Annotated in this window: 40 protein-coding genes (1 of these 40 only partly in view); 18 read left to right on the forward strand and 22 right to left on the reverse strand. The window is 59.2% G+C overall.

What is annotated here, in order from left to right:
• The 3 genes from TRM7615_RS16585 to hemB all read right to left on the reverse strand — a co-directional run.
• Nucleotides 1-1,112: the 5' end (the start) of a penicillin acylase family protein gene (locus TRM7615_RS16585; RefSeq protein WP_108789528.1), read on the reverse strand. The gene continues 1,354 nt to the left of window position 1, outside the view; 1,112 of the gene's 2,466 nt are visible here — the first part of the coding sequence; it begins with the start codon at nt 1,110-1,112; its stop codon lies off the left edge, out of view.
• 130 nt (nt 1,113-1,242) lie between these two features.
• Entirely contained in the window at nt 1,243-1,827 is a 585-nt protein-coding gene (locus tag TRM7615_RS16590) for a lipid-binding SYLF domain-containing protein (RefSeq protein WP_370739826.1), read from the reverse strand.
• Nucleotides 1,828-1,968: 141 nt separating this feature from the next.
• A complete protein-coding gene (gene hemB, locus TRM7615_RS16595) occupies nt 1,969-2,967 on the reverse strand; it encodes a porphobilinogen synthase (RefSeq protein WP_108789530.1) in 999 nt (332 codons plus the stop codon).
• A gap of 124 nt (nt 2,968-3,091) precedes the next feature.
• Between hemB and TRM7615_RS16600 the strand changes: the two genes are divergently transcribed.
• Genes TRM7615_RS16600 through TRM7615_RS16610 form a run of 3 tightly spaced genes read left to right on the forward strand, consistent with a single transcriptional unit; the run spans nt 3,092 to nt 7,979 of the window.
• Nucleotides 3,092-3,616 (forward strand): component of SufBCD complex, encoded by a 525-nt coding sequence (locus TRM7615_RS16600; RefSeq protein ID WP_108789532.1) that lies wholly within the window; start codon nt 3,092-3,094, stop codon nt 3,614-3,616.
• A gap of 22 nt (nt 3,617-3,638) precedes the next feature.
• Nucleotides 3,639-7,100: a transcription-repair coupling factor gene (mfd, locus tag TRM7615_RS16605; protein ID WP_108789630.1), complete on the forward strand. Its 3,462-nt coding sequence runs from the start codon at nt 3,639-3,641 to the stop codon at nt 7,098-7,100.
• A 51-nt stretch (nt 7,101-7,151) separates the two neighbouring features.
• On the forward strand, nt 7,152-7,979 hold the full coding sequence (locus TRM7615_RS16610; protein WP_108789534.1) for a DUF3616 domain-containing protein: 828 nt from the start codon (nt 7,152-7,154) through the stop codon (nt 7,977-7,979).
• 203 nt (nt 7,980-8,182) lie between these two features.
• Here the strand turns inward: TRM7615_RS16610 and TRM7615_RS16620 are convergent, their stop codons facing one another.
• From TRM7615_RS16620 to TRM7615_RS16635, 4 genes are all read right to left on the reverse strand, one after another.
• Nucleotides 8,183-9,847 (reverse strand): tetratricopeptide repeat protein, encoded by a 1,665-nt coding sequence (locus TRM7615_RS16620; protein WP_108789538.1) that lies wholly within the window; start codon nt 9,845-9,847, stop codon nt 8,183-8,185.
• 59 nt (nt 9,848-9,906) lie between these two features.
• Nucleotides 9,907-11,115 carry a multidrug effflux MFS transporter gene (locus tag TRM7615_RS16625; protein ID WP_108789540.1) on the reverse strand — a complete coding sequence of 403 codons (1,209 nt, stop codon included), beginning with the start codon at nt 11,113-11,115 and terminating at the stop codon, nt 9,907-9,909.
• An 89-nt stretch (nt 11,116-11,204) separates the two neighbouring features.
• On the reverse strand, nt 11,205-11,855 hold the full coding sequence (locus tag TRM7615_RS16630) for a DsbA family oxidoreductase (protein ID WP_108789542.1): 651 nt from the start codon (nt 11,853-11,855) through the stop codon (nt 11,205-11,207).
• A 2-nt stretch (nt 11,856-11,857) separates the two neighbouring features.
• On the reverse strand, nt 11,858-13,369 hold the full coding sequence (locus tag TRM7615_RS16635) for a class I adenylate-forming enzyme family protein (protein WP_108789544.1): 1,512 nt from the start codon (nt 13,367-13,369) through the stop codon (nt 11,858-11,860).
• Between the two features lie 64 nt (nt 13,370-13,433).
• Between TRM7615_RS16635 and TRM7615_RS16640 the strand changes: the two genes are divergently transcribed.
• Nucleotides 13,434-14,057, forward strand: coding sequence for a helix-turn-helix domain-containing protein (locus TRM7615_RS16640; RefSeq protein WP_108789546.1), 624 nt, complete (start codon nt 13,434-13,436; stop codon nt 14,055-14,057).
• 4 nt (nt 14,058-14,061) lie between these two features.
• Here the strand turns inward: TRM7615_RS16640 and TRM7615_RS16645 are convergent, their stop codons facing one another.
• The 5 genes from TRM7615_RS16645 to TRM7615_RS16665 form a co-directional block, all read right to left on the reverse strand.
• Nucleotides 14,062-14,289, reverse strand: a complete 228-nt coding sequence (locus TRM7615_RS16645) for a hypothetical protein (RefSeq protein WP_306417730.1) — start codon at nt 14,287-14,289, stop codon at nt 14,062-14,064.
• Nucleotides 14,290-14,463: 174 nt separating this feature from the next.
• Nucleotides 14,464-15,126, reverse strand: coding sequence for an aquaporin (locus TRM7615_RS16650; RefSeq protein ID WP_108789548.1), 663 nt, complete (start codon nt 15,124-15,126; stop codon nt 14,464-14,466).
• Complete coding sequence (locus tag TRM7615_RS16655; protein WP_108789550.1) at nt 15,123-15,599, reverse strand: arsenate reductase ArsC; 477 nt, start codon at nt 15,597-15,599, stop codon at nt 15,123-15,125. Before TRM7615_RS16655 ends, TRM7615_RS16650 begins: the two co-directional genes overlap by 4 nt.
• A gap of 21 nt (nt 15,600-15,620) precedes the next feature.
• Entirely contained in the window at nt 15,621-16,466 is an 846-nt protein-coding gene (locus TRM7615_RS16660; protein WP_108789552.1) for an arsenate reductase/protein-tyrosine-phosphatase family protein, read from the reverse strand.
• Between the two features lie 32 nt (nt 16,467-16,498).
• Nucleotides 16,499-18,313: an extracellular solute-binding protein gene (locus TRM7615_RS16665; protein WP_108789554.1), complete on the reverse strand. Its 1,815-nt coding sequence runs from the start codon at nt 18,311-18,313 to the stop codon at nt 16,499-16,501.
• 331 nt (nt 18,314-18,644) lie between these two features.
• Between TRM7615_RS16665 and TRM7615_RS16670 the strand changes: the two genes are divergently transcribed.
• Nucleotides 18,645-19,418 carry a 3-hydroxybutyrate dehydrogenase gene (locus TRM7615_RS16670; RefSeq protein ID WP_085796352.1) on the forward strand — a complete coding sequence of 258 codons (774 nt, stop codon included), beginning with the start codon at nt 18,645-18,647 and terminating at the stop codon, nt 19,416-19,418.
• Between the two features lie 75 nt (nt 19,419-19,493).
• Nucleotides 19,494-20,525, forward strand: coding sequence for a patatin-like phospholipase family protein (locus TRM7615_RS16675; RefSeq protein ID WP_108789556.1), 1,032 nt, complete (start codon nt 19,494-19,496; stop codon nt 20,523-20,525).
• Nucleotide 20,526: 1 nt separating this feature from the next.
• Here TRM7615_RS16675 and TRM7615_RS16680 read toward each other — a convergent pair whose 3' ends face one another.
• From TRM7615_RS16680 to TRM7615_RS16695, 4 genes are all read right to left on the reverse strand, one after another.
• The gene (locus TRM7615_RS16680) at nt 20,527-21,216 is read right to left on the reverse strand and encodes a DUF502 domain-containing protein (RefSeq protein WP_108789558.1); all 690 of its coding nucleotides are present in this window, start codon (nt 21,214-21,216) and stop codon (nt 20,527-20,529) included.
• Nucleotides 21,217-21,295: 79 nt separating this feature from the next.
• Nucleotides 21,296-22,210 carry a pseudouridine-5'-phosphate glycosidase gene (locus TRM7615_RS16685; RefSeq protein WP_108789560.1) on the reverse strand — a complete coding sequence of 305 codons (915 nt, stop codon included), beginning with the start codon at nt 22,208-22,210 and terminating at the stop codon, nt 21,296-21,298.
• Nucleotides 22,207-23,100 carry a PfkB family carbohydrate kinase gene (locus TRM7615_RS16690; protein ID WP_108789562.1) on the reverse strand — a complete coding sequence of 298 codons (894 nt, stop codon included), beginning with the start codon at nt 23,098-23,100 and terminating at the stop codon, nt 22,207-22,209. Before TRM7615_RS16690 ends, TRM7615_RS16685 begins: the two co-directional genes overlap by 4 nt.
• Before the next feature lie 45 nt (nt 23,101-23,145).
• A complete protein-coding gene (locus TRM7615_RS16695; RefSeq protein WP_108789564.1) occupies nt 23,146-23,949 on the reverse strand; it encodes a DUF4198 domain-containing protein in 804 nt (267 codons plus the stop codon).
• Here TRM7615_RS16695 and TRM7615_RS16700 point away from each other — a divergent pair.
• Complete coding sequence (locus TRM7615_RS16700; RefSeq protein ID WP_108789566.1) at nt 23,948-25,093, forward strand: HupE/UreJ family protein; 1,146 nt, start codon at nt 23,948-23,950, stop codon at nt 25,091-25,093. The genes TRM7615_RS16695 and TRM7615_RS16700 overlap by 2 nt on opposite strands.
• Here TRM7615_RS16700 and TRM7615_RS16705 read toward each other — a convergent pair.
• On the reverse strand, nt 25,090-25,710 hold the full coding sequence (locus TRM7615_RS16705) for a thiamine phosphate synthase (RefSeq protein ID WP_108789568.1): 621 nt from the start codon (nt 25,708-25,710) through the stop codon (nt 25,090-25,092). The two genes, TRM7615_RS16700 and TRM7615_RS16705, sit on opposite strands and share 4 nt — an antisense overlap.
• 166 nt (nt 25,711-25,876) lie before the next feature.
• Between TRM7615_RS16705 and TRM7615_RS16710 the strand changes: the two genes are divergently transcribed.
• The 5 genes from TRM7615_RS16710 to TRM7615_RS16730 all read left to right on the forward strand — a co-directional run bounded on the left by TRM7615_RS16710 (nt 25,877) and on the right by TRM7615_RS16730 (nt 30,584).
• Nucleotides 25,877-26,623, forward strand: a complete 747-nt coding sequence (locus TRM7615_RS16710) for an RNA methyltransferase (RefSeq protein ID WP_108789569.1) — start codon at nt 25,877-25,879, stop codon at nt 26,621-26,623.
• Nucleotides 26,624-26,683: 60 nt separating this feature from the next.
• Nucleotides 26,684-27,829, forward strand: coding sequence for a heme A synthase (gene ctaA / locus TRM7615_RS16715; protein WP_108789572.1), 1,146 nt, complete (start codon nt 26,684-26,686; stop codon nt 27,827-27,829).
• Nucleotides 27,830-27,835: 6 nt separating this feature from the next.
• Nucleotides 27,836-29,305, forward strand: coding sequence for a carboxypeptidase M32 (locus tag TRM7615_RS16720; protein WP_108789573.1), 1,470 nt, complete (start codon nt 27,836-27,838; stop codon nt 29,303-29,305).
• 79 nt (nt 29,306-29,384) lie between these two features.
• On the forward strand, nt 29,385-30,074 hold the full coding sequence (locus TRM7615_RS16725; protein ID WP_108789574.1) for a GNAT family N-acetyltransferase: 690 nt from the start codon (nt 29,385-29,387) through the stop codon (nt 30,072-30,074).
• A 42-nt stretch (nt 30,075-30,116) separates the two neighbouring features.
• Complete coding sequence (locus tag TRM7615_RS16730) at nt 30,117-30,584, forward strand: GNAT family N-acetyltransferase (RefSeq protein WP_268877557.1); 468 nt, start codon at nt 30,117-30,119, stop codon at nt 30,582-30,584.
• 229 nt (nt 30,585-30,813) lie between these two features.
• On the opposite strand, the gene gyrA is transcribed toward TRM7615_RS16730, so the two are convergent.
• Nucleotides 30,814-33,543, reverse strand: coding sequence for a DNA gyrase subunit A (gyrA, locus tag TRM7615_RS16735; RefSeq protein WP_108789576.1), 2,730 nt, complete (start codon nt 33,541-33,543; stop codon nt 30,814-30,816).
• 192 nt (nt 33,544-33,735) lie between these two features.
• Between gyrA and TRM7615_RS16740 the strand changes: the two genes are divergently transcribed.
• Nucleotides 33,736-34,005, forward strand: coding sequence for an usg protein (locus TRM7615_RS16740; protein WP_108789578.1), 270 nt, complete (start codon nt 33,736-33,738; stop codon nt 34,003-34,005).
• A 75-nt stretch (nt 34,006-34,080) separates the two neighbouring features.
• Entirely contained in the window at nt 34,081-34,776 is a 696-nt protein-coding gene (locus TRM7615_RS16745; protein ID WP_108789580.1) for a lipid-binding SYLF domain-containing protein, read from the forward strand.
• A 1-nt stretch (nt 34,777) separates the two neighbouring features.
• Here the strand turns inward: TRM7615_RS16745 and TRM7615_RS16750 are convergent, their stop codons facing one another.
• Nucleotides 34,778-35,731 carry a radical SAM protein gene (locus TRM7615_RS16750; protein WP_108789583.1) on the reverse strand — a complete coding sequence of 318 codons (954 nt, stop codon included), beginning with the start codon at nt 35,729-35,731 and terminating at the stop codon, nt 34,778-34,780.
• A gap of 156 nt (nt 35,732-35,887) precedes the next feature.
• On the opposite strand from TRM7615_RS16750, the gene zwf reads away from it, so the two are divergent.
• The 3 genes from zwf to pgi are packed head-to-tail and all read left to right on the forward strand — an operon-like array spanning nt 35,888 to nt 39,649.
• Nucleotides 35,888-37,354, forward strand: coding sequence for a glucose-6-phosphate dehydrogenase (gene zwf, locus TRM7615_RS16755; RefSeq protein ID WP_108789584.1), 1,467 nt, complete (start codon nt 35,888-35,890; stop codon nt 37,352-37,354).
• 10 nt (nt 37,355-37,364) lie between these two features.
• Nucleotides 37,365-38,033, forward strand: a complete 669-nt coding sequence (gene pgl, locus TRM7615_RS16760; protein ID WP_108789585.1) for a 6-phosphogluconolactonase — start codon at nt 37,365-37,367, stop codon at nt 38,031-38,033.
• A gap of 8 nt (nt 38,034-38,041) precedes the next feature.
• On the forward strand, nt 38,042-39,649 hold the full coding sequence (pgi, locus tag TRM7615_RS16765) for a glucose-6-phosphate isomerase (protein ID WP_108789586.1): 1,608 nt from the start codon (nt 38,042-38,044) through the stop codon (nt 39,647-39,649).
• Nucleotide 39,650: 1 nt separating this feature from the next.
• On the opposite strand, the gene TRM7615_RS16770 is transcribed toward pgi, so the two are convergent.
• Nucleotides 39,651-40,127 carry an acyl-CoA thioesterase gene (locus TRM7615_RS16770; protein WP_108789587.1) on the reverse strand — a complete coding sequence of 159 codons (477 nt, stop codon included), beginning with the start codon at nt 40,125-40,127 and terminating at the stop codon, nt 39,651-39,653.
• Between the two features lie 178 nt (nt 40,128-40,305).
• On the opposite strand from TRM7615_RS16770, the gene TRM7615_RS16775 reads away from it, so the two are divergent.
• The gene (locus TRM7615_RS16775) at nt 40,306-41,925 is read left to right on the forward strand and encodes a long-chain-fatty-acid--CoA ligase (RefSeq protein WP_108789588.1); all 1,620 of its coding nucleotides are present in this window, start codon (nt 40,306-40,308) and stop codon (nt 41,923-41,925) included.
• Between the two features lie 35 nt (nt 41,926-41,960).
• Here TRM7615_RS16775 and TRM7615_RS16780 read toward each other — a convergent pair whose 3' ends face one another.
• Both TRM7615_RS16780 and TRM7615_RS16785 read right to left on the reverse strand, forming a co-directional pair.
• Nucleotides 41,961-43,583 (reverse strand): mechanosensitive ion channel family protein, encoded by a 1,623-nt coding sequence (locus tag TRM7615_RS16780; protein ID WP_235824118.1) that lies wholly within the window; start codon nt 43,581-43,583, stop codon nt 41,961-41,963.
• The gene (locus tag TRM7615_RS16785) at nt 43,580-44,746 is read right to left on the reverse strand and encodes a mechanosensitive ion channel family protein (RefSeq protein WP_235824119.1); all 1,167 of its coding nucleotides are present in this window, start codon (nt 44,744-44,746) and stop codon (nt 43,580-43,582) included. The genes TRM7615_RS16780 and TRM7615_RS16785 overlap by 4 nt, the downstream gene beginning before the upstream one ends.
• Between the last annotated feature and the right edge of the window lie 891 nt (nt 44,747-45,637).

Genomic DNA, 45,637 nt, shown 5'->3' on the forward strand with positions numbered 1-45,637 from the left:
TCCATGATCTCGATGATCGAGGGGCGGGTTTCAAACGTTTTGAACCCGTCGGGGGTCAGATACTCTTCGGGGTTTTGCGGGTTGAGCTGTTCGATGAACAGGTCCTGGTCGTCCGCGTAGGATGCTGTCAGGCCCCAACCCATGTTGTTGCTCCGTCCAATCAGGATGGATGGAACGCCGGGAATGCCGGCTCCGATGATGCCGCCGTCCTGCAACTCGAGCCGGGCCAGATACCAGGTCGAAGGCGCGGCAAAGCCCAAATGCGGATCATTGGCCAGCAAGGTGCCACCCGCGGCAGATCGCGAGGGATCAGCGGCCCAGGCGTTCGAGGCCCCGGAAAGTCCGCGCTTTGGAAAGGGCGACAGCGGAGAGGTTGGCATCGGCGTGCCTTGGGCATAACGCGGCAAATCCGGGAACAGGCTGGCGTACTCGGGCAGGGCGGCAATGCCGGTGCCGGGAATGTCGGGCAGTATGTCCCGCAGGCGGTCGGAATTGTTGAGCATCAAAGAGGTGCGGGCGCGCAGAACCTCTTCTTCCAGATGGCCGGTCAGTTGCAGTGCCATCAGCTTGATGATCGCCAGGCTGTCGCCGGGTTGCCAGGGCGCAATTGGGGCGTTGAACAGGAACATCTCGGGTGCACCGCGTCCCAGAGCCTCTTCGTTGATCTCAGCCAGACGTGCATTCACGCCCGCAGCATAGGCGCGCAAAGCTGTCTTGGTGTAGTCGGATTGTACGTCGACCGATTGCAAGGCCAAGGAATACAGGTCCAAGCGCCGCATCAGGCGGTCGATGCGCACAGTGCGCTCGCCAAACACCTCGGATAGCCGACCTTGGGCGGTGCGACGAAAGATCGTCATCTGCCACAGGCGGTCCTGGGCATGGGCGTATCCCATGCCAAAGAACACATCGGGGTCGGATTGGCCAAAGATATGCGGCACATTGGCGTTGTCGCGCACGATCTCAACCGGCGCATCAAGGCCTTGAACCTCGACCGTCTGGTCGTATTCGGGAAGCGATTGGCTGGCTAGGAAATAGACCAGCACCACACCGGCGACGACCAGGCCGATCAAACCGGCGGCAATGCGCAGAAGCCAACGAAACAGAAGAGCCATTCGGGTCCCGTCCATAAGAGAAATGTGGGCGTTAGTTGGGCACCCTAAATCATGGTGAAGACAGCGAAAAGGCCTGCCGTGACAGCAGGCCTTTGCAATTTTGCGTCAAGGCGTTCAAGCCATGCACCGATCAGGGAATGATGCGGGTGTATTTGGTCCCTTCCAGCGTTGCACCAACGCGCAGACCGGCCCGGCCAAATACGGCTGCCAGAACAGGCGAGCGCAGGGTGTTGGTGTCGGCGGCAAGTGAATCACCCTGGTCGCTGACCACATATTCCAGGTCGGCACCGGCGGACCAGCCGCTGGATTGGCGGAACTCGTTCAGCGCGTCCTGGGTCATGAAAAACAGCACGTGGGCATATTGTTGGGCACCGATCTGGAACCCGGCACTGCCTTTGACGGCCGAGTAATAGTCGACCGTCACGCCATTGATGCGCAGTGCGCCTTGGCCGTATCCGGCCCCAACGACGAAACCGGCCTCGGTCAGAAGCGGCATGACCAGCATACCGGAAGCCTTGTTGGCGATTTCGATGGTGTTGGGGAACTGGCTGTACATTTCGTTCAGCGTCGAATCCACGCGTGCGTCGATGGTTGCGCCATTGTTGTTGCCGACGCCATTGCCGCAGGCTGCGGTCAGGGTAAGCCCGGCCAGACCAAGGCCAAAACCGCGACGCGAGACGCGCGGGGTCGCGCGGGATGTGATGGGACTGCTCATGATGTTTTCTCTGTATTCGTGCCTGAGTAAGCCGGTTTTTTCCGGTCTTCGCGCGACTTTACGCCGATAATGACGCTCTGTCACGGGGGCAGAGCGCTGCTTAGGCGGGTTGCCGCCATGAAATTTGCGTCAGATTGCCCCTTAGCCTTGCAAAATCTTGGCTACAGCCGGGGCAAAATAGGTCAGCACCCCGTCACAGCCTGCGCGTTTGAACGCCATGAGGCTTTCGAGCATGACCTTTTCGCCATCGATCCAGCCGTTTTGCGCCGCCGCCTGCACCATCGCGTATTCGCCCGACACCTGATAGGCGTAGGTTGGTACGCCAAAGCCGTCTTTCACGCGGCGGCAGATGTCTAGGTAGGGCATGCCGGGTTTCACCATGACCATATCCGCGCCCTCGGTCAGATCGCGTTCGATCATTCGCAGCGCCTCGTTCCCGTTGGCGGGATCCATCTGGTACGTCTTCTTGTCCCCCGTCAAAGCGCCCGAAGCCCCGACCGCATCGCGGAACGGTCCGTAAAACGCACTGGCATATTTGGCCGCATAGCTCAGGATCATAACGTTGTGGTGGCCGGCCCCTTCAAGCGCCTGCCGCATGGATCCGATCCGCCCGTCCATCATGTCCGACGGTCCGATAATGTCTGCGCCCGCATCAGCCTGTGCCAGGGTCATCTTGACCAGGGCCTCGATCGTGCGGTCGTTCACGATCTCGCCATCTTCGACATACCCATCGTGCCCGTTGATGTTGTAGGGGTCCAACGCCACATCGGTCATCACCGCAATATCGGGGGCGGCGGCCTTGATCGCGCGTATAGCGCGGTTCGACAGGTTGTCCGGGTTCCAGGCCTCGGCACAATCCTCGGTCTTCAGGCTGGCATCGGTGTAGGGAAAGATGCAGATGGCCGGAATGCCAAGGGCCTGCGCCTCGACCGCCGCCTTGGCAATCAGATCGACAGAGCGCCGCACAACACCTGGCATCGACGGCACCGGCTCTTCGATGCCTTCGCCGTCGCGTACAAAGACGGGCCAGATCATGTCATTGACGGTCAACACGTTCTCACGCACGAGGCCGCGAATGGCCTCGGATTGGCGGGTTCTGCGGGCGCGGGCTGCCGGATAGGGGGCAATCGTCGGTTTCATGGCGCGGACTCCTTGCACAATTGCCCATTGGGTGGCATGGAATTGCTTCGGTCTTCAAGAGTACCAATGGCCGCGTTTGGCCGGTATGAGACGAAAAAGGACCGCGAGCACAGGGGCAAGGTAAGTGAACTGGTATTCCTCGATTTTCGAGCTGATCGACATGCGGAGTTTTTCGAACCTGTGGTTCTGGATCGCTTTGGCGGTGGTTTGGTCTTCGGCAAGTCATTGGGTTCTGGGGGTTCCGTTCGACATGGTCGTGCGGGCGCGTCGGGTTGGGGGGCAGGCCGCGGTGGATCTGCACGACATCACCCGGGTGAATGTCAATCGCGTCCTCTATGTGACGGATGTGTCGGGCATTTGGATTTTGGGGTTTGTCTGCTTCGCCTTGTCGACGCTGGCGGTGCTGGGGTTCTATTATTGGGTCGAATTCGCCCAGGCTCTGTTTCTGATCGGGTTTCCGATGTCCTTGGTGGGTTTGATCAATCTGTCGACCGCACGCCGTATCCGTCGCGAAGACCTGCAGGATGCGGATTTGTCCAAGCGGTTGACGCGCTGTCGGATCTATACCCAGATCATCGGCATGATCTCGATCTTTGTGACCGCGCTATTTGGAATGTATCAGAACTTGTCCATCGGTGTTCTGGGGTGATCCGCAACAGGGGTCCAAGGTTATGACAGCACAGAACCATATCACCGTGGGCGGTGCGCCCGAAGGGTTCGACGCGCAGTTGATCCTGAACGAGGTGGCACGCAGCGGCGGTCCCGTTTTGCATGTCGCACGTGACGACAAGCGGATGGAGGCGACCCGCGCCGCACTGTCATTCTTTGCCCCTGACATGCCGGTCTTTGTGTTTCCCGGCTGGGATTGTCTTCCTTATGATCGGGTGTCGCCCAATGCTGACATCTCGGCGGCACGGATGGCGACACTGGCTGCGCTGGTGCACCAGATGCCCGAGCGCTTTGTGCTTCTCACCACATTGAACGCCGCAACACAGAGGGTCCCCGCGCGCGATGTGCTGCGCGAGGCAGCCTTTACCGCGCGTGTGAATTATCAAGTGGACGAAGAGGCGCTGCGCAACTTCCTGGTGCGCATGGGGTTCAGCCAAAGCCCGACGGTGATGGAACCTGGTGACTATGCGATCCGGGGCGGTATCATCGACATCTTTCCACCGGGCGAAGGTGGTCCGGTTCGGCTTGATTTCTTTGGCGATGTTCTGGATGGCGCGCGTCGCTTTGATCCGGTCAGCCAGCGCACAACCGAGAAGCTAGACATCATCGAACTGGCCCCGGTGAGCGAGGTCATTCTGGATGACGCCGCAATCACCCGGTTCCGCCAGAACTATCGCATCGAATTTGGCGCCGCAGGCACCGACGATCCGCTTTATGAAGCGGTGAGTGCTGGTCGCAAGCATCAGGGTATCGAGCATTGGCTGCCCTTCTTCCATGAAAAACTGGAAACGCTGTTTGATTACCTGCCGCAGGCGTCGATAACGCTGGATGATCAACTGACACCTGCGCGTCTGGCCCGTTGGGACAGCATCGCCGATCAGTATGAGACGCGCCAACATGCGCTGCAGACCAAGTCGCGGATGGACAGCGTTTATAAACCAACGCCGCCCGATCTGCTCTATCTGGATGACGGTGCTTGGGAACAGGTGGTTGCTGACCGACGCGTGCTGCAGTTCAACCCGCTGCCGCAAGCCTCTGGTCCTGGTGTCATCGACGCGGGCGGGCGCATTGGGCGCAACTTCTCACCTGAGCGGCAACAGGAAAACATCAGCCTGTTCGGGGCTTTGGCCGATCACATCAAGGCCCGCATGGCGGAGGGGCCGGTGGTTGTCGCCTCTTACTCTGAAGGGGCGCGCGAACGCCTGACGGGGTTGATCGAGGATGAAGGCCTGGCCGAAGCGATCCCGATCCTGGACGGAACGCGCCTTGGTAAGCGCGGTCTGCATCTGGCGGTCTGGGCACTCGAGCATGGCTTCACCACACCCGATGTGACGGTGATTGCCGAACAGGACGTGTTGGGCGACCGGTTGATCCGCGCACCCAAGAAACGGCGCAAGGCCGAGAACTTCCTGACTGAGACGCAGTCGCTTTCGCCCGGTGATCTGGTGGTGCATGTGGATCACGGCATTGGCCGCTACAGGGGGCTCGAGGTGATTACGGCGGCTGGGGCGGCGCATGAGTGCATCTTGCTGGAGTATGCCGAACAGGCGAAACTCTATCTGCCAGTCGAAAACATCGAACTGCTGTCGAAGTATGGCCACGACGAGGGGCTGCTCGACCGGTTGGGCGGCGGCGCATGGCAGGCGAAGAAAGCTAAGCTCAAAGAGCGCATCCGCGAGATGGCGGATCGGCTCATCCGCATTGCAGCCGAACGTGCCTTGCGCAAAGCGCCCATCATGGACCCGCCGTCGCATGCTTGGGAGGAGTTCAGCGCGCGGTTCCCTTATCAGGAAACCGACGACCAGTTGCGCGCCATTGGCGAGGTGATGGACGACATGCACTCGGGTCAGCCGATGGATCGTCTGATCTGCGGCGACGTGGGCTTTGGTAAAACCGAGGTCGCCATGCGGGCGGCTTTTGTGGCCGCCATGTCCGGGGTGCAGGTGGCGGTCGTCGCGCCAACGACGCTGCTCGCGCGCCAACACGCCGCCAGCTTTGCCGAACGGTTCCGGGGCTTCCCGCTCGAAGTGCGCCAGCTCAGTCGGTTTGTGTCCGGCAAACAGGCGCAACAAACCCGCGACGGCATGGCGCGTGGCACGGTGGACATTGTGGTGGGCACCCATGCGCTGCTGGCCAAGGGCGTGCGGTTCAACAATCTCGGGCTTTTGATCATCGATGAGGAACAGCATTTCGGTGTGGCGCACAAAGAGCGCCTGAAACAGCTGCGCAGCGACATCCACGTGCTGACCCTGACCGCAACGCCGATCCCACGCACCCTGCAACTGTCGCTGACCGGGGTACGAGATCTGTCGATCATTGGCACACCGCCGGTCGATCGTCTGGCGATCCGCACCTACGTCAGCGAATTCGATGCCGTCACCATCCGCGAGGCGCTGCTGCGGGAACATTACCGCGGCGGGCAGAGCTTTTATGTGGTGCCACGCATCAGTGACCTGCCCGACATCGAGGCGTTCCTGAAGGAACAACTGCCAGAGCTGACCTATATGGTCGCTCATGGCCAGATGGCGGCGGGTGAGCTGGATGATCGGATGAACGCTTTTTACGACGGCAAGTATGACGTGCTGTTGGCCACGACGATTGTCGAAAGCGGGTTGGACATTCCAACGGCCAACACGATGGTCGTGCATCGTGCCGACATGTTTGGTCTTGCGCAACTCTATCAGATCCGGGGCCGTGTGGGCCGTTCTAAAACCCGTGCTTATGCCTATCTGACCACAAAACCGCGCATGAAACTGACGCCAGCTGCTGAAAAACGTCTGCGGGTTCTGGGGTCGCTCGATACGCTCGGGGCAGGGTTCACGCTGGCGTCACAGGACCTGGATATTCGGGGTGCCGGAAATCTGCTGGGCGAGGAACAGTCGGGCCAGATGCGCGATGTGGGGTATGAACTGTACCAGTCGATGCTGGAAGAGGCGATTGCCAAGATCAAGGCAGGCGAGATGGAGGGGCTGTCGGACAGTGACGACCAATGGGCGCCGCAGATCAATCTGGGCGTGCCTGTGCTGATCCCTGACGCTTATGTCCCTGACCTGGACGTGCGCCTCGGGCTTTATCGCCGTCTCTCGTCGCTCTCGACCAAGGTCGAACTGGAGGGTTTTGCCGCCGAGTTGATCGACCGCTTCGGCAAGCTGCCGAAAGAGGTCAACACGTTGTTGCTGGTGGTACGTATCAAGGCCATGTGCAAACGCGCGGGCATCTCGAAACTTGATGGCGGCCCAAAGGGCGCGACAATCCAGTTCCACAACGACAAATACGGCTCGCCCCAAGGGCTGGTGGAATTCATCCAAGGTCAGAACGGGCTGGCCAAGGTCAAGGACAACAAGATCGTCGTGCGCCGGGATTGGAAAAAAGACAGCGACAAGATCAAAGGTGCCTTTGCCATCGCCCGCGACCTGGCAGAAAAGCTGATCGCCGAAAAGAAAAAGGCCAAAGCAAAAGGCTGATTTGCAAAGGTTTTTGTGCTAACCTCGATCACAGCTGTTTAGGTGATTGATATGCGGTTGGGTCTGTTTTCACTGGTGTTTGCAGTTTCTATCCCGTCTTTCGTGCTCTCGGATGCGGGACAGTCTTTGGACGTGCGCGGTCAATTCGATGAATATGCCAAGGATGATCCTGTTCCTTTCGCCGCGCAGAACCTGAGCGCGGCGCATTGCCCGTCGGTGGATATCTGTTTCACCGCCTCGGACGAGGTGCGGTATATCCAGAGTTTCCGGGTTGATGAGGATGAGATTGAAACCGGTGGACGGCTCTATCTGTGGGACACGCCCAAAAGGCGCGACACGGATGAGTTGGATGTCGAGGGGATCACCTCGGTCAATGGTCATCTGATCGCAGTCGGCTCGCATTCCGTGTCACGGCAAAAATGCAAGGTTCGCGAGCACAACGAACAGATCTATGTCGGGTCGCCTGACGTGTTGGGCACGCAAACGCCCCTGACGACACAGCCGATCTCTCTCCAGCCGGTCTTTGCAAAATTCGATGTGCTGCGCGCGTCGTTTCATCAACCATTGCAACAAAATGGTCTGAACATCGAAGGCGTGGCCGCGATCGGGGATCAGGTCTTTTTTGGCTTTCGCGCGCCTTATCCTGATGGGTCACCGAGTGTGTTGATCCTGCAGATCGATTTTGATGCGCTGCAGGCGCAAGATTGGGACGCAGCGGAACTGCACCGCATTGCTCTAGACACCCCCACGGTGGTCGTGGCATTCGCGGGATGGAGCAATGGGGCGACAGCCTGCTGTTGTTGGTGGGCGATGCAGGGGCCAAGGCGCCCAGGAAAAAGAAGCAGGAAAAGAAATGTGGCGGCGACAGCCCGCATCTGACCGACGACTATGCCATTCATCGTTGGACACCGGGTTCGGACGCGGTCGACCTTCTGTCCCAGATCGAGCCCAAGAAACGCAAGTGGAAGGCTGAGGGCTTGATGCGCGACCCGACCCGCAGCGACGGGTCGGTGCTGGTGTTTTTTGACGGGCCGGACAATGGCGGCCCGCGCCGATTTACTTTTCCCGCTCTGGCTGACTGATCACGACGCTGCCTTCATGGCGGCCTGCGCGCAGAAACAGGACGCCGCCACGCTGGTATCGGCCCGAGCCAGTGCGAAATCCAGTCGCTGTTTGATTTGGATGATTTCGACCGTCTCGCCGCGTTCTTTAAGACAGTCGTGTAAGCCCTTCAAACTCCACACGTTATCAGGATGGATGCTGGCGCGGCTGAGCGATCCGCCAAGACCCAGATCCGCGCGGTAAACCGCTTCGGCCTCGGTCATATGGCCCTGTTCGAACAGCAGTGCGCCAAGAGCATGGCGGGCGGGCTGCATCCAGCCCCAGGGTTCATCGTAGGGCAGATCATCGTCCAACTCGACCGAGCGGCGCAAGTGGGCAAAGGCAGCGTCATAGTTCTCTTTGCGATACTCGATCTCTCCCCGCAGCATTTCGTGTGCGATTTCAAGCAGATCAATGACCCGGTTGTTGTGCAGCAGCCGGGTTTCAGGCACCCGCTCCTTGGCGGCCAGAAACAGCTGCTCTTCGGCCTCGGCATTGGCGATCTGTCCGGTTGCAGCATAGGCCACGGCGCGCGCGTAATGGGTGTTGGCGGTCAATGTGAGGAACAGCTCCTGATCCTCGGGCAGTTCCATCTCGATCGCCTCTTGCCAGCGGCCAAAGCGGATCAGGATATGCGGCTTCATCGCCATATAACTTTCAAAAAAATCGGCCATCGGCGGAGAGGGCATACGCAACATGTCCTCGGGCACCGTGTCGATCATGCCTTGCACCGCGTCCAAGGCGGGCTGCATCTGTCCCACGAACAGCGCGCCATAGATGACAAAGTGGTAATCGTGCTGGCGATAGCCGGTGTAGATGTTGAACGCGCCTTCGCGCTCGTAATATTTCAGATCGGCCTCGACCGCCTTTTGGTTCCAATGGACCACATTCTGATAGTGCCCGCACAGCACGTCGATATGGGTCGGCATATGCACCAAATGGCCCGCATCCGGCACCAGTGTACGCAGGACGTCACCGGCCTTCAGCGCCTTTTCGGGGGTCGGCGACATCTCCATCAAGTGGACGTACAGATGCAGCAGGCCGGGGTGCACCATCGCAGCCGGATCATCGCGCATGGCGGTTTCCAGCACCTCCTGCGCCTCAAGCGTTGCGGCCCCTTCCGCGGGAAGGCCGGATTTCAGGTCCCACATCTTCCACGGCGTCAGGTTCAGCAGTGATTCCACATAGATCGAGCGCAGGTCCAGGTGATCAGGATTAGACGCAAAGGCTGCGCGCATGGCATCGGCGTAGTTTTGATCCCAGACCTGCATGTCTTCGCCGGGATCGCGCTGAGGGTAGCGCGCGGGCAAGGCGCGGATCAGGGCCTGCTCGACGGGGGTGCAGCCCGCGATGGCCGCAAGTGCAGCTTGGGTCGCGTCATAGGCATCGGCTAGGGCGTCCTTACGGCCTTTGTCATCCAGCAGGTCCCACGGCAGGTTGTAGTTCGGCCCCGCGGCATAGGCCACGCCCCAGTGCGCCATGGCGCAGTCGGGGTCATGCTCCAACGCACGGCGATAGCAGGTGACGGCCTCTTGATGGTTGAACCCGTAGGTCCAGTTCAAGCCGCGATCGAACCACACCTGCGCCTGATCACTGTTGGTCGTGATCGGGCAGGTATGGTGCCCGAGGTCGTAATAATCGCTCATAAAATCTCTCCCCAAAAAATCTGGCGAGAGTGTAGCGCGTTTTGACGTGTCAGAACACCTTAGGCAGGCAGGCGATTTTCCACACGGCCCATGTGCAGCATCAGGCCGAACCCCACGATGCACATCACCAGCAAGGCAACGGTCAGTGGCACCAGAGAGCCGTCAAAGAGCAGGCCCACCGGGGCTGCAATGGCCGCTGCAATAACCGTGGAGATTGCACCAATGACCGAGGCCGCCATGCCTGCGATATGGCCCATCGGCTCCATCGCGATGGCCTGAAGGTTGCCCATGGTCAAACCTGCCATGAAGAACACCGTACATTGCCAGAAGACAAAGACTGCAAACCCGGTTTCGAGCGGCAGATCAACGGTGGTCAGCGCCACCATGATGCCCGACAGCACAATCTGCGAGCCCAAGGTCCAGGTCACCAGGCGCCGCATGCCAACGCGCACCACCAGTACCGCATTCAGCAGGCTGGCACTGCCCGAGACGAAAGCGACCGCGCCGAACCAGAACGGAAAGCTGTCGGCCCGGTCATAGATCACATCATAGACGGGCTGCACCATCGTCAGCATGGTGAACAGGATGCTGAGCGCCAGGGTTTGCACCAGGATCGACAGGCGTACGGTGGGATGGCGGAACATCTCGCCAACGGCTTCGATCATCAGTGACAGACGAAAGGCGCGGCGTTCTGGCTTGGGCAGGGTTTCAGGCAACCGGTTGCCGGTCCAGAAAATGATCACCAAGCCAAAAACGGCAAAGGCCGCAAAGATGCCGCGCCAGCCGACGAAATATATGATACCAGCCCCCAGCATGGGCGCAAAGGCAGGAAACAGGGTAAAGATCATCATCGCAATCGACATGATCCGTGCCATTTCACGGCCCGAATAGAGGTCTCGCACGATGGCGACGCCCACAATGCGTGGGGCTGCCGCGGCAATGCCCTGCAGCACACGCGCGGCCAAAACCAGTTCGAGCGAGCTGGCCGCCCAGGCCAACCCCGAGGCCAGCACATAAAGTGCGGCCCCGATTAGAAGTACGGGTTTGCGGCCAAAGGTGTCCGACAGCGGGCCGGTAAAGAAGGTACCGATGCCCATGCCCAACACAAATGATGTCAGGATCAGCTGTGCGCGGTTGATGTCGTCAGGGCTTAGCTCTGCCCCGATTTCGGGCAGGGCTGGCAGCATCGCGTCGATGGAAAAGGCAATGGTGGCAAACATCACCGCGATCAGTGCGATGAACTCAACCTTGGATAAACGTTCGGCCATGAGCGGACTCCTTACCCACCCGCGCTATCATGCAAGCGGGCGCGGGGCCACTCGACAGAAATGCACAGAACCCTGTGTGAAAATGTGGATTAAGTCTCGATCTGAGACATGATGTCAGCGATCACCTTTTGCCACAACTCTGGGGGTTGGGCACCGGGAACAGCGTGCTGATTGGCAACGATGAAGGTGGGAACTGAGTTCACACCCATCTGCCGCGAGTGGCTGTCACGTTCTTTCATGAGGTCGCGATCCGCGTCTGATTTCAGCAGCTTACGCACCACAGCTGCATCCATTCCGATGCCATCTGCAATGTCGGCCAGCACGTCATGATCACCGATGTCGCGGGTTTCGACAAAATAGGCGTTGAACAGGGCATCAACGGCTGCTGTCTGTTTGCCTTCTGTCCCGGCCCAATGGATCAGCCGGTGCGCGTCCAATGTGTTGGGGGTGCGCTGCATCCCTTCGAAATTGATCGACAGGCCTGCATTTTCAGCGTGCTCAACCACGGGAGCATACGCGCGTACGGCGCCTTCTTTGCCGCCAAACTTGGTTTCAAGGTATTCGCGCCGGTCCATGCCGCCTTCGGGCATGTCGGGGTTCAGCTGAAAGGGGTGCCATTCGATGACAAAGGGGTGCCCGGGCACCGATGCCAGGGCCTTGTCCAGATGCGTCTTTCCGATATAGCACCAGGGGCAGATCGGGTCGGACAGGATGTCGAGCTTGACGGTTTTGTCGGTCATGGTCACTGGGCCTTGAAATAAGCGGGCAGGGCGCGGCGCAACAGCTTGCCGTTGCCGCCTGCGGGCAGGGTTTCGAGATGGACAAAGGCGCGGGGTTGTTTGTACCGCGCCAGGTTGGCTTCGACATAGGCGCGCAGCTCGGCTACGTCCAGCGTTTCAGGGCCGGTATAGAAGGCAGCTATCACAAATGTGTTCTCTTTGACCTCGACCTGGGCGGCGCCCACTTGCGTGATGCCGGGATGTTTGGCCAGGGCGTCCTCGACCTCGACCGGGGACACGCGATAGCCGCCGGCGTTCATCATGTCATCGTCGCGCCCCAGATAGGTGATCTGACCATCGACCGCCATGGCGCCCTGATCGCCGGTCAGGAACCAGTCGCCTTGCATTTTGGCGTCTGCTTCGTCCGGGGCGTTGAGGTAGGTGAGCATCAGGCCCGGATCTGAGCTGTGTACGGCAATGGTGCCTTCGTCGCCCTGCGGCACCGGGCCATCGGGTCCAAGGATCGCGATCTTGCGGCCTGGTTGCGGTTGGCCCAAAGCCTCTCCCCGGGCCGGATGTGCGGGGCTGGACGAGATGAAGGTCGAGCATTCAGACATGCCATAGGCCTCAAAAAGCGCGGTCCCGGTGGCGGTGGTCCACCGAGCGTGCAGTTCGCGCGGCAGTTTCTCTCCGGCACTCAGGCCGTGGCGCAGATGGGGCAGGTCAAGGGGGGAGGATGAGCCGAGGAACTTGCGATAAACGCCTGGTGCCGCAGCAAAAATAGTCGCTTTGTGTGCCTTTAGTAGCGTTGGGATATCACCCAGATCGGTCCCGGGCTCGGGGATCAGGGCCGTGGCACCGATGGCCCAAGGGTCCATCAGCCCGGTGCCCAGGGTGTAGGTCCAATTAAACGCGCCTGCGTGACACAGGCGGTCGTCGGGTGTCAGCCCGTACCAGCCATCGACCATCATCTGCCGCGCCCAGATCGCTCGGTGTGCATGGGCCACGGCGCGGGGTTTGCCCGAGGTGCCAGAGGTATAGACCACATAGGCCATCCGGTTCGGGTCGCCCATGTCGTACTCGGCAGGCGGCAGGTCCCGCATGGCGGTCAGCTGCGCGATGTCGATCTGCAACGGATGATCGGCACAGGCCACTTCCGGATCGCGTAGGATGGCGGCGGGCGACAGCTCGTCAATCATCTTTTGCGTCTCGGGTGCGGTCAGCTGGGATGAGGTCGGAACCGGAACGATCCCGGCGGCAATTGCGCCCAGATAGGCCAGCGGGAAATCGACCGTATTGCCAAGGCGCATGAGCACGATCTGGCCCGGGGCAATGCCTGCCTGCTGCAAACCCGTTGCGGTGCCACGAATGGCGGCTTCGAGCGCGCGGTATGTCCAATCGTCCGAGCCATCCCGGCGCAAAACCGACAGGGCCACCTTGTCAGGTTGCGAAGCGGCATGGCGCGTCACATGGGCGGCCAGGTTGAACGGGGTCGGGCAGGGCGTGAACGCCCCCTGGTCAAAGATCGAAAGCATGGCCAATCGCTAGCCCGACGGGCCGCGCGTTGCAAGCAGAGGCTTGGCACCGTATAGAGCACGCATGACTGGCCGAGATCCAAAATCCATCATCCGCATCGCCCGTGATTCAGGCGCCGAGGATACCGCAGAACCCTTGGACTTGGGCGCGCGCGTGCGCGAATTGCGCAAGGCCCGCGACTGGACGTTGGAACAGGCAGCGACGCAGGCAGGGCTTGCACGCTCGACATTGTCCAAGATCGAAAATGGTCAGATGTCGCCCACATATGATGCGTTGAAAAAACTGGCGGTTGGCTTGCAGATTTCGGTGCCGCAGCTGTTTACCCCGCCCGAGCGGGATCAGATCAACGGGCGCATGGCGGTGACCAAGTTCGGCGATGGCGCTGCGCATGCAACGGCCACCTACGAGCATGAACTGCTGGCCGATACGCTGACAAAGAAGACCATGCTGCCCTATCGCGCCCGGGTGCGGGCACGCAATATGGAAGAGTTCGACGGTTGGGTTCGCCACGATGGCGAAGAGTTTCTGTATGTGCTGACCGGTGTTGTGCGGCTCTACACAGAATTCTACGAACCGGTCGAAATGCGCAGGGGTGACAGCGCCTATTACGACGCCGCCATGGGCCACAACGTGATCTCGGTCAGTGACGAGGATGCGACGATCTTATGGGTCACGTCACTGGCGTGACCGGTTAATCTGCGATCTCGCGGCCCAAGGATTCCACAAACAAGAAGTCCTCGAACTCCTCGCGGGCCTCGGTCAGGGTCAGTTGGTGCTTTTCAGCCAGATAAGCCTCGAACCGGGATCGGTCGAGTTTCAAAAACGGCGCGTCGGCCTCGTCGAGCTGCGGAAACCGCGATTTGACGCGAGGAAACGCTTGCGCCCAGTTCTGGGTTAGCTCGGACCAATTCATCATCATTGAGCATTCCTTGATAGAGTGACAGAAACGCTCCTCCCGTTGATCAGCCTAGAAATGTAACAGCTCTATGATGATCGGGCAAAATGTCGCACGAAAAATGGGCTTGTTGACCAAAAAGTAATCGCCCCATGCGTGTGCAAGGGGGCGATTGTCGGTTTGGGGTTGACTGTTGGGTCAGTCGTCGGTCTCGGCAAACAGCCAGTTCAGCACCACATGGCCAATGAAGACCGCGATGATCTGCATCACGATGAACATCGCGATATGGCCAGGATAGATGCCCGCGAAGGTGTCGCTGAAGCCGCGTGCGATGGTCACGGCGGGGTTCGCAAAGCTGGTCGATGACGTGTACCAATAGGCGCCTGTGATATAGAGGCCGACCAGTGGTGGCACGGCGTCTGGCCTGTGACGGATACCCCCAAAGATCACGAACAAAAGGCCAAGCGTGGCGATAATCTCGGAAAACCACTGCGCGCCTCCGGTCCGGTGCATGGTGGTCGAGGTCTGCAGAATGCTCTGATCGAACATCATGTGCGTGGCCCAAACCCCGATGATACCGCCCGCGATCTGGACAATCATGTAGGGGGCAACCGCGCTCCAGGGGTGTTCACCGCGCAGGGCGAAGGCGAGTGTCACGGCAGGGTTGAAATGCGCGCCTGACACCGGGCCAAGCGTGGTGATGATGGCATAGAGCATACAGCCCGTGGCGATCGCATTGGCCAGCAACGCCAGGGCGATGTTCCCATCCGACAGAGTCTGCGCCATGATGCCCGAGCCGACAACTCCGATCAGTAGAAATGCGGTGCCCAGGAATTCGGCAAATAGCTTGCGGGGGTTCATGTCAGGGTTCCAATGCGCTTGAGCTGTGTCGACAGCTCGGTCTGGTTCATGGTTTCGATGGGCAATTCCAGAAGCGCCGCAGCACGCTTGCCCAAGGTGTTATAGGCGGTGCGGAATGCCGTGTCCCAATCGGGTTCCTCGGCGGCTGCCGGGTCTTCGACACCCCAATGGGCGCGCACGGGGGCGCCGGGCCAGATGGGGCAGGTTTCTTCTGCGGCGGACCCGCAGACAGTGATCACTATGTCCATCTCGGGCGCGTCCTCGGCGCCGAACTCGTCCCAGCTTTTGGAACGGGCGTTAGACGTATCGTGACCTTCTTTGCCCAACAGCACCAGCGATTGCGGGTGCACCTTGCCGGATGGCTGAGAGCCGGCAGAAAAAGCGCGGACGCGACCGGCCCCTTCGGTGTTGAAAATCGATTCCAGCAGAATCGAGCGCGCGGAATTGCCCGTGCAGAGTACCAGGATGTTCATGTCACACGTCCCATGTTTTGGTTATTCAGGCTCGGACGCATCGGTCTGGCGTCCGATGTCGTCGATTTGATGTTGCAGGCTGATCCGGTCGAGGGTTTCGAACGGCAGGCTGACAAAGGCGGTGATGCGGTTGCGCAAAAGACCATAGGCCTGTTGGAACGCCAGGTTCCGTTGCGCATCTGTCCCACCGGCCTTGACCGGGTCGGGCAGGCCCCAATGGGCGCTCATCGGCTGACCGGGCCAAGTGGGGCATTCCTCGTTCGCGGCGTGGTCACACACGGTAAAGACGAAATCCATCTTCGGGGCTTCATCACTATTGAATTCGTCCACCGATTTAGATCGCAACTGGCCAATGTCGTGACCTTTCGACCCCAAAAGCTCGATCACCTTTGGATGCGGCTGGCCCGAGGGCATTGTTCCCGCAGAGAAGGCGTTGAACCGGCCCAGTCCTTCGGTGCGCAGGATCGATTCCGCCATCAGCGAGCGGGCAGAATTTCCGGTGCAGATAAAGAGGGCATTCAGCCGACGTGTGGTGTCCGTCATGATCGGTGTCTCCGGGAGCGTGGTCGGAACGCAAAGATCGGGGCGGCTTTGGCAGCAGCCGCCAAGCAAGCCGTCAAACAGCCCCCGAACTTCGCCCAGGTTGGTGGTGTACTGCAACGACGTGCCGGTGCGGGTCTGTTCGATCAGCCCCGCTTTTTTCAGCGCCGACAGATAGACCGACGCCGTATTGGGTTTCAGATCCAGCGCCTGCGCAATTTGCCCGGCCGGCACCGCATCAGGGTATCGGCGCATGAGCAGGCGAAACACCTCAAGCCGGTTGGGGTGCGCCAGAGCAGATAGTTTGTCGTGAATCGCTATTTCCATATTTCATGAAATATGGAAATAGAAAGATCAGGTCAATCCTGATACCACCAGACCTCGGGCATGTAGCTGGGGCCGTCGCCGTAGATCGGGAACGTGTCGGGATACTTGAGCTCTTTGATGTGCGCGATGCGGCCCACATCAAAGCTCCAGATCGGGATGACATAGCGCCCAGCAGTCAGCACCCGGTCCAATGCGCGGGTGGCTGCAACAAAATCCTCGCGCGTTTGCGAGTTCAGCATGGCGTCGATCATAGCATCCACAGCCGGGTCATCGATGCCCATCAAGTTGCGGGTGCCCGGCGTATCGGTCACGGCGCTGCCCCAATAGAGCCGCTGTTCATTGCCCGGAGACAGCGACAGCGCGCGACGGAACGGCGTCATGTCGAAATCCAGCTCAGCCAGTCGACCCGTGTATTGCGCGTTGTCAACTTTTGCTTCAGTCACCTTAATGCCCAGACGAGCAAGCGCCTGGCTGTAGATCTCGGTCACGGTCAGGTTGCCACTGTCGCCCTGACGCATGAGGATGGTGAAGTCGAACGGCTCACCCTGGTCATTGCGCAGCACGCCGTCTTGCACGGTCCATCCCGCCTCAGCCAGTAGTTTGATCGCCTTGCGCAGGTTCTTGCGGTTGCGGCTGCTGCCGTCGCTTTGGGGCAGGGTGTAGCCTTCGATCGTGCCTGCGGGCAGGATGTCGGCAAAGGGGGTCAGCAGCTCTTGAACACGACCCTCGGCCGTACCCGGCAGCATCGCCAGATCGGAGCCCGAGAAATAAGACGTGATGCGCGGCTGTGCGCCGCCTGTCATCGTGTCGTTGATGAACTCGAAATTGAACGCCAGCGTCAGCGCCTCGCGTACGCGCCAATCCTGAAACAGGGGGCGTCGTGTGTTCATCACGAAACCCGTCATGCCCGAGGGTTTTTCATGCGGTATCTCGGTCTTGACCACATCACCCCGTTGGGCAGCGGGGAAGTTGTACTTGGTAGCCCAGTTCTCGGCGTTGAATTCACGCACCGCGCTCAGCTCGCCCGCGGTGAAGGCTTCGAACAGAACCGCCTGATCGCCGTAAAAGTCGATCCGCATCTCATCAAGGTTACGCGTGCCGCGGCGCAGGGGCAGGTCCTGAGCCCAATAGTCGGGGTTGCGCTTGAAACTCACATAGCGCCCGGCCTCGTAATCATCGACCACATAGGCCCCGGTGCCGATGGGAATGTCTTGCAACTTGCCGTCGGCAAAACTCTTACCTTCCCATTGTGCCTTTTTCAGGATCGGACGCAGCCCCGCTACCAGGGCCAGCTCGCGATCCGGGTCCGAAAATGTCAGACGAAGCGAGCGCTGTCCGGTCTGTTCGATGTTGGCGATTTTGCCCCACAACCCGCGATAGCGCAGGTGCCCTTGGGTGCCCAAGGTCTCATACGACCAGATCACATCCTCGACCGTGACCGGGCTGCCGTCCGAGAATCGGGCCTCGGGCCTAAGTGAGAATTCAACCCATGATCGGTCCGGCGCGGTCTCAACCGATTCGGCCAGAAGCCCGTAAAGCGAGAAGGGTTCGTCCTGAGATCGGCCCATCAGCCCCTCGTAGCCCCAAAACCGCATCTGCCAGGGCACGGTGCCTTTCTGAATGAACGGGTTCAGGCTGTCGAAGCCGCCGGTGTTGCCGAACACCACCCGGCCGCCTTTGGGCGCTTCGGGGTTCACGTAAGGCAGAGACACAAAATCCGGTGGAAGAGCGGGCTCTCCATACATAGCTATGCCATGGGCCGATTCTGCGGACGCTATTTCAGCGGCAAAAACGGTTGCGATTCCCGCCAGCACAGGGCGGAAGTATTGGAAAAAAACTGGACGCACTTTGGCAACAATCCTGCTCAGGCCTTATTTTATTAACGTTTAACCTATCTAGGGTTTCGCGTCTTTTCAAACTTTTAGCTTGGACGTAGCGGCGGAATTGCGTATAAAGGTTGCACTGCTCGATAGGTTTCTTGCCTGTATGAAACCTGCCTCAATAACTTAACGCCCGCTTCGTGCGGGCGTTTTTTTTTGGTTCTGCCTCGAATGTCAAAGGCGGATTCAGATCACCCCGGCAAGCGGCGGTGTTTTGCCGGTTGGTTTTTCCCCGTTTTCTTTGCACCTGCAGCATGGCAGGGTGCGCGCGACATTTGATCAGCAGGGGAATACCGCCATGTCTCTCAAAGGGAAAACCGCCATTATCACCGGATCGAACTCGGGCATCGGCCTGGGCGTGGCGTGGGAGATCGCGCGGTCGGGCGCAAATGTGGTTCTGAACTCTTTCACCGATCGAGACGAGGATCACGCGCTGGCGGCCGAGATCGCCAAAGAGACCGGTGTCGAGGCGCGGTACATCAAGGCGGACATGTCCAAGGGTGACGAATGCCGCGCGCTGATCGAACAGGCGGGCGTTTGCGATGTGCTGGTGAACAACGCTGGCATTCAGCACGTGGCGCCGATTGACGAATTTCCGGTCGACAAATGGGACGCGATCATCGCGATCAACATGAACTCTGCCTTTCACACTACAGCCGCTGCGCTGCCGATGATGCGCAAAGCGGGTTGGGGCCGGGTGGTGAACATCGCCTCAGCTCATGGTCTGACCGCTTCTCCGTTCAAGGCGGCGTATGTGGCCGCGAAACACGGCGTGGTGGGCATGACCAAGACCGTGGCGCTGGAAACCGCCGAAGAGCCTATCACCTGCAACGCCATTTGCCCCGGTTACGTGCTGACCCCGCTGGTCGAGGCGCAGATCCCCGACACGATGGAGAAATACAACATGGGCCGCGAAGAGGTGATCAAGAAGGTCATGCTCGAACGTCAGCCCTCGCGCGAGTTTGCCACTGTTGAGCAACTGGGCGGCACCGTTGCCTTTCTGTGTTCGGATGCAGCCAAGCAGATCACCGGGACCACGATTTCGGTCGACGGCGGCTGGACCGCACTTTGATGTGAAACCGCGATTGGGGGCGCTGCCCCCGTCGCTGCGCGGCTCCCCCGGGATATTTGACGCAAGAGGATCAACATGGCCGTGAAACGGATCAATCTTGCCCTTCAGGGTGGGGGCGCGCATGGTGCTTTTACTTGGGGCGTGCTTGACCGGCTGCTAGACGAGACGGATGTCGAGGTGGCTGCAATCACCGGTACGTCGGCGGGTGCGCTGAATGGCGCGGCCTTCAAGTCCGGGATGGTCAAAGGTGGGCGCGATGGCGCGCGCGAGACGTTGAACTGGCTCTGGGGCAAGATGGGCGCTGTCGGCGACATGCGCCTCGCCAATTGGATGCGCGGGTTCGAACCGGCGCAGATGGCGCAGGCTTTGGAATATTCGCTGCCGTTTTCCATGGCCGACACGCTGTCGCGCATGGTGTCGCCATATGCTTATGGCCCGTTCTACGTGAACCCATTGAAATCCGTGGTCGACGCCTTTGATTTCGACAACATTTGCGTGAATGAAGGGCCCGAGCTATTCATCTGTGCCACACGTGTTCGAACCGGAAAGATCCGCATCTTCGAGGGGGAAGAGATCAGCAGCGACGCGATCCTGGCCTCGGCCTGTTTGCCGACGCTGTTCAAGGCGGTGGAGATCGACGATCCCGAAACCGGGCGGCGCGAGGCCTATTGGGATGGCGGCTATACCGGCAACCCGGCGCTGTTTCCGCTGTTCAACACCGGGCTGCCCGATGACGTGGTGGTGGTGAACATCAATCCGCTGGAACGTGACGAGTTGCCGGTAACGCCGCAGCAGATCCACAACCGGGTGAACGAGATCAGCTTTAACTCGTCATTGTTGCGCGAACTGCGCGCGATCAATTTTGTTCAGCGATTGCTCGAAGATGGCACATTGCAAAAAGGCACGATGAGCCGCGTTCTGGTGCATATGATTGCCGATGATGAGCTGATGACCGAACTGTCTGTGGCGACCAAGATGGTGCCGACGCCGATGGTTCTGAACAAGCTCAAACAAGCAGGGCGCGCGGCGGCTGACGGGTTTCTGTTGGCACATAAATCCGACCTGGGGCAGCGCAGCACCGTCGATCTGTCGGACATGTTCGGCTAGTTCACTCTTCGTCGGGCGGCGACAGCGGGTCTTTGTCGTTGGGGTAAACCAAGCCTGCCGAGATAACCAGTTTGGCGGCATCTTCGATGCTCATGTCCAGATAGATGATGTCTTCTTCGGGGAAGAAGAGCAGAAAACCGGATGTCGGGTTGGGTGTGGTGGGGACAAAAACGCTGACCAGATTGCCACCGGTTTCAGCGCGGTCCGCGACCTCGCCTTTGGCATCGGTCGAGACAAAGCCGATGGCCCAGATCCCGCGACGCGGGTATTGAATCAGACAGGCCTTTTCAAAACTGCGCTCGGTTTGCGCAAATACTGTTTCCGAGATCTGTTTGATACCGGAATAGATCGAACGCACAACCGGCATCCGATCGACCAGACCTTCGGCAAAGTGTATCAGTGAGCGCCCGATCAGACCCTTGGCGATCCAACCCACGATAATCGTGAAGATCAGGAAAAAGATGACACCGACGCCGCGCAGGTTGATCCCGATGTATTCCTCGGGCTGGAATTGGTGCGGAACCAACGGCAGGACAAAGCTGTCGAACCAGCCAACAACCGTCCACAACAACCACAGCGTCAGCCCGACCGGTGCAATGACAACGATCCCTGTCAGGAATGACGCACGCAGTCCGGCAAAAAGGCCGGGGCGGCGATGGTGATGAGGTTCCTCGTCAAAAGGCGTGTTCATTGAGTCTTCCGTCCGTTCCGCCGCTGAACCTATGCACGAATTGGCCCGCCGACAATGGGGCGGTGGGCCAATCTTGGTGTCACGAGGAAATCTTGATCAATTCCTGTGCAATCGATGCCGCCAGACGGGCATTGTTGCGCACCAGTGCGATGTTGGCGGTCAGTGAGCGGCCTTCGGTCAACTCAAAGATGCGTTGCAGCAAATACGGGGTAACGCCCTTGCCGGTGATGCCATGTGTGTCGGCGTCTGCTTGGGCCGCCTCGATGATGGGCGTCAACTCTTCGGCGGGGATCTGGTCACCTGCAGGTATCGGGTTGGCCACAAGTTGACCGCCGGGCAGGCCAAGGGCGCTGCGCGTGGCGTGGGCTTGGGCGATCTGCGCGGCGTCATCCATGCGCAGCGGGGCGGACAGGGGCGATTGCGCAGACCAGAAGGCAGGAAAGGCGTCCTGACCATATGCGATAACCGGCACGCCGAGTGTTTCAAGAACCTCGAGCGTTTTGGGCACGTCGAGGATTGCCTTCGCACCGGCGGCCACGACAGTGACGCGGGTTTGAGCCAGTTCGTGCAGGTCAGCCGAGATGTCGAATGTGGTCTCGGCCCCTTTGTGAACGCCGCCGATACCGCCGGTGGCAAAAACCTCAATCGCGGCATACTGCGCCGCAATCATGGTGGCGGCCACAGTGGTGGCCCCGGTGCCGCCCGTGGCGAGGCAGGCGGCCATGTCAGCGCGCGACAGTTTGGCGACGCCTTTGGCCTGACCCAGCGATTGCAGCTGATCAGCTTCCAGCCCCACGTGCAGCTTGCCGTTGATCACGGCAATGGTGGCCGGGGTGGCGCCTGCGTCGCGGATGTCCTGTTCCACCTGTGCCGCAACTTCAACGTTCTGGGGGTAGGGCATGCCGTGGGTGATGATGGTGCTTTCCAGTGCCACGATGGCGTGGCCCGCGTCTTTGGCGGCGCGGACTTCGGATGACAGAACAAGGTCGATCACAGTGGGGTGTCTCCTGAAACATAGGTGGCCGCGGCTTGCAGCGCGCGGGCAAGGGCGTCGGCACGGGATGCGCCGCTGGCCTCGGCCGCGATATGGGCGGCCATGAAAGTGTCGCCAGCACCGGTCACGCGGGTGACCAGCACTTCGGGCGGGGTTTGACTGAAAAGATCGTTGGCGTCGGCTTCGGTTGCGGCGTTGCCACCATCGGTGACCAACACGCGCAAGGCGCCGCGGGCCAACAGGCCACGTGCGGCGTCGGCAGAGGTGTCGAACTGCGTCTGACAGAGCAGCCCGGCCTCTTCGAGGTTCACATAAAGCGTGCCGTGGCCCGAATTGACAATAGGCAACAACCGTTCGGCCTTGCCGGGCGAGGCGGGGGCAACGCGCAGGTCGGCGGCAGCGAAGGCTGGGCTATGCGCGATATCTTTGAGAAGAGCGGCGGTCAGATTGCCGTCCAATGCGACAAGGCCGTCGAACGGTGTATCAGGGGCACCAAGTGCGCCGTCTTCCAGCGGACCAAGAATTTTGGCTCCTGCCGCTTCAAGCGAATGCGCATCGGCAATCGCCGCGATCAGACCATTGGCCCCCTCAACAGCCATATAGCGATCCGTTGGCAGATCGTCGGAGCGGTAGACCAAATCGGTCCGCATGCCCATTTGCTGGCAGGCATTGATCAATTCGTCGCCCTCGGGGTCGCGACCTATGGCAGTCAGCAGGGTCGGGGTCATGCCGAACCGGGCCAGCGTCATGGCAATATTCAAGGCCACGCCACCCGGCAGGCGGGTGATGCGGCCCGGCACGTCCGAGCCCTGGCGCATGTGGCTGGCGGATCGTCCGATGATGTCCCACAGGACGGATCCGATACACAGGATGTCTTTACGCTCTGTCATTTGCTGTACATGCCGCAGCGCGCAAGGCAGCGCAAGAGTTGGGCGTCAGCGGTCCGGCACAAAGAAAGTGAGCGCCGCCCAATGGGTGTCCCAGACCACTTTACTGTCGTCGGGCGCAGGGCGCAGTACCACGGCATCGAGTAGATAAGTGTGGCCGGGACGGGTGGGGATCTGGGCCTGGCCCATGTCATCGGTGTGTAGGGTCTTGATGTGTACACCGCCGGTCGGGGCGCGTTCGAAAATGGTGATCTGTGTCTGGGTCAGGGGTTCGTCCTGATAGAGGAGCTGCACTGGAAGCCCTTTCGAAAGGTCGTCCGTGTATGGGTTTGCACCCGCAATGAGTTCAACCTCCATCCCCGTCACAAGATCCGCGCCAGAACCATCACCCACAGCGATCAGGGCCTTGGCGTATCGCGTGTAGCTTTCATAAAATCCATCCTTGGGCAGGCCGCGCGCAAGATGGCGAGACAGGACGTCTCCAAACCCTTTTTCGTCGACGAAGGCCTGGAACTTGGGCCACTCGTGATACTTGAGTGTCGATGGTTGGGTTTGATGCACGATGACCAATAGTCCCGGATCCTCGAGTGTCGTTTCCAGTGCGGGGATGTCCCCCATCCGACCCACATACGGCGCGACCTTTCCGCTCTTGTGCAACTCGAACCGGTCGATGCGGGTATCGAAAAACATCTGCGGGCTGCCCTCAAACCCTTGACCGATCACAAGATCGGCAATCAGGGGTGTGCCGGTTTCAACTTGATATTTTTCTGGTTCGATCCAAAACTCGTGTCCAAGGGCCAGCCTTGGCAGGGGCAGGCAAAGAGCAATTAGCAAAAGCAGACGGGGCAACATGCGAAAAACCTATGTTGGGCTGATCAACAAGCTGCGGTTCTGGGCCGTGCTGTCAACCCTGTGGCTGCTGATCATAGAGGTCACCGGGGCCGCTGCGCATGAAGTGACGCCCACCATCGGTGATCTGAGCGTTCAGGATGACCAGTTGCGGCTGGAGTTGCGCTTGAACGTCGAGGCCTTTGTAGCCGGGATCGATCTGGACGGTATGGCGGACACGAATGCATCAGACCTGTCGGAACGCTACGACGAGCTGCGCGAGATGGATTCAGTGACGCTGGAGCGTCTGGTGCGCGAGTTTGCGCCCATCTGGGTTGCCACGATCTGGGCCGAGGCCGGTGCGCCGATTGTCTGGAACTATGAGGGGATCAGTATTCCCGTGGTCGGCAATCCCGAGCTGCCACGCGCGTCCGAGCTTTTGTTGGTTGGGGACTTGCCCGATGGCGCGCGCGCCGTAACGCTGACGTGGCCGGACGGGGCTGGCGCTTTGGTGCTGCGCCAGCAGGGCGTCGAACAACCCTATACCGGCTATCTGCAAGGAGGGGAGACCAGCCCGCCGATCGCCTTGGACGGAGGTGCCTCGCGCAGCGCGTGGGAGGCATTTGCGGCCTATGTCCCGGTTGGCTTTGACCACATTCTGCCGCGTGGCACCGATCACATCCTGTTTGTGCTGGGGCTCTTTTTCCTCAGTGCACGTCTGCGTCCGCTGCTGTGGCAGATCACGGCCTTTACGCTGGCCCACACCGTCACGCTGGCGCTTGGCACGCTGGAAGTGATCACCATCAGCCCCGCCATTGTCGAGCCTCTCATTGCGCTGTCCATCGTCTTTGTCGCGGTCGAGAACGTCTTTACGCGCGCTCTGAACCCCTGGCGACCTTTAGTGGTCTTTGGCTTTGGTCTGTTGCATGGACTTGGCTTTGCCAGCGTGTTGGGAGAGTTCGGCCTGCCGCAGGATCAGTTCTTTGCCGCGCTTTTGGGGTTCAACGTCGGGGTTGAACTGGGGCAGCTGGCGGTCATCGTCGCCGCGTTCCTGACTGTGGGTCTGTGGTTTCGCAACAAATATTGGTACCGAGGCCGGATCGCGATCCCGGCCTCGATCGTGATTGCCTTGATCGGGGCATACTGGTTCGTCGAACGGGTGGTTTAACTCATCGCCGCGATGAGGGTGTTCAGAGCGGCCAGCGGGTCCTCGGCGCTCCAGATCTCGTCCCCGATGCCAAAGAAATCGGTGCAGGGGGTCAAGGTGCGGATCAACTCGGGCGTCAACCCGCCTTCGGCCACGATCGGTACCTCGACCACATCGGACCACCATTGAAACAGATCGGTCGCAGCGGTCGTACCGTCCCCCAGGGCAGAGCTCCCCACGGGACCGAAGCTGACGTAATCCACACCGGCCTCACCTGCGTTCAATCCGTCATGGCGCGAAGTACCACAGAAACTGCCGACGATGGCATCAGCGCCCAATTCCTTGCGCGCGGCGCGCACCGATTTGGCGGCATCGGTCAGGTGGACCCCATCCAGGCCAAGGCGTTGCGCCATCAAAACGTGATCCGAAATGACAATGGCGATGTCCCGGGCATGGGCCACTTCGCGCACTGCATCAGCTGCACGGGCAACGTGATCCTCGTCGGTGCTGGCCAGTGACAGGCGCAGGCAGGCAATCTCGGCCCCGTCGAGAACGCGGGCGAGCGTGTCGGGGTAGACATCAAGATCCAGGCTTGTTGGCGTGGAAAGATAGATCTGCGGCAGCTCGGGCGTGTCCATGGGCGTTGGTCCTTATCCGTGTTTGGCGCGGTTTAGCGGATTGCGCGGGGGAAGGAAACTTTGAAGGAAACTTTATTGCCCGCATCTTGCCGCGAAAACAGCGCCGTCTCTTGCCCTGCGGCCCACACGGCAGTAGAGCAGGCAGGATTTTTCGAAAGGTGAGACAATGCCAAGCGAGACCGCGCAGCCCTCATTCGTGCTGGTTCGGCCCCAGATGGGGGAAAACATTGGTGCCGCCGCGCGGGCGATGTGGAACTTTGGCTTGGACCGGATGCGCATTGTGGGCCCACGTGATGGCTGGCCCAACCCCAAGGCGGTTGCGATGTCGAGCGGGGCCGGGCGGCTGCTGGACGAGGCGCAGATCTATGACGATCTGGCGGGCGCTTTGTCGGACCGGACATTTGTTTTTGCCACCACTGCACGGCCACGTGACCTGACCAAACCGGTTTACAGCCCGGAACATGCGATGAAGATGGCGGCTGAAATGGTTGCGGCTGGCGAACAGGTCGCGGTTCTTTTTGGTCCCGAACGGGCGGGTTTGGAGAACGATGATATCGCCAAGGCCAATGCCATCATCTCGGTCCCAGTGAACCCGGAATATGCCTCGCTCAACCTGGGCCAATGCGTGCTGCTGACGGCCTATGAATGGATGCGCCAAGCTGGCGACGTGACCCATGTGTCCGAGGTGCCGGGCAACAAGGGCGATTGGGCCACCGGTGTCGAGATCGAGAAACTGGTCGATCATTACGAAGAGCGGCTGGAGGAGGCCGGGTTCTTTTATCCCGCTGCCAAGGCCGACAACATGAAGCTGAACCTGCGCAACCTCTGGAGCCGCATGCGCCTGACCCGCGCGGACGTGCAGCTGCTCCATGGGATCATGCGGCAAATGGTGCGCTGGAAAGAACGCGGCTAGAACTGGACGCCGAGGGGCCTCCGACATAGCTTGCCCAACAAGACAACACCCGAGGTAGCGATGAGCCAGAAGCGCAATATCTTTGAGGAGGTCTCGGACGAGGCCCGCGACGAGCAGACCGTGCAGCCCGGCATGATTGACCGGGGCCGCGGCGGCGCGCGCAAGGCGATCCGGGCGTGGTTGATGGTGCTCTTTGGGCTCGTGGTGGCGATGATCGTTGTGGGTGGGCTGACGCGGCTGACCGACAGCGGGTTGTCGATCACCGAATGGCGCCCCGTGACCGGGGCGCTGCCACCGATGTCCGAGGCCGAATGGCAGTCGGAGTTCGACAAATACAAGCAAATCGACCAATGGCGTATTCAGAACCAGTGGATGGAACTGGCTGATTTCAAAGAAATTTACTGGTGGGAATGGGGGCATCGCCAACTTGGGCGTCTGATCGGTGTCGTTTGGGCTTTGGGCTTTTTCGGGTTCATGGCCGCGCGCAAGATCCCAACCGGTTGGACCGGACGGTTGTTCCTGTTGGGTGTTCTGGGCGGCGCTCAGGGCGCAATCGGTTGGTGGATGGTGGCGTCCGGCGTGACGCAGGGCGAGGGGATGACCGCGGTTGCGAGCTATCGCTTGGCGACGCATCTGGGGCTGGCCTTTGTGATCCTGGGCTTCATCGCCTGGTACGCTTACATGCTAGGCCGCGACGAGCGTGACTTGATGCAGGCGCGGCGTGCGAAAGAGGCCAAGTTGTTTTCGCTGTCTACCGGGTTGATGCATTTTGCCTTTTTGCAGATCTTAATCGGTGCTTTTGTCGCGGGCATCGACGCGGGCCGGTCGTTCACAGACTGGCCGCTGATCGGCGGGCAGCTGTTGCCGCCTGACATGTCGGTTCTGGACCCATGGTGGCGCAACCTGTTCGAAAGCCCCGGTCTGGTGCAGTTCATCCATCGCTGTGCGGGCTATCTGCTCTTTGCATTTGGCGTCGTCGTCTGGATGCGAGGCCGTCAGAGCGCCCATCCCCAAACGCGCTTTGCCTTTAACGCGGTCTTTGCGGCCCTGTCGCTGCAAGTCGTTCTGGGCATCACCACCGTTGTTTACGCCGCGCCGTGGCACATCGCGATTGTGCACCAACTGCTGGCTGTGATCCTTTGGGCGCTGATCCTGCGCGCCCGCTTCCTGAGCGCTTACCCAGTTGCAACATCTGTTCGAGGATAATCACATATGACTGCTTTTGACCAATTGATGGCCTTTCAACGCGACACCTCTGCCCTGGGGCAGATCGCCGGGCGTCTGGGCTGGGATCAAGAAACAGTCATGCCCAGGGGGGCTGCGGGTCAACGCGGCCAGGAAATGGCTGCGATCGAGGCCGTTCTTCACGCGCGTAAATCCGATCCTCGCGTAGCGGACTGGTTGGAGGCCGCCGAGGCCCCGGACGAGGCGGGAACTGCGCAGTTGCGCGAGATCCGACGGGCGTATGAGCGTGCTCAGAAAGTGCCTGCCGATCTGGCCAAAAAGCTGGCGCAGGTGACGTCCGAGGCGCAAGGAAAATGGGCCCAAGCCCGCGCCGATGAAGATGTGGCTGCCTTTCTGCCGGTTCTAGAAGAGGTGGTGGCGCTGAGGCGCGAAGAAGGGGCGGCCCTGGCCAATGGCGGTGACATCTATGACGCGATGGTCGAGGATTATGAGCCTTACACCACCAGCGACGAGATCGCCGCGATCTTTGACGCCATGCGCCCCCGCCTGGTGGCCCTGCGCGCCGCCATTCTGGACCAGCCAATGCCCAAGGGCGTCAGCGGTACTTTTGATGAGGCCACGCAAATGCAACTGTCGGAAAAGCTGGCGCAGGCGTTTGGCTATGACATGAGCCGGGGTCGTGTGGACAAGGCGGTGCACCCGTTCAGCTCGGGCAGTGGGTCCGACGTGCGCATCACCACGCGCACCAGCCCCACCGACCCGTTCAACTGTTTCTATTCCACCATTCATGAGGTCGGCCACGCCGCCTATGAGCAAGGCATCGACCAGTCATTTCAACTCACCCCGCTGGGACGTGGCGTTTCGATGGGGGTGCATGAAAGCCAAAGCCGGATCTATGAAAACCAGCTTGGCCGCTCGCGCGCCTTTACCGGCTGGCTGTTTGAACAGATGAAAGACGCATTTGGCGACTTTGGCTTGCACACGCCGGATGAATTCTATGCCGCCGTCAACAGGGTCCAGAACGGCTATATCCGGACCGAAGCTGATGAGGTGCAGTACAACCTGCATATCATGCTGCGGTTTGATCTGGAACGCGCCTTGATGCGTGGCGATCTGAAGGTGGCGGACATCGAAGCCGCCTGGAATGATCGCTTCAAGGCGGATTTCGGCTATGACGTCGACCGGCCTTCGAATGGGTGCTTGCAGGATGTGCATTGGTCGGTTGGCCTGTTTGGGTACTTCCCAACCTATTCGCTTGGCAACGTCTATGCGGGCTGCCTTTACGAGGCGCTGCGCGACGCCGTTCCAAATCTGGACGACCAACTGGCCCAAGGCGACACATCAGGGGCTACGGGTTGGCTGCGCGAAAACCTGCAGCGTCACGGCAGCCTCTATGCGCCGCGCGACGTGATCGAGCAGGCCAGTGGAAAGGCCCCCGGACCAGATGCGTTGCTGGGCTACGTCGAACGGAAATTTGGCGGTATCTACAGGCTGTAACGTCGAAAACGGGTCTCAATCGTGCCCCAATGATGTGCTTGTCTGCGCTGGATCCTAAACGGAACAGCCGCAGGCAATCATGGGCCACGCGATAGATAGATTTGAGGCACAAACCCTGTTCCGGCTCGACACGGGCCGGGCGTTCGATCATATTCTCCCGATTTTCGAACGAGTGCATGCCGCCGATGATGATGCCGGGGTGCATCTGAGCTGGCCTTGGCTGCGGAGCTTGTTTCATGATTACCCTGGCCGCTGTCGGATCTATGCCTTGTCGCTAACGGGCAGGATCTGGGATGCGCGTGCCTTTCTTCCCCTGCGTCGCGATCTGCATTGGAGTGAGACGCGGCAGGAATTTGTCACCCGTTACGCCGCCATGGGAATGCTCAACATCGCGGATTACACCGGCTTTGTGTGTTCCGATGACGCGGTGATCGGTGGCTTTGCACAGGCCCTTCTATCCGAACCCTGGGCGCGTTTGTCGTTGAGGTTCGAGGCCACCGGCCGCCGTGCGCGCAGCTTTGCAGCGGGTTTCGATCCGGCGGAGGTCGCTGTCAAATGGTCGGGTGGCCGGTCCTCCAACGGCACCATTGACAATCTGTTGTGCCCGCGGATTGCGGTGCCCGACACGCCCGAGGGTTACATTGCGCAACTGAGCAAGAAGATGCGCAAGAAGTACCGCCGCGCCCAATGGCAGGCCGACGCCATGGCGGCCAAGATGCACCTCTCTGCGCCGCATCAGCAGGCCGCGCATCTGGACCTGATCCTGTAGCGTTGGTCAAAGTTCTGGAACGGAAAGAAACCTGCCTAGGGAATAGCCCGACTAAGGACGCGGTATCATCAGCATCTAACCCGTGCCATGCAGATGGGAAACCTGCAGCTGATCACCCTGTGGGCCGGGGATCGTTTCCTCGGCGGAACCGCCAATTTGATCGACCGCCAATTGGCGGTCCTCCACAGCGTTGCCGAAGGGCGTGATGATGATGCAGGTGTGGACGTTGGTATCCTTTTGAGTGTCGAGATGGTGTCGCGTGCCGCCCAAATGAGGGTGTCGTGGGTTGACCTGGATCACGGCGACTACGATTACAAATATCGCTTGGGTGCTCAGGACCGCAGCGTAAGCTACCTGACCCTGCGACGCCGTAGCCGATCTCGGGCCATGCAATTTGATCCGGCCATGGCACCCTTTGCGGTCAAAGCCACGCGAGAGTTCATTCGTGCCCAAGACCCGGACAAGGCGCGCACGGCGATGGCGCAATTGCGGCGACACGCTCTGGAATAACAACTTTCCTGCAACGAGATGCCTGCGTTCCGCGGTGCCGCGCCGAGCGACAAGCGAGGCGCCCGGCCCAACGGGAGGAGGTGTCCCGTCTGGGGCACCGTCGACGGGCGGGAGCACCCCGTTCAACTGTGAAATCAACCACTCTGTGGGGGTAGGTGTCTCCTACAAAGCAAAGAACCCGCCCTTGCAATGTACAGGGGCGGGTTCAACTCTATCGGTAACGGACGGTTCAGGCCTCGCCGTCGTCCTCATCACCTTGATCCGCGATCCAGGCCACGCTTACCACGCTTTCGCCCTTGCCGGTGTTGAACACCTTGACGCCACCGGCGCTTCGGGACCGGAAAGAGATGCCGTCAACGGGCACCCGGATCGACTGGCCTTTGGATGTCGCCAGCATGATCTGGTCGTCGATCTCGACCGGGAAGGACGCGATCAGCTCGCCGCCGCGCATCGCCTTGTCCATCGCCGCAACACCCATGCCACCACGGCCCCGGACGGGGTAATCATGGCTGGAGCTGAGCTTGCCCGAGCCGCCTTCTGTGATGGTCAGGATCAGGTTTTCAGCTGCCGACATTTCGGCATAACGCTCCTGGCTGATTGTGGCCATGGCATTGCCTTCCTCATCCGAACCTTCAGCATCGTCGGCCAGTCCGGCCACGGCACGGCGCATCTTCAGGTAGGCGGCCCGCTCGTCCGAGGTCGCCTCGAAGTGACGGATCACCGACATCGACACAACGTAGTCATCCCCGTTCAGCTTGATGCCACGCACACCGGTCGACTTGCGGCCCTTGAACACGCGCACATCGGTGGTCTGGAACCGGATCGCGCGGCCTGAGTTGGTGACCAGCATCACATCGTCATCTTCGGAACAGATGCGCGCGTTGACCAGTTCGACCTCTTCGGGCAGGTCCATGGCAATCTTGCCGTTGCGTTTGACGTTGGTGAAATCACTCAGCGCATTACGGCGCACGTCACCGGCGCTGGTGGCAAAGAAGATCTGCAGGTTCTCCCACTCATCCTCGGGCACATCGACCGGCATGATCGCCGCGATGGAGACACCCGTGGGGATCGGCAGGATGTTGACGATGGCCTTGCCCTTGCCGGTGCGTCCCGATTGGGGCAGGCGCCATGTCTTGAGCTTGTAGACCATACCCTCAGTGGTGAAGAACAAAAGCTGCGTGTGGGTGTTCGCAACAAAGAGCGTGGTGACTACATCCTCTTCCTTGGTCTGCATCCCCGACAGCCCCTTGCCACCGCGTTTTTGCGCGCGGAAATCGGCCAGCGGGGTCCGTTTGATGTACCCGCCCGAGGTCACGGTCACGACCATGTCCTCACGCTCGATCAGGTCCTCGTCTTCCATGTCACCGGACCAGTCGACGATTTCGGTACGACGATCGACAGCAAATTTCTCGCGGACTTCGCGCAGTTCATCGCCGATGATCGACATGATCCGCTCGCGCGACGACAGAATATCCAGGTATTCCTGAATCTTGGCAGCCAGTTCTTCCAGCTCGTCGGTGACCTCTTTGACGCCGATTTGCGTCAGGCGCTGAAGGCGCAGCTCCAAAATGGCGCGGGCCTGAACCTCGGTCAGGTTGTAGGTGCCATCGTCGTTCATTTTCGACAGCGGATCATCGATCAGGCGCAGATAGCTTTCGATCTCGGCCGCAGGCCAGCGGCGGGTCATCAACTTTTCACGCGCCTCGGCTGCGTCAGCCGAGCTGCGGATGGTGGCGACGACTTCGTCCACGTTGGATACGGCGACAGCCAAACCACACAGGATGTGGCTGCGTTCGCGCGCCTTGCGCAAATCATAGGCGGTGCGACGGGCCACGACATCCTCGCGGAAGTCGATGAACGAGGTCAGGAACCGGCGCAGGGTCAATTGCTCGGGGCGTCCGCCGTTCAGCGCCAGCATGTTGCAGCCAAAGGAGGTTTGCATCGGCGAGAAGCGATAGAGTTGGTTCAGTACTACTTCGGGCGTTGCATCGCGTTTCAGTTCGACCACCACGCGCACACCGTTGCGATCGGATTCGTCCTGCACATGCGACACGCCTTCGATGCGCTTTTCACGCACCGCTTCGGCGATCTTTTCGATCATCGAGGCCTTGTTCACCTGATAGGGGATCTCGTCGACGACGATAGCATAGCGGTCGCGGCGGATCTCTTCGACACGGGTCTTGGCGCGGATAATGACGCTGCCGCGCCCTTCGAGATACGCTTTACGCGCACCTGACCGGCCCAGCATGACGCCACCAGTGGGGAAGTCGGGGCCAGGGATATAATCGATCAGCTGTTCGGACGTCAGGTCCGGGTCATCGATCAGGGCCAGCGTGGCATCGACGACCTCGCCCAGGTTGTGGGGCGGGATGTTGGTGGCCATGCCCACGGCAATACCACCGGCGCCATTGACCAGCATGTTGGGGAACCGGGCGGGCAGGACCGTCGGTTCCTTGTCCTTGCCATCATAGTTGTCCTGGAAATCGACCGTCTCTTTTTCGATATCGGCCAGCAGCGCCGCGGCGGGTTTGTCCATGCGCACTTCGGTGTAACGCATCGCCGCCGGATTATCGCCGTCCATCGAGCCAAAGTTGCCCTGACCATCGAGAAGAGGTAGCGACATCGAGAAATCTTGCGCCATCCGCACAAGCGCGTCGTAGATCGCGCTGTCCCCGTGGGGGTGGTATTTACCCATTACATCGCCGACCGGACGCGCCGACTTGCGATAGGACTTGTCGTGGGTGTTTCCAGTCTCGTGCATCGCGTAAAGGATGCGTCGGTGCACCGGTTTCAGACCGTCGCGCAGGTCGGGAATGGCCCGAGAAACGATCACCGACATCGCATAGTCGAGATACGAGGTCTTCATCTCGGATTCGATGGATACCGTCGGCCCGTCGTACACGGGGCGCTCAGGTGGGGTTTCGTCCATGTTTTCAGGAGTTTCTGGCGTATCGCTCACGTATGCTGCCCGATCTTTGTCCAGGGTCTATATATTGTGGATGCACCTTATCAGAAGGGGCATATGGGGTGCAAGCAAGCTGCTCACCGGATTGTCAGAAATCCGTCACGAAACGATAACGCATTGTTTTTGGACGCCATTAACCATTCCTGTGCTAGGGTGAAGAGACCGAACCAGAAATGGAGGTCAAGAATGGAGCAGAGCGAAACAGAACTGATGCTCAAAGGGTATGGGCTGACGACAGCGGAATTTTTCTATCACATGCCCGATTACATACACGTCCTGAATACATTCGTCTGGCAGGACTACGATCTGGCACCGGACCACCCGAAACTGTTCAAATTTGTCGAATTCTGGCAGCGCGAGATCGAAGGCCCGCTGCATTCCGTGCGCTTCACCCACCGCAAAATGATTTCTCCGGGAGAATGGCGCAATGTCGTTGGAGAGTTTCGGTTGAATTGATCGGCGACAAGCCAAGATTGTTTTGATCAAAGTATCGGGGCATAGTCCAATCGCGCTTTGGGTTGGGGGGTAGCCATGCTGCGAATTGGACTTGTTACGGTTCTGGTCTTTCTGGCTGGCACGGCGACGGCTGAGAAACTGTGGGACAAGGTGAAAAAGGGCGCGGAAAGCGCCGCAGAAACCGTTGGTGAAGGCGCTCAATCTGTCGGAAGCGCGGTGGAGCAGGGCGCCAAGGTGGTTGGTGAAACCGTGAATTCAACGACCGAGTTGGTCAGTAACGAAGATACGCCAGAAGCGACGCGGGCCAGACTGGACGCCATGTCAGAGCAAATCCTGGCTCAATTGCTGGCGGAAAACGCTGATGCGCGTCAGCTGTTTGACCAAAGTGCGGGTTATGCTGCGTTTGATAGCCGAAAGGTGACCGTGTTCCCAGTAAGCGCCGGGTATGGGCGTGGGGTTGCGGTGTCCGGTTCCAATGGCGCACGTACTTATATGAACATGGGTACGGGCGGCGTAGGGGCTGCATTCGGGATTGGTGGTTTTGTAAGCAAGTTCGTGATCATGTTCGAAACGCAGGCTGACTTTGATGGCTTTGTCACCAATGGGTATGACGCGACTGCCGAAGCAGGCACCATGCAGGGGCAGGAAAGCAGCAATGAAACCGTGCGTTTTATCGAAGGGCGCTCATTTTTTGTACTGGGCAAAACAGGCTGGCGGGTAAACGCAAACGCCAGCGGCACGAAATACTGGCCATCTCCGGAACTAAATTAGGCTAGGCTGAACAACTTGCCCCGCCCAAGACACAAAACTTGGCGCAATGGGGGTGGTTCAATTGCACATCGGCTTCGGCCTGTTCAAGAGTTTGACCCATCTCGAATTCAGGCGAATAGGGCAGGAGGGTACACGCCAGAACTGCCGGTTTGTCGGCGCCCTTGCGTTTGACCACCATCCGAGAATTCGAGCACATCACGGAACCCGGGCTTTTTCCCAGGATGCCCCAGCACGCGGTGGTGATTTCGGGCACTTCAACCGTTTCGTCCATTTCCGGGAACAGCACGGTTTGTCCAGGGTTCTGTGCGTCGATGTCGAACTCATGTTGGGCAAAGAAAGCCGCATAACCTGCGCGGCTTTGAACCTCGTCATGGTCCCAAAGGGTACGGCCTGCAATGGCCATTTTGAACCCGTGATCGCGCAGCCACCGCATGCCTTCAAGTGTCTTGGCAAAGCTGCCTGTGCCGCGTTCTTCATCGTGCAGGTCGGGGCGATAGTGATCGACCGAGATCCGCAGCGTGAGCTTGTCGGCGTAATCCCGTTGCAATTCCAACAACCCCTCGCGCATGGATTTGCGCATCATCGGACGCATGGCGTTCGTCAGGATCAGTACCTCGAATCCGCGTTCAAGCGAGACCCGCGCCATGTCGATCATCTCGGGGTTCATGAACGGCTCGCCACCGGTAAAGCCGATCTCGCGGATGGGCCATTTGCGTTCGGCAATCTGATCAAGATAATCGCGCACCTCGTCCGCCGTGATGTAGACAAGCGCGTCATTGGTCGGGCTGCTGTCGATATAGCAATTGACGCACTGGATGTTGCACAGGGTGCCCGTATTGAACCACAGCGTTTCCGGGTCGACCAGCGCGACCGAGGCGCGAGTTTCTCCTTTGGCTGTCACAAAACTGTCTTCGAACTTGCCGACATTTGCGATCTGCGATCCGAGGTCTTTCATGAACTTTCACCTTGCTGCCCGAGGTTTGATCTAGCCTATTTCGGGAAAGAAGTTAAAGTCGCCGATGATCGTCTGACAGACTTGTGAAGCATTGGGATTGAATAATTGTTTGCGCTAACATTGGACTTTGCCAGTAAGAGAGCTTAAGGACGGATCATGGTTTCACGTGTCATCCCGGTCGATCCCTTCGACCTGATCATATTTGGCGGCACAGGCGATCTTGCACGGCGCAAGATCTTGCCCGCATTGTTCCGCCGGTATTGTGCGGGGCAGATTCCGCAGGAGGCGCGGATCATCGGGGCTGCGCGTCGAACGCAGGATGCGGATGCCTATCGTGCGTTTGTCGCTGATGCGATCAAGGAATTTACGACGCCGCGCCACTGCGAAGATGGCACGCTGGACGGGTTCCTGTCCTGTCTGGATTACGTGGCGGTTGACGCCCTCGGTGCCGCAGGGTGGCAGGAATTGTCGGCCAAGATCACGGGCGACCGGGTGCGGGCCTATTACTTTTCGGTCGGGCCGCGTCTGTTCGGTCCCTTGGCCAAGCGCACCAAGGCGCATGGGATGGTCAATGACCAGACCCGGATCGTGGTCGAAAAACCGTTTGGTCATGATCTGGACAGCGCCAAGGCTCTGAATGCGACGCTGGCTGATCATTTCCACGAAAGCCAGATTTATCGCATCGACCACTATCTGGGCAAAGAGACGGTGCAGAACCTGATGGCCGTCCGGTTCGGCAATATGCTGTTCGAACCGCTCTGGAATAGCCAATACGTCGATCACATCCAGATTACGGTGGCCGAAAGCGTGGGTGTGGGTGGCCGCGGCGAATATTATGATCGCGCAGGCGCCATGCGCGATATGATGCAGAACCATCTGATGCAGCTGTTGTGTCTGATCGCGATGGAACCGCCGGCCAAGTTCGACCCGGATGCCGTACGCGACGAAAAGCTCAAGGTGATCCGAGCTCTTGATCCGGTTGAGCCGCATCACATCGTACGCGGACAGTATCTGGCGCGCGATGGCGAGGCCGAGGAGCATCCAAGCTATCGTGAGGCGGTGGGAAATCCGCGCAGCACCACCGAAAGCTACATCGCGCTGCGGACCCACATCAGCAACTGGCGATGGGCCGGTACGCCGTTTTACCTGCGCACGGGCAAACGGCTCAAGGCGCGGTCGTCCGTGATCAACGTCATGTTCAAGGACGCACCGCATTCCATCTTTGGCGCCGATGCCGGACGCCATGCCAACGTCTTGTCGATCCGCTTGCAACCGAACGAGGGCATCACCCTCAAGGTGACGATCAAGGAACCGGGGCAAGGTGGCATGCGTCTGGTGGATGTGCCGCTGGACATGTCCTTTGCCGAAGCCTTGGGGCCTGAGGGGCAGGATCCGCCTGACGCATATGAGCGGCTGATCATGGACGTGGTGCGCGGCAACCAGACACTGTTCATGCGCGGGGACGAGGTCGAGGCCGCCTGGGCTTGGACTGATCCGGTGATTGCCGGATGGGAGGCGCGCGGTGACGTGCCCAAACCTTATGAAAGTGGCAGCACGGGACCCGGCGACGCCGAGCTGTTGATCAAACGTGATGGTCGCCATTGGCAGGGGATTAACCCCTGAGAGTGATGCTATGAGATTGGTGGAATACGCAGATCGCGACATGCTGGCCATTGATGTGGCCAATGTTTTGGCGGGCGCTTTGGAAACGGCGCTTTTGCGTCATGAGACGGTGTCCTTTGCGGTGCCGGGCGGTACCACGCCGGGGCCGATTTTCGACGCGCTCTGTGCGGCCAATCTGGAATGGGATCGGGTGCATGTGCTGCCCACAGATGAGCGCTGTGTTGACGAGGGCGATGAACGCTCGAATGCAAGGCTGATCAAGGAACGGCTTTTGACCAACAGGGCGTCTTCCGCTGTATTCCTGCCGCTCTTTGGCGGCGGCACAGCCGAGCAGAACCTGGCCGAAACCGAGGCGATGCTGGCCCCGCATTTGCCGCTGTCAGTGCTGTTGTTGGGCATGGGCAATGATATGCACACCGCTTCGTTGTTCCCGGGGATGGAGGGGCTGGATGCCGCACTGGCCTCGGACGCGCCGGTGCTGACTGTTGCCCGACCTGAAACGCAACCCGAGGCCCGCGTGTCGTTGACCGGGCCTGTGCTGGACGGGGCGTTGTCCAAGCATCTGGTGATCTTCGGGCCGGAAAAACGCGATGCACTGGACCGTGCCATGACCATGCCCCCCGAAGAGGCACCAATCTCGGCCGTGTTGAACAACACCAATGTGTATTGGGCAAAATAGGTAGACTGATGTGGGATGAGCTGAACCGCCTGCGTGACGAAGATAAAGATCGTCGCATCATGGATCTGTTTGAGCGCGATGAGGGGCGGGCCGATGGGTACTCGGTCGAAACCGGTGATCTACGGTTCGACTATTCCAAGACATTGATTGATGAAGCCGTGCGCGCGGCGCTGATCGACTTGTGTGACCAGATCGATCTGGGCGGTCGCCGCGATGCGATGTTTGCAGGCGCAGCCATCAACGAAACCGAAGGGCGTGCGGTTCTGCATACGGCGCTGCGCAATCTGGACGGTGGGCCGGTTCTGGTGGACGGTCAGGACGTGATGCCCGGCGTGCTGGACATGCTGGCGCGCATGCGTGCCTTTGCCGAGGATGTGCGCCAAGGCGTGTTTGCCGGTGCAGGCGGCGCGATCACGGATGTGGTCAACATCGGCATTGGCGGTTCGGATCTGGGCCCGGCCATGGCGACACTGGCCTTGGCGCCCTATCACGACGGGCCTGCGTGCCATTTTGTGTCGAATGTGGACGGGGCTCATATTGCCGATGTTCTGGGTTCGCTAGACCCGACGCGCACCTTGGTGATCGTTGCATCCAAAACCTTCACCACCATCGAAACCATGACCAACGCACGTACCGCACGCGCTTGGATGTCGGATGGTGGCGGTGATCCGGGGCAGCAGTTTGCGGCCGTGTCAACCGCGCTGGACAAGACCAACGCATTCGGCATCCCGCCCGAGCGCGTGTTCGGTTTTGAGGATTGGGTTGGCGGGCGCTATTCGGTCTGGGGGCCAATCGGGTTGCCGGTGATGCTGGCGATCGGGCCGCAGGCCTTTGACGCCTTCTTGCGGGGCGGGCAGGCGATGGATTTGCATTTCCGGTCCGCCGAATGGATCGAGAATATGCCCGTCTTGCTGGCTTTGACTGGTCTTTGGCACCATCAGATCTGCGGCTATCCAACCCGCGCGGTGCTGCCCTATGATCAACGCCTGTCCCGTTTGCCTGCTTATTTCCAACAGCTTGAGATGGAATCAAATGGCAAGTCGGTCGCAATGAATGGATCCGCGCTGACCGTGCCTTCTGGTCCGGTCGTCTGGGGGGAACCAGGCACCAACGGCCAGCATGCGTTCTATCAGTTGATCCACCAGGGCACCGGCATTGTGCCTTGCGAATTCATGGTGGCCGCCGAAGGTCACGAACCCGATTTGGCGCATCATCACCGCCTGCTGGTGGCCAATTGCCTGGCCCAGTCCGAGGCCTTGATGCGTGGCCGAACACTCGACGAGGCGCGCGCGCTGATGGCAGCGGGTGGGATGACGGGGGATGAACTGGAGCGACAAGCGCGCCATCGTGTGTTTGCGGGCAACCGCCCCTCGACCACGTTGGTTTATCCGCAGCTGACACCCTTTGTTCTGGGGCAGATCATCGCGCTTTATGAACACCGCGTGTTTGTCGAGGGGGTGATCCTGGGTATCAACTCTTTCGATCAATGGGGCGTCGAATTGGGCAAGGAACTGGCCACGTCACTTGCCCCCATCGTTGACGGTGATCAAAGTGCGGATGGAAAAGACGGATCAACTGCGGCCTTGGTCGATTTTGTTCTGAAACACCGCTCCTAAATTACCCCTCAGGCGTTGCACCATCGCGTTTGACAAAAACCTCGCGCAGCGTTTGCGGCAGCGGGTAGCGTCCCGACCCGTCGGGGCGTAACACGACCATCACGCCGGTCAGCGTGGCCCGCAAATCGCCAGACCACAGTTGTTGTTCAATCGTAAAAGACGTGTTGCGGAACCGCGTGACCCGGGCGGTGGTCACATAGATCTCATCCATTACCATTTCGCGGATGTAGTGAATGTTGGCGCTGCGGATCACCAGGCGCGGCGTTTCCAGACCCTCGTAACAAAAGGCGCAAAGATTATCGAAATACGACACTCTCAGGGTCTCGAACCATTCGATATAGGCCTTGTTGTTGACGTGGTTCAGCGGGTCGAGTTCGGCAAACCGCACCTTGTCCGCCAACGCCAGCGGTTGTGGGGCGTCCAGGCCAAAGTCCAATTGTTCTTTTGCGGTCAACGGTGTGTGAAAACGAATATCCATACCCGCATGGCTAGAGATCGCACCTCAGCAGCGCAAGCCGCGTTTTTCGAAGACGTTGCGGTACGGTTATGACTTGACATATCGAGCTCGGATCAATTGTCTGACATTTGATTGTGGAATGCCTGAAACAGGTGAGGATCGGCCGGGAACAGGGCCGAACATATGGGAGGATTTTGGGATGCTCGGACAGATGATGACGCAACCCTTGCTGATTTCGTCACTCATTGATCACGCCGCGCGGTATCATGGACAGACCGAGATTTGGTCTGCGAAAACCGGCGGGGGGATCGAACAGACCAATTGGGCTGGGATCGCAGAAAATGCCCGTTGTTTGGGGGCAGCTTTGACGAACTTGGGTTTGGAGCCACAGACCCGCTGTGCGACCTTGGCCTGGAACAACCGACGCCATCTTGAGATCTACTATGGCACATCGGGGGCAGGGTTTGTCTGCCACACCATCAACCCGCGTCTGTTCCCCGAACAGCTTGTCTACATCGTCAATCATGCGCAGGATAAAGTCCTGTTTCTGGACGAAACTTTTGTGCCGCTGATCGCACCTCTGTTGGATCAGCTTGAAACACTGGAACATGTCGTTCTGATGGGGCCGCGCAACGAGGCGGCGGCCGAAAAGATCCCGGGGTTGAAGTTTTACGACGAACTGGTGGCCCAAGGTGATCGTGACTTCCAGTGGCCGGATTTGGATGAAAATACGGCCTCAAGCCTTTGTTATACATCTGGAACGACCGGAAACCCCAAGGGTGTTCTCTATTCCCATCGGTCGACGGTTCTGCACAGTTTTGCGTCAAATACGCTTGACTGCGTGGGGTATTCTGCGCGGGACGTTGTGATGCCGGTGGTGCCCATGTTCCACGTCAATGCTTGGGGTTCACCCTATGCCAGTGCCATGTCAGGCGCGCGAATGGTACTGCCTGGGGCCGATCTGCAAGGTAAAGCACTTGTCGAGCTGATCGACAGCTACGGCGTTACGCTTGCCCTTGGTGTGCCGACGATCTGGGCGGGATTGCTGGCCTATGCGCGTGAGAATGACACGACGCTTGCAAGCCTGACCCGCACGGTGATCGGCGGCTCGGCCTGTCCGCCGTCGATGATGGATGAATTCCGGGATGTTTATGGCGTCGAGACCATCCACGCCTGGGGCATGTCCGAGATGAGCCCGCTGGGGTCCACCAACACCCTTCTGGCCAAGCATCTGGACCTGCCAGAAGCAGAGCAGCACAAATTGCGAGAAAACCAGGGGCGGCCGCCGTTTGGGGTCGAGCTCAAGATCGTGGACGATGAGGGCAAAGACCTGCCGAATGATGGGGAAACCCAAGGCGACCTGATGGTGCGCGGGCATTGGGTGCTCGACAGCTATTTCCTGAAACAGGGAGAAGAGCTGTTGCAGGACGGCTGGTTCGCGACCGGAGACGTGGCCACGTTGGATGCTGACGGATACATGACGATCCGCGACCGGTCCAAGGACATCATCAAATCGGGCGGTGAATGGATCAGCTCGGTCGAGCTTGAAAACATCGCTGTCGGGCATCCGCAGCTGGCCAGTGCGGCGGCCATCGGCCTGCCTCATCCCAAATGGGACGAACGCCCCGTGATCGTTGCCGTTCGGGCCCCGGATCAGGATGTAAGCGAAGCGCAGATTCTAAGCTGGTTCGATGACAAGGTGGCGAAATGGCAGATCCCGGATCGGGCTGTCTTTGTTGATGCCTTGCCCCTGGGTGCAACAGGCAAGGTGCTGAAGCGCGAGTTGAAAGAGCAGTTCCGCGACTTGCTATCCGAATGATTGGGAAGGGCCGGTCGCTGGGACCGGCCCAAACCTTAAGCGTCATCTGTCGACGAATGAGCCAGTTTCCCGTCCCAGGGCGCTTCGGGAATTTTGGGCACCTCGGGGTCCGAGATATATGACGGCGTCATGATCTGGGTCCCGTTTTCATTGAACACATCCACGATGTTTTCATGCAGGTCCGAGCGGATCTTTGGCAGACTGGAGCCCCTTGAGGTAAAAGCGTTGACCTCATAGTTGATCGCATAGTCCGCCAGCTGCGTCCAAAGCACAAACGGGGCAGGGTTCTTCTTGAGACCCTGGGTCCGGTGCGCCGCCTCGATCAGCATGGCCTTGATCTTTTTCGGGGGCTCCTCGTACCCGATGCCGACGGTGGTATGAACCAGAATGCCGCGTCCATCGACCTTGCGCGAGAAATTGACGACCTCGGAATTCAGCAGCTGAGCGTTGGGTATACTGATCATCTCGTTCTTGATCGACTTGATGACGGTTTCCATCAGCTTGATTTCGACCACATCCCCAATCTTGTCGCCCACCTGAATGCGGTCGCCCACGTTGGTGCTGCGCCGGTAGATGACAAAAAGGCCGGCCATCATGTTGGAAACGACCGTGTTCGAACCCAACGACACCATAACACCCGCCAGAATGGTCAGCCCCTGAAAGGCCCGCGAACCCGAGCCGGGGATATAGGGATAGGCAAAGACCAATGCGATCACGATGATCAGGATCTTGGTCAAAAAGAACGTGGGACCGATCCAGTGCTTTTCGAAATCGGCGATCTCGAACACACCTTGTTCCAGGTTGTCAAAGAAGATCCCGATGCCTTGGATCAGATACCGCGCGATCAGGGCGATGATGCCCAGCATGATCAGGTTTGGTAGGTATGCAATGATAGCGCGCATCACGCTCAAGAGGGGTTCACTGACGTATTTCAGCAAAAGCTCTGCCACCGGTCGGGTTTCGGCAAATGCCAGCAAAACAAAGCTCAGATAGTAGTAGAACAGGATCAGATAGCAGGTCCACATAAAGATCATGACAAAGAAATTGACCAGGCTGGTCAGGGCTTTGCGTTGTAGAATAGACTTGGTTGCTGCCTCGACCTGGGCTGTCCGTTTCCGGGCCAGCTTTTCGACAAAATCCGACACTTTCCTGCGGCGTGTGAAAAACAGAAAACTCACGATCAGGAACCCGGCCGACCAGGCCACGGCGCTCAGGGCGCTGTCAATTCGAGCCGATTGAGATCGGTTTTCGCGGTACTTCAGAATGGCGGCTTCGATCGCCTGGGCCTGAAGGCCTGCAAGCACGTCAATTTCCATCTGCTCGAATTCCGCGTCCGCCACGGTGGTGACCGAAATCATCCTATCATTCACCAGGATGTCTTCGCCGAACTCGCCTCTTTGGATCGTGATCTCGAACCTGTCCGAGGCCATCGCGTTTGCAGCTTCGATTATGCGGTCCTGAATGCGTTCTGCCCGTTTTTCTGCAGGCAGGGCGCTCGACCCGCGGATTACAAACAATTCGTCGCCGTCTATGATCACGGGGGCCAGAAAGGAAGGATCGTCGCGAGTTGTTTCCTTTGATGTCGGACGTTCCGATTGGGCCGAAACCGAGGCGGCGGTTAGGATGCAAATGAATAGAGCACAAAGGAAGATTCTCACCGCGCGGCTCCTTCGACTGGGATCAGATGAACATCGCGCTGCGGGAATGGGATTGAAATGCCATTGGCATCGAATTCGATTTTGGCCTGACCGGTGAGATCCCAAAACACCGTCCAATAGTCGTCGTTCTTGGCCCAGGGGCGGCAGAAGATGTTGACGGAACTTTCTCCAAGCTCGCCGACAAAGATCTCGGGTGCTGGATCCTTGAGGCAAAGCTCATGTTGCGCAACCAGTTTCGTGAGCACTTCGATGGCCAATGCCGCGTCGTCAGAGTACCCGATGCCAAACACCAGATCGACGCGCCGGGTTTCGGAGGCGCTGACATTGGTGATGATATCGCCCCAGATCTTGGAGTTGGGAACAACAATGATTTGGTTGTCGAAGGTTCTGATCTTGGTCGACACAACGGACATTTCATCAACAAACCCTGACGAGCTCCCGACCTGAATGTAATCGCCCGTGTCGAACGGTTTCAGCACCATGATCATCAACCCGCTGGCCAGGTTGCCCAATGTCTCTTGCAGTGCAAAGCCCAGGATAAAGGACAACCCGCCAAAGACGGCAAAGAGCGGTGTGACATTGACCCCGAACAGCCCCAGAACCACCAGAACGCCCAAAACCATCACGGCCCAGAATACGGCCGTCGAGATGAAGGATTTGAGTAGTTTCGACAGCGTCGGCACTCGTGTCAGGCCCCGAATTGTCATCCGGCGTGCCAAGCGTGCGACCAACATCAGCGCCCAAATCGCGACCATGATCGTTAAGACACTGATCAGAAAACCCAAACCCCCATCTGTGTCGGTTAACCAATCCAAAGCGGCGTTCATCAGGGTTTTGGGGTCTGTCGTTCGCAGTGCACCCGCAGTCGCCGCATAGGCGTAGTCTTGATAGGGCTTGATCTCTTCCGGTGAGGCACCTTTTCCTTGCCAAGCTGTTATTGCGGTTTGAAAATTGTCTAAGTAGGACTTGTTCGTTTGTTGCACCAGCGTCAATTGCTTTCGCAAGTCTTCTGCTGCGGTATCCGAGGAAACTTTGATATCCAGGTTCAAGTTGGACAACAGCTCAAGGTGTGATCGCAAATGCGCCTGCCAGCCCTCGACAACTTGCGCCATTTCCGACGCTGTCAGCGGAACCAAAAGGATATTCAGATCCTCCAGCGACACGTTTGCCTCAAGCGCACGCGTAACCAGTTCTGAAACCTCTGAAGAGGTGTTATCCTGGAGTTCTTCTTGAGGTGTTTCTTGGGCTAGGGCCGGTGAATGTGCTGTAGGTCCTGCTATGAAAATCGCGACAACAAAAACTCTCAAAACCGCAAATAGTCGAGTAAGGCAATTCATGTTCTCTCCCTCTGAACAGTTTTATTGTCTATTTCTCTGAACCTTACTGTGCTGCAATTATGAGTTTCAGGCAATGCGGGTGCAATTGCGTCGGTCTTTGGGAACTCGACTAGCCCGTATGTGAGGGGTGAAACCAGCGCGTCGGCGGGCTGAAACATATCCAGCACGGACCGTGTCGTAAGCGACGTCTGAGCCAAAAAACTTTTTGAAGACGCTGGAGCGGGTAACGGGAATCGAACCCGTAACTTAAGCTTGGGAAGCTCGCGACGTATCTCTCAATGTCCCCTGTTTTATGGGGTCTGGCGCGGTGAAGCGCAAGGGTTTCTCCAGAATTTCTCTGAATTGAAGTGGTCTGAAGCGTATTCAGGCGGTGTCTCTGGGCGCTCTCTTGCGGGCCAGTTCGGCGGTGGCGAGCTGGTTGCCGTGGGCGTCGAGGGTGATCAACGCTTCTTTGGACAGCAGGGTGTAGTCTTCGATAAAGAACGGGGGGCTGAATTGCGGTGCGCATTGCGGCAGTCCCGGCCAGCTCTATCAGCCGGGCTTGGACACTCAGATCTTCGAACGGCCTCAGGATGTCTTGATTGAGAAAGTGGTCTTCCCCCACTGAAGTGGTCCTCCGCTATGTTTAGGAAAACGGAGGAAACACATGGCCAACAAGCGACCAAAGCCTGAGGAGATTGTCACGAAGTTGCGGCAGGTTGAGGTTCTGACGGGGCA

This window comes from Falsiruegeria mediterranea M17 (assembly GCF_900302455.1).
Classification (GTDB): domain Bacteria; phylum Pseudomonadota; class Alphaproteobacteria; order Rhodobacterales; family Rhodobacteraceae; genus Falsiruegeria; species Falsiruegeria mediterranea.

Excerpts from the sequence above, each read along its gene's own strand:
- TRM7615_RS16720 (WP_108789573.1), top strand. The coding sequence starts at position 27,836 with ATGACTGCTTTTGACCAATTGATGGCCTTTCAACGCGACACCTCTGCC.
- TRM7615_RS16725 (WP_108789574.1), top strand. The coding sequence starts at position 29,385 with ATGGGCCACGCGATAGATAGATTTGAGGCACAAACCCTGTTCCGGCTC.
- TRM7615_RS16675 (WP_108789556.1), top strand. The coding sequence starts at position 19,494 with ATGGCCGTGAAACGGATCAATCTTGCCCTTCAGGGTGGGGGCGCGCAT.
- TRM7615_RS16625 (WP_108789540.1), bottom strand. The coding sequence starts at position 11,115 with ATGGCCGAACGTTTATCCAAGGTTGAGTTCATCGCACTGATCGCGGTG.
- TRM7615_RS16770 (WP_108789587.1), bottom strand. The coding sequence starts at position 40,127 with ATGGATATTCGTTTTCACACACCGTTGACCGCAAAAGAACAATTGGAC.
- TRM7615_RS16700 (WP_108789566.1), top strand. The coding sequence starts at position 23,948 with ATGCGAAAAACCTATGTTGGGCTGATCAACAAGCTGCGGTTCTGGGCC.
- TRM7615_RS16695 (WP_108789564.1), bottom strand. The coding sequence starts at position 23,949 with ATGTTGCCCCGTCTGCTTTTGCTAATTGCTCTTTGCCTGCCCCTGCCA.
- TRM7615_RS16690 (WP_108789562.1), bottom strand. The coding sequence starts at position 23,100 with ATGACAGAGCGTAAAGACATCCTGTGTATCGGATCCGTCCTGTGGGAC.
- hemB (WP_108789530.1), bottom strand. The coding sequence starts at position 2,967 with ATGAAACCGACGATTGCCCCCTATCCGGCAGCCCGCGCCCGCAGAACC.
- TRM7615_RS16645 (WP_306417730.1), bottom strand. The coding sequence starts at position 14,289 with ATGATGATGAATTGGTCCGAGCTAACCCAGAACTGGGCGCAAGCGTTT.
- TRM7615_RS16750 (WP_108789583.1), bottom strand. The coding sequence starts at position 35,731 with ATGAAAGACCTCGGATCGCAGATCGCAAATGTCGGCAAGTTCGAAGAC.
- ctaA (WP_108789572.1), top strand. The coding sequence starts at position 26,684 with ATGAGCCAGAAGCGCAATATCTTTGAGGAGGTCTCGGACGAGGCCCGC.
- TRM7615_RS16705 (WP_108789568.1), bottom strand. The coding sequence starts at position 25,710 with ATGGACACGCCCGAGCTGCCGCAGATCTATCTTTCCACGCCAACAAGC.
- TRM7615_RS16650 (WP_108789548.1), bottom strand. The coding sequence starts at position 15,126 with ATGAACCCCCGCAAGCTATTTGCCGAATTCCTGGGCACCGCATTTCTA.
- TRM7615_RS16640 (WP_108789546.1), top strand. The coding sequence starts at position 13,434 with ATGACTGGCCGAGATCCAAAATCCATCATCCGCATCGCCCGTGATTCA.
- pgl (WP_108789585.1), top strand. The coding sequence starts at position 37,365 with ATGAGATTGGTGGAATACGCAGATCGCGACATGCTGGCCATTGATGTG.
- TRM7615_RS16740 (WP_108789578.1), top strand. The coding sequence starts at position 33,736 with ATGGAGCAGAGCGAAACAGAACTGATGCTCAAAGGGTATGGGCTGACG.
- TRM7615_RS16620 (WP_108789538.1), bottom strand. The coding sequence starts at position 9,847 with ATGAGCGATTATTACGACCTCGGGCACCATACCTGCCCGATCACGACC.
- TRM7615_RS16660 (WP_108789552.1), bottom strand. The coding sequence starts at position 16,466 with ATGGAAATAGCGATTCACGACAAACTATCTGCTCTGGCGCACCCCAAC.
- zwf (WP_108789584.1), top strand. The coding sequence starts at position 35,888 with ATGGTTTCACGTGTCATCCCGGTCGATCCCTTCGACCTGATCATATTT.
- pgi (WP_108789586.1), top strand. The coding sequence starts at position 38,042 with ATGTGGGATGAGCTGAACCGCCTGCGTGACGAAGATAAAGATCGTCGC.
- TRM7615_RS16655 (WP_108789550.1), bottom strand. The coding sequence starts at position 15,599 with ATGAACATCCTGGTACTCTGCACGGGCAATTCCGCGCGCTCGATTCTG.
- TRM7615_RS16745 (WP_108789580.1), top strand. The coding sequence starts at position 34,081 with ATGCTGCGAATTGGACTTGTTACGGTTCTGGTCTTTCTGGCTGGCACG.
- TRM7615_RS16680 (WP_108789558.1), bottom strand. The coding sequence starts at position 21,216 with ATGAACACGCCTTTTGACGAGGAACCTCATCACCATCGCCGCCCCGGC.
- TRM7615_RS16630 (WP_108789542.1), bottom strand. The coding sequence starts at position 11,855 with ATGACCGACAAAACCGTCAAGCTCGACATCCTGTCCGACCCGATCTGC.
- TRM7615_RS16590 (WP_370739826.1), bottom strand. The coding sequence starts at position 1,827 with ATGAGCAGTCCCATCACATCCCGCGCGACCCCGCGCGTCTCGCGTCGC.
- TRM7615_RS16775 (WP_108789588.1), top strand. The coding sequence starts at position 40,306 with ATGCTCGGACAGATGATGACGCAACCCTTGCTGATTTCGTCACTCATT.
- TRM7615_RS16670 (WP_085796352.1), top strand. The coding sequence starts at position 18,645 with ATGTCTCTCAAAGGGAAAACCGCCATTATCACCGGATCGAACTCGGGC.
- mfd (WP_108789630.1), top strand. The coding sequence starts at position 3,639 with ATGACAGCACAGAACCATATCACCGTGGGCGGTGCGCCCGAAGGGTTC.
- TRM7615_RS16610 (WP_108789534.1), top strand. The coding sequence starts at position 7,152 with ATGCGGTTGGGTCTGTTTTCACTGGTGTTTGCAGTTTCTATCCCGTCT.
- TRM7615_RS16710 (WP_108789569.1), top strand. The coding sequence starts at position 25,877 with ATGCCAAGCGAGACCGCGCAGCCCTCATTCGTGCTGGTTCGGCCCCAG.
- TRM7615_RS16635 (WP_108789544.1), bottom strand. The coding sequence starts at position 13,369 with ATGCTTTCGATCTTTGACCAGGGGGCGTTCACGCCCTGCCCGACCCCG.